This window comes from Pseudomonas sp. A-RE-19 (genome assembly GCF_019956555.1).
Taxonomy (GTDB): domain Bacteria; phylum Pseudomonadota; class Gammaproteobacteria; order Pseudomonadales; family Pseudomonadaceae; genus Aquipseudomonas.
In genome coordinates, this window is record NZ_JAHBDQ010000034.1 from 1 (window position 1) to 40,777 (window position 40,777).

The 40,777-nt window shown below is 56.2% G+C and carries 35 protein-coding genes and 1 pseudogene; 20 read left to right on the top strand and 16 right to left on the bottom strand.

The window, feature by feature from the left end; genetic code table 11:
* From KGB14_RS20645 to KGB14_RS20660, 4 genes are all read right to left on the bottom strand, one after another.
* The coding region (locus KGB14_RS20645; RefSeq protein WP_223488548.1) for an amino acid ABC transporter permease at positions 1–841 on the bottom strand (841 nt) is incomplete at its 3' end.
* 10 nt (positions 842–851) lie between these two features.
* Positions 852–2,030, bottom strand: a complete 1,179-nt coding sequence (locus KGB14_RS20650) for an amino acid ABC transporter permease (protein WP_223488549.1) — start codon at positions 2,028–2,030, stop codon at positions 852–854.
* Between the two features lie 57 nt (positions 2,031–2,087).
* A complete protein-coding gene (locus KGB14_RS20655; RefSeq protein WP_223488578.1) occupies positions 2,088–3,071 on the bottom strand; it encodes an amino acid ABC transporter substrate-binding protein in 984 nt (327 codons plus the stop codon).
* Between the two features lie 443 nt (positions 3,072–3,514).
* On the bottom strand, positions 3,515–4,429 hold the full coding sequence (locus tag KGB14_RS20660) for a LysR family transcriptional regulator (protein ID WP_103393372.1): 915 nt from the start codon (positions 4,427–4,429) through the stop codon (positions 3,515–3,517).
* 128 nt (positions 4,430–4,557) lie between these two features.
* Here KGB14_RS20660 and glyA point away from each other — a divergent pair, with 128 nt between their 5' ends.
* From glyA to folK, 6 genes are all read left to right on the top strand, one after another.
* Complete coding sequence (glyA, locus tag KGB14_RS20665) at positions 4,558–5,829, top strand: serine hydroxymethyltransferase (protein WP_223488550.1); 1,272 nt, start codon at positions 4,558–4,560, stop codon at positions 5,827–5,829.
* 66 nt (positions 5,830–5,895) lie between these two features.
* Complete coding sequence (locus tag KGB14_RS20670; protein WP_223488551.1) at positions 5,896–7,227, top strand: D-serine ammonia-lyase; 1,332 nt, start codon at positions 5,896–5,898, stop codon at positions 7,225–7,227.
* A gap of 96 nt (positions 7,228–7,323) precedes the next feature.
* Positions 7,324–8,226 (top strand): bifunctional methylenetetrahydrofolate dehydrogenase/methenyltetrahydrofolate cyclohydrolase FolD, encoded by a 903-nt coding sequence (gene folD / locus KGB14_RS20675; RefSeq protein WP_223488552.1) that lies wholly within the window; start codon positions 7,324–7,326, stop codon positions 8,224–8,226.
* An 11-nt stretch (positions 8,227–8,237) separates the two neighbouring features.
* A complete protein-coding gene (gene purU, locus KGB14_RS20680) occupies positions 8,238–9,131 on the top strand; it encodes a formyltetrahydrofolate deformylase (RefSeq protein ID WP_095054757.1) in 894 nt (297 codons plus the stop codon).
* A gap of 219 nt (positions 9,132–9,350) precedes the next feature.
* Positions 9,351–10,697 carry a gluconate:H+ symporter gene (locus tag KGB14_RS20685; RefSeq protein WP_223488579.1) on the top strand — a complete coding sequence of 449 codons (1,347 nt, stop codon included), beginning with the start codon at positions 9,351–9,353 and terminating at the stop codon, positions 10,695–10,697.
* 105 nt (positions 10,698–10,802) lie between these two features.
* Positions 10,803–11,372, top strand: coding sequence for a 2-amino-4-hydroxy-6-hydroxymethyldihydropteridine diphosphokinase (gene folK, locus KGB14_RS20690; RefSeq protein WP_223488553.1), 570 nt, complete (start codon positions 10,803–10,805; stop codon positions 11,370–11,372).
* Positions 11,373–11,786: 414 nt separating this feature from the next.
* Here folK and KGB14_RS20695 read toward each other — a convergent pair whose 3' ends face one another.
* Together KGB14_RS20695 and ppk2 are read right to left on the bottom strand one after the other, a co-directional pair.
* Positions 11,787–13,547, bottom strand: a complete 1,761-nt coding sequence (locus KGB14_RS20695) for a SulP family inorganic anion transporter (protein WP_223488554.1) — start codon at positions 13,545–13,547, stop codon at positions 11,787–11,789.
* 49 nt (positions 13,548–13,596) lie between these two features.
* Positions 13,597–14,418 carry a polyphosphate kinase 2 gene (ppk2, locus tag KGB14_RS20700; protein WP_223488555.1) on the bottom strand — a complete coding sequence of 274 codons (822 nt, stop codon included), beginning with the start codon at positions 14,416–14,418 and terminating at the stop codon, positions 13,597–13,599.
* 543 nt (positions 14,419–14,961) lie between these two features.
* On the opposite strand from ppk2, the gene KGB14_RS20705 reads away from it, so the two are divergent.
* From KGB14_RS20705 to KGB14_RS20755, 11 genes are all read left to right on the top strand, one after another.
* A complete protein-coding gene (locus KGB14_RS20705) occupies positions 14,962–15,636 on the top strand; it encodes a MarC family NAAT transporter (protein WP_223488556.1) in 675 nt (224 codons plus the stop codon).
* Between the two features lie 689 nt (positions 15,637–16,325).
* Entirely contained in the window at positions 16,326–18,509 is a 2,184-nt protein-coding gene (gene speF, locus KGB14_RS20710; protein ID WP_223488557.1) for an ornithine decarboxylase SpeF, read from the top strand.
* A 33-nt stretch (positions 18,510–18,542) separates the two neighbouring features.
* A complete protein-coding gene (locus KGB14_RS20715; RefSeq protein ID WP_223488558.1) occupies positions 18,543–20,843 on the top strand; it encodes an Orn/Lys/Arg decarboxylase N-terminal domain-containing protein in 2,301 nt (766 codons plus the stop codon).
* A gap of 76 nt (positions 20,844–20,919) precedes the next feature.
* Complete coding sequence (gene potE, locus KGB14_RS20720; RefSeq protein ID WP_223488559.1) at positions 20,920–22,260, top strand: putrescine-ornithine antiporter; 1,341 nt, start codon at positions 20,920–20,922, stop codon at positions 22,258–22,260.
* A gap of 48 nt (positions 22,261–22,308) precedes the next feature.
* Positions 22,309–23,214 carry an amino acid ABC transporter substrate-binding protein gene (locus tag KGB14_RS20725; protein ID WP_223488560.1) on the top strand — a complete coding sequence of 302 codons (906 nt, stop codon included), beginning with the start codon at positions 22,309–22,311 and terminating at the stop codon, positions 23,212–23,214.
* 198 nt (positions 23,215–23,412) lie between these two features.
* Positions 23,413–24,669, top strand: coding sequence for an arginine deiminase (gene arcA, locus KGB14_RS20730; protein ID WP_223488561.1), 1,257 nt, complete (start codon positions 23,413–23,415; stop codon positions 24,667–24,669).
* Between the two features lie 66 nt (positions 24,670–24,735).
* The gene (locus KGB14_RS20735) at positions 24,736–25,746 is read left to right on the top strand and encodes an ornithine carbamoyltransferase (RefSeq protein WP_223488562.1); all 1,011 of its coding nucleotides are present in this window, start codon (positions 24,736–24,738) and stop codon (positions 25,744–25,746) included.
* A gap of 174 nt (positions 25,747–25,920) precedes the next feature.
* Positions 25,921–26,850 (top strand): carbamate kinase, encoded by a 930-nt coding sequence (gene arcC, locus KGB14_RS20740; RefSeq protein WP_223488563.1) that lies wholly within the window; start codon positions 25,921–25,923, stop codon positions 26,848–26,850.
* Between the two features lie 65 nt (positions 26,851–26,915).
* Positions 26,916–27,278, top strand: coding sequence for a DUF5064 family protein (locus tag KGB14_RS20745; protein WP_223488564.1), 363 nt, complete (start codon positions 26,916–26,918; stop codon positions 27,276–27,278).
* A gap of 46 nt (positions 27,279–27,324) precedes the next feature.
* On the top strand, positions 27,325–28,797 hold the full coding sequence (locus KGB14_RS20750) for a DUF3300 domain-containing protein (protein WP_223488565.1): 1,473 nt from the start codon (positions 27,325–27,327) through the stop codon (positions 28,795–28,797).
* Between the two features lie 26 nt (positions 28,798–28,823).
* The gene (locus tag KGB14_RS20755) at positions 28,824–29,711 is read left to right on the top strand and encodes a DUF2950 domain-containing protein (protein WP_223488580.1); all 888 of its coding nucleotides are present in this window, start codon (positions 28,824–28,826) and stop codon (positions 29,709–29,711) included.
* Between the two features lie 179 nt (positions 29,712–29,890).
* Here KGB14_RS20755 and KGB14_RS20760 read toward each other — a convergent pair whose 3' ends face one another.
* The 9 genes and pseudogenes from KGB14_RS20760 to KGB14_RS20800 form a co-directional block, all read right to left on the bottom strand.
* Positions 29,891–30,565, bottom strand: coding sequence for a DUF3313 domain-containing protein (locus KGB14_RS20760; RefSeq protein ID WP_223488566.1), 675 nt, complete (start codon positions 30,563–30,565; stop codon positions 29,891–29,893).
* Positions 30,566–30,612: 47 nt separating this feature from the next.
* A pseudogene (locus KGB14_RS20765) lies at positions 30,613–30,801 on the bottom strand (transporter); the annotation flags it as partial.
* Between the two features lie 61 nt (positions 30,802–30,862).
* Positions 30,863–32,230 (bottom strand): sensor histidine kinase, encoded by a 1,368-nt coding sequence (locus KGB14_RS20770; protein ID WP_223488567.1) that lies wholly within the window; start codon positions 32,228–32,230, stop codon positions 30,863–30,865.
* The gene (locus KGB14_RS20775; RefSeq protein WP_223488568.1) at positions 32,227–32,889 is read right to left on the bottom strand and encodes a response regulator; all 663 of its coding nucleotides are present in this window, start codon (positions 32,887–32,889) and stop codon (positions 32,227–32,229) included. Before KGB14_RS20775 ends, KGB14_RS20770 begins: the two co-directional genes overlap by 4 nt.
* Before the next feature lie 11 nt (positions 32,890–32,900).
* Positions 32,901–33,545: a hypothetical protein gene (locus KGB14_RS20780; protein WP_223488569.1), complete on the bottom strand. Its 645-nt coding sequence runs from the start codon at positions 33,543–33,545 to the stop codon at positions 32,901–32,903.
* Entirely contained in the window at positions 33,542–34,351 is an 810-nt protein-coding gene (locus KGB14_RS20785; protein ID WP_223488570.1) for an SDR family oxidoreductase, read from the bottom strand. The genes KGB14_RS20780 and KGB14_RS20785 overlap by 4 nt, the downstream gene beginning before the upstream one ends.
* Complete coding sequence (locus tag KGB14_RS20790; RefSeq protein WP_223488571.1) at positions 34,338–35,012, bottom strand: TenA family transcriptional regulator; 675 nt, start codon at positions 35,010–35,012, stop codon at positions 34,338–34,340. The genes KGB14_RS20785 and KGB14_RS20790 overlap by 14 nt, the downstream gene beginning before the upstream one ends.
* A complete protein-coding gene (locus KGB14_RS20795; protein WP_223488572.1) occupies positions 35,009–36,490 on the bottom strand; it encodes an AMP-binding protein in 1,482 nt (493 codons plus the stop codon). Before KGB14_RS20795 ends, KGB14_RS20790 begins: the two co-directional genes overlap by 4 nt.
* The gene (locus tag KGB14_RS20800; RefSeq protein WP_223488573.1) at positions 36,480–37,157 is read right to left on the bottom strand and encodes a thermostable hemolysin; all 678 of its coding nucleotides are present in this window, start codon (positions 37,155–37,157) and stop codon (positions 36,480–36,482) included. Before KGB14_RS20800 ends, KGB14_RS20795 begins: the two co-directional genes overlap by 11 nt.
* Before the next feature lie 206 nt (positions 37,158–37,363).
* Here KGB14_RS20800 and KGB14_RS20805 point away from each other — a divergent pair, with 206 nt between their 5' ends.
* Complete coding sequence (locus tag KGB14_RS20805; protein ID WP_223488574.1) at positions 37,364–37,909, top strand: cytochrome b; 546 nt, start codon at positions 37,364–37,366, stop codon at positions 37,907–37,909.
* Between the two features lie 83 nt (positions 37,910–37,992).
* On the opposite strand, the gene KGB14_RS20810 is transcribed toward KGB14_RS20805, so the two are convergent.
* Positions 37,993–39,381 (bottom strand): MBL fold metallo-hydrolase RNA specificity domain-containing protein, encoded by a 1,389-nt coding sequence (locus KGB14_RS20810; protein WP_223488575.1) that lies wholly within the window; start codon positions 39,379–39,381, stop codon positions 37,993–37,995.
* A gap of 291 nt (positions 39,382–39,672) precedes the next feature.
* Here KGB14_RS20810 and KGB14_RS20815 point away from each other — a divergent pair, with 291 nt between their 5' ends.
* A complete protein-coding gene (locus tag KGB14_RS20815) occupies positions 39,673–40,320 on the top strand; it encodes a BON domain-containing protein (RefSeq protein WP_223488576.1) in 648 nt (215 codons plus the stop codon).
* Positions 40,321–40,389: 69 nt separating this feature from the next.
* Positions 40,390–40,777, top strand: a 388-nt coding sequence (locus KGB14_RS20820) for an ATP-dependent metallopeptidase FtsH/Yme1/Tma family protein (RefSeq protein ID WP_223488577.1), incomplete at its 3' end; no start/stop codon positions are given.

Consider the following 40,777-nt stretch of genomic DNA (forward strand, 5'->3'; position numbering starts at 1 on the left):
GCAGAATCACCAGGCCCATGCTGCGCCAGTAACCGAGGCCCATCGCCGCTGCCGCTTCGTACTGACCTTTAGGGATCGCTTGCAGACCGCCACGTACCACTTCGGCCACATAGGCCGACTGGAACAGAATCACGCCGATCAACGCCCGCAACAGTTTGTCGAAGTTCATGCCTTCAGGCAGGAACAACGGCAACATCACCGAGGACATGAACAGCACCGTGATCAACGGCACGCCGCGCCAGAATTCGATGAAGGTCACGCAAACCACCCGAATCGCCGGCATGTTCGAACGACGACCCAGGGCCAGGATGATCCCCAGAGGCAAAGCACCGGCGATACCGACGGTGGCAATCACCAGGGTCAGCATCAGGCCGCCCCATTGGCTGGTCGCCACGGTGCTCAGACCGAAGAGGCCGCCATGCAACAGGAAGTAGGCAATGAACGGGTACAGCACCAGGAAGCTCAGGCCATACACCGCTTTACGCGGGAAGCGCGAGATGAACAACGGTGCCACGCCGATGACCGCCAGACACACCGTCAGGTCGACGCGCCAGCGCAGTTCAGGTGGGTAGTAACCGTACATGAACTGACCGAAACGCTGCTGGATGAACACCCAGCAGGCGCCCGCCTTGGTGCAGTCGGCACGGGTAGTGCCCATCCAGTTGGCATCCAAGATTGCCCAATGCAGAATCGGGGGCACGATCAGGTAGATCAAATAGAATGCGAGCAAGGTCAGCAGGGTATTCAGCCAGCTGGAAAACATGTTGGCGCGCATCCACGCCACCGGCCCGAAGACTTTGCTCGGTGGCGGCATATCAGGTTTGAAAGTATGAGAACTCATGCTGGTTTCCTCACCGCTCGATCAGCGCAATGCGCTTGTTGTACCAGTTCATCAGCAGGGAAATGCTGATGCTGATCGCCAGGTACACGCTCATGGTGATGGCAATAACCTCGATGGCCTGGCCGGTCTGATTGAGTACCGTGCCGGCAAACAACGAGACCATTTCCGGGTAACCTATGCCGGCCGCCAGCGATGAGTTCTTCGCCAGATTCAGGTATTGGCTGGTCAGCGGCGGAATGATCACGCGCAGTGCTTGCGGGATGATCACCTTGCGCAGGGTCGGACCGTTACGCAATCCCAACGAGCGGGCTGCTTCGGTCTGGCCGTGGCTGACGGACTTGATGCCCGAACGCACGATCTCCGCGATGAACGCTGCCGTGTATACGGTAAGCGCCAAGGTCAGCGCCAGCAGTTCCGGAATCAGCACCCAGCCGCCAACAAAGTTAAAGCCTTGCAGCGTCGGAATTTCCCAAGAAAGCGGCGCACCAAAGATCAATGCAGACAGCGCAGGGATCATCAGAAAAAGCGCCAAGCCCACCCAGAATTTATGGAACGGCACACCGGTCGCTTCAAAGCGTTTGTTGGCCCAGCGACACATCAGCACGATGAAGACGACAGCCGTGACGACGCTAACCACGAATGCCCAAAATCCATCCGCCATTTGCGCCGCTGGCATGTTCAGACCACGGCTGCTGACGAAGAAAGTGTCGCCGAAGTTATGGCTATTGCGTGGCCCCGGCATGGTCAGGAATACAGCGAAGTACCAGAACAGGATTTGCAGCAGCGGTGGAATGTTACGGAAAACTTCTACATACACCGTCGCAAGCTTGGAAATGATCCAGTTCTTCGACAGCCGTGAAACGCCGATGATAAACCCCAGGATCGTCGCCAGGATCACACCGATGAAGGTTACTAGCAGCGTGTTCAACAGACCTATGACGAAAACACGCGCGTATGAATCGACTTCCTTATAAGAAATCAGGTGCTGTGCAACCCCAAATCCAGCGCTGTTCTCAAGAAATGCAAAGCCAGAAGTGATTCCGCGATGCACAAGGTTTGTGTACGTGTTTTGGTAGAGAGTCCATCCCATCGTAACCACTGCGGCAACGATCAGGATCTGGAAAATTAGTGCGCGCACAACGGGATCATTCAATGACACCTGGCGCGTTGAGCCATTGTTCATTTGCATATGTACACCGGCAGGACAGACAAGAAAACGCCCGGCCTAAGACCGGGCGAAATAGACTTAGCGAACAGGTGCCGCGTACTGAATGCCGCCTTTGCTCCACAGCGCGTTAAGCCCACGCTTGATCTTCAGGTCACTGCCATCACCGAGGTTTCGCTCGAACGACTCACCATAGTTGCCTACCTGCTTGACGATCTGGAAAGCCCAGTCGTTCGGCAAATTCAAATCTTTACCCAACGTTCCTTCGCCTCCTAGCAGCCGCGCAACATCAGGATTGTTAGTGCCCTGCTTTTGCTCGGCCACATTTTTGGAAGTGACGCCCAACTCTTCAGCGTTGAGCATTGCATTTAACGTCCAGCGCACCACCGTAAACCACTCCTCATCACCTCGTCTTACGGCAGGAGTAAGCGGTTCTTTTGAGATGACTTCTGGTAGTACGACATAGTCATCAGGAGTCGCGAGTTTCAGTCTCTGACCATACAGCTGCGATTGATCAGACGTCAGCACGTCGCAGCGCCCAGCTTCGAGCGCCTTAAAGCTCTCGTCAGAAGTATCAAATGAGATGGGTGTAAATTTCAGTTTGTTCGCACGGAAGTAATCTGCAAGGTTCAGCTCGGTGACCGTCCCCGCCTGGATGCAGAACGTTGCGCCATTCAGCTCTTTAGCGCTCTTTACACCCAGTTTTTTATTGACCAAAAATCCTTGGCCATCGTAGTAGCTGACGCCTGTAAACAGGATGCCCATGGAGCCGTCACGTGAGGACGTCCAAGTGGTACTGCGGGATAGCAGATCCACTTCGCCGGACTGTAGCGCCGTGAAGCGTTCTTTGGCAGTGAGCTGTGAGTATTTGACCTTGCTCGCATCACCGAAGACCGCCGCTGCGACCGCACGGCAAACGTCTACGTCGAAACCGGCAAAGCTGCCCTTAGCATCCACAAAGGAGAACCCTGGAAGTCCGTCACTGACCCCGCACTGTACAAAGCCTTTTTTCTTCACGTTATCCAGCGTCACGCCAGCACTGGCATCAACGGACAGTAAAGTCATCAGGGTGAGGCCGACCAGGCCACCGCAGACTTTGATCAGCTTGTTTTCTTTTTTCATTTTAATGCTCCAAAAATGGCACGAGTAAATCCAGGCCGCACGATGCCGACGCACCGAAACCGGACGGAATTTTGAACAGCGATGTGGAGGGCAGAAAACAAGATGGACGCCGTCAGGGCACCCGGTATGCGCAGTAAGCGCTTATCGAAAGTGGCATCGTAGGCCCTCTTTTTATTGTTTTAAAAAGGCCCCGGTGTGACGGGGCAAAAACGCTTTCAAATACCGTAGCCCCTGTGCAAAGTCAGAAAAAGCGAATATTTTTTCAATATCACGTAAGCAAAACTAATGATTTTGTATGAAGCACAAGGCGCACGAAATGACGTCCGTGCGTCGAGACACTGGCGGTTGGCGGGGATAGAGCAATAGATACTGACCCTCTGAGAGGATCAGGCAGCAGGAGGATCAGCAAAATCAGTTGTATGAGCACAAATACTTTGGATGAATGCTTGGAGCGCTGGGCTTTTCTTCTCACCCTTGCGGAACGCTACGAAAATCCTGCGCCGAATTTCGGGAACCAGCCGACAGACCCGTGCATCTTGCAGGTCGAAGCTGGCTCGTAATTCGGGGAAAATAGCAATTGCGCAGCCTTCGCGGATCAAGGAGAGAGTGACTTCGAACCCCTTACAGCGCGCAACGATGTTGGGTGTGAAACCAGCGTTCTGACACGCATCAGTCAATACGCGAGTGTAGGTACTGGAAGCCGTATCTATCACCCAGAGCTCGCCACTGAGATCACCCAGCGTGACCTCCTCCATGTGTGCCAGCCGATGATTGGGAGACATCATCACGTTAAAAACATCCTCAATCAGCGGGATGGTTTCGATGCCCGGATCAAGCAGGCCAGGTGGAATATTGAGATCATCGATCAGAGCAACGTCCGTTTGCCAGCTTCTCAACGCATTCAACCCCTCCTCCGGCTCCATCTCGTCAAACTGCACCAGCAACTGAGGATGCGTGGCGCTAAGCGCGCGAATGGTCTTAGGGATAAAGGCTGCTGCCACTGAGGGAAAGGCTGCTACGCGAAGTTCACCTGCAACGACTTCCTTGAGCTCCGCCATGTCTGCACGGGCCGACTCAAGCTCCGTAAAAATGCGGTTTGCCCGTTCAACCAGCATACGACCAGCAATAGTCAGGTTAACCCCGCGTCCACGCCGTTCGACCAGGTCGATTCCTACTTCCTGCTCCAAAAGAGAAATTTGCTGGGACACGGCGGATGGAGACACATGAAGGGCCTCCGCTACAGCCGCCATGGTTTTGCGAATAGATAACTCCCGCAACGCGCGCAATCTACCGATATCCATGAGCTTTTTTCCTCCGCCTAACAAGATCAATCAGTAAGAATTGCTAATGTAATATTGAAATATTATTCGCTTTTTCTCATCTTGGCCAAGGATTAGGGTATGAAAAAACCAAGACGGGAACCGCAGCAATGACCAAGTCCTATTTTCACGATCACCTTGCAGCACGCGATCCGCTGATCTTCAACGCGCTTGAAAATGAAAAGAAACGCCAGCAAGGGCAGATTGAACTCATCGCTTCAGAAAACTCGGTAAGTCTCGCATCGCTGGACGCCCTTGGGTCAGTCATCACCAACAAAACCGTCGAAGGCTACCCAGGTAAACGTTTCCACGGCGGTGCTGATTTTGCAGATATCGTCGAGCAAGCAGCCATTGATCGCGCGAAAGAACTGTTCGGCTGCGATTTTGCCAACGTCCAGCCGCACTCCGGGACGCAGGCCAACCAGGCGGTATTTTTTGCATTGCTGACACCTGGCGACGTGGTGCTGAGCCTTGACTTGGCATCCGGTGGCCACCTCAGCCACGGTGCAAAGCCCAACCAATCCGGTCGCTGGTTTACGATTGTTTCTTACGGAGTCGACCGTGAAACCGGTCGTATCGATTATGACAACGTCGAAAAGCTCGCCCTGGAACACAAGCCAAAACTGCTGATCGCCGGCGGCTCGTCCTATCCACGTGAAATCGACTTCGTCCGCATGCGTGAAATCGCCGACAAGGTGGGCGCTACTTACTTGGTCGACATGGCCCACTTCGCTGGCCTGGTTGCAGCAGGTGTTCACCCTTCGCCGATCCCCTACGCGGATATCGTCACCTGCACTACGACCAAAACTCTACGCGGTGCACGCGGCGGCTTGATCCTGACCAACAGAGAGGATCTTTTCAAAAAACTGCAGCCTGCCGTATTTCCAGGCGTACAAGGTAGTGCCCACCTGGCCACCATCGCTGGGAAGGCTGTATGCCTGGGCGAAGCACTGACTGATGAATTCAAGACTTACGGTGCCAGCGTTAAAGCCAACGCGCGATTACTGGCAGAAGTTCTACAGAAACGCGGTGTGCGTATTGTCAGCGGCGGCACTGACACCCACGTAGTCCTGGTTGATGTTTCGTCTAAAGACCTCACTGGGCAGCAATCCCAGGATGCGCTTTCTACGATCAACGTCACCTCAAACAAAAATCCGATCCCTTTCGACAGTGCAAAACCTTCGGAATGGAAAGGTCTTCGTCTGGGCTCCTCGGCGGGTACGACTCGTGGTTTTGGTGCGGTCGAGTTCGAGATCATTGGCAACCTGATCGCGGATATTTTCGAGGCTCAATTAGCTGACGAGGCTACACGCGCCGCCGTTATTGCACGCAGCCAAGCAACTGTCGCCAAGCTGTGCGCTGCGTTTCCGATTTATGCCTGAGGTGACATTGGCGGTGGAGGACATTCTCCGCCGCCGGCCTCCTCTACTCCGCAGGAAAATAAAAAAATGAGCGTTACTCTCCCTAATGATCCAGCGCGGGAAGATGTCTTGGCGGGGCGCCCAGCACTATGGCTGAACCCCAACTTGAAACCTGATGGCATCTCCGACCCGTCGCTGCCAATTCGTTCAGCCCAGGTTAGCGAAGCCGAAGCTAATTGGCGGATCCTTGCACCTGTACTGAAGGCTTGCTTTCCAGAGCTAGAAGCTTCAAACGGGAAGATTCTCTCCCAGTTGATCGAGGCGAAAGATCTGCGTATTGCTCTGGGTTACGCGGGCCCCGAATACGGTCGAGTATTCGTGAAGGCAGACAACGATCTTCCTGTCGCTGGCTCGATCAAGGCGCGTGGCGGTGTCTATGAAGTATTCATGTACGCCAAGCAAATGGCAGAGAAGCGCGGAATACTCACACCAGGTGGCGACATCACCGTACTTGCCAGTACGCAGGCTCGAGCACTTTTCGCACAGCACACCATCGCTGTGGGCAGTACCGGCAACCTAGGCCTGAGCGTGGGCATTGCAGCACGCGCACTTGGGTTCCGTGCCGTGGTTCACATGTCGTCCGATGCCAAACAGTGGAAAGTCGAACGCTTGACTCGTCTTGGCGTTGAAGTGGTTCAGCATAAGGCTGATTACACTACTGCGGTCGAATGTGCCCGTATCGACGCCGAAGGCGATCCAACCATCTACTTCGTGGATGACGAACGCTCCGAAATGCTGTTCTTCGGCTACAGCGCAGCGGCAAGCGAGCTCGCGGCCCAATTGGAAGCAGCAGGTGTAACCGTAGATGAAGATCATCCACTTTTCATCTATCTACCGTGCGGTATCGGTGGAGCTCCAGGTGGCGCAGCCTATGGCTTGAAGGCAATCTTCGGTGATGCTGCGCACACATTCTTTGTTGAGCCTGTCCAGTCGCCTTGCGCACTGGTGCACATGATGAGTGGTTCGAAAGAACTGATATCGGTCTACGACGTTGGCCTGACCAACCGTACCGAAGCTGACGGCATGGCGGTTGCCCGCATGTCGGCATTTGTCGCAGACGTGATGAAACCCATGTTGTCCGGTGTATTCACCGTGGCCGATGACGACTTATTCCGCTGGCTCTGGATGGCAGAGACGACTCAATCCATTCGCCTCGAGCCTTCGGCAACCGCCGGATTCGCGGGGCCTGAATTTATTGTCAAAAGTACGCAAGGTCGTGCCTATCAGGAAGCTCAAAGCTTAGCAGGCAAACTAGCCCAGGCTACTCACGTCATCTGGACGACCGGTGGCGCCTTTGTTCCAGAAGACCAGTTCAAAAAATTTATGGATCGTGGCGCGTCCTTAGTCAACGTTGACTAAAGAAGTTTTGCCAAGGGTATGAACTTCATACCCCATCCCCCTACTTGCGTAAAAAAACAACAACCACGCCAGTTTTTGATGTTGAGGTAAAGTTCCATGAATAAACCATTCCTGGCCGACCGTATCGACGGGAAAGGCTATGCAGCTGATCTTGTCGAGAAACTCACGGATGAAGTCGCAGAAATCAAATCGAAAACCGGTCTAACGCCCGGCCTGGCAGTTATCCTTGTGGGAGAGGATCCGGCCAGCGGTGTATATGTAGGCGCAAAACACCGGCAAACGCTTGCAATTGGCATGGAGTCTTTTGTACACCGACTTCCGGTCGATACAACTCAGACCGAGTTGATGACATTACTTGAGGAGCTAAATGCCGCTCCGGAAGTAAATGGCATTTTGGTGCAGCTTCCCCTGCCTGCACACTTGGATACTAATGCGGTTATTAACGCCATTGATCCAAATAAAGACGTTGACGGCTTCCACATCTTGAACGCTGGCCGTCTTGCGACCGGTCAAGATGCCCTGGTTCCATGCACTCCCCTAGGCTGCCTGATGATGCTCAAAGACCGACTAGGCAGCCTCGCAGGTCTGCACGCCGTGGTCGTGGGCAAATCCAACATCGTCGGCAAGCCCATGGCACAGCTCCTGATGGCCGAGAACTGCACTGTCACCGTAGCGCATTCAAAAACCAAAGACGTCCCCGCACTCTGCCGTACCGCAGACATCCTCGTTGTCGCTGTAGGTCGCCCCGAGCTTGTAAAGGGTGACTGGATCAAACCTGGTGCAGTCGTTATCGATGTTGGTATCAACCGAATTGATCGCGACGGGAGTTCCAGGATTGTAGGTGATGTTGCATTTGACGAAGCAGGGCATGCCTCTGCAATTACCCCAGTTCCAGGTGGCGTCGGCCCAATGACTATCGCATGCCTGCTGGCCAATACCGTTACAGCATTCAAGCGTCAGCACCACATTGTTACCAACCAGGCAGCAGTTGCCGTTTAAGGTGATCTCAGATGAACAAAGCTAAAAATAACGTACTTCGTGTTACCTGTCCTTCGATCCGGGGCGTAACCGCTGATATTACTGCTTTCTTGTCTGGGCATGGTTGCAATATTCGTGACAGCGCCCAATTTGACGATGAGAGCACCAATCACTACTTCATGCGCATTACCTTCCGCTCTGAGGAAGGTTGCTCACTGCAGGATCTCGAAAGAGAATTTCAACCACTTGTAGAGAAATACAAGATGGATTACGAATTCTTTGATGAGCGTACTAAACGCAAAGTCATTTTGATGGTGTCTCGTTTCGGCCATTGCTTAAACGACCTGCTCTATCGCTGGAGCATCGGTGCCCTGCCAATCGACATCGTTGGCGTCATCTCGAACCACTTGGACTTCCAAAAAGTAGTAGAAGGCCATGGAATTCCTTATCACCTCATCAAGGTAACCAAGGAAAACAAGGCAGAGGCTGAAGCAGAGCAAATGCGCATCGTTCGCCAAACCGGCGCAGAGCTCATCGTTCTAGCTCGCTACATGCAGATCCTCTCTGATGAAATGTGCCAACAGATGTCGGGCCGGATCATCAATATCCACCACTCGTTCCTGCCATCTTTCAAAGGTGGTAGCCCATACAAGCAGGCTTTTGATCGTGGTGTGAAACTGATTGGTGCAACCTCACACTTCGTTACAGCTGACTTGGATGAAGGCCCGATCATCGAGCAGGATATCGTTCGCATTACTCACGCTCAGAGCCCAGAAGATTACGTATCGTTGGGACGTGATGTTGAAAGCCAGGTGCTGGCACGCGCGATTCATGCCTATGTGCATGGCCGGGTTTTTCTAAACGACACTAAGACGATTGTGTTTCCGCCTTCGCCAGATTCGTATTCGTCTGAGACTATCGGCTGATGCGCGTGCTTTGGCCAACATCCAGACCATAAAGTTTCGGACGCTTGGCCAAATCTTTAATACGAAAGCCCCCTTGGGAGTTCTTCTGAGGGGGCGCATTCATGTAAAAATTTGATCAACCTTAAATCAAAAAGCCATGAAAACAACTTAAAGCTTCGGCACTTTAATTATCATTCCGCTCAACGCTACGCTAATAAAAACAAGGTGCGAGGCATACCAATGCAAGAATCTACATGGTTGTTAGGGGTACTATTTGCGTCTATTGCTTTAATTATTATTTTGATTATGAAGGTCAGGCTTCACGCCTTCATAGCACTCGTGATCGCTTGCTTCGTGGTCGGACTTGGTGCGGGGATGCCTGTTCCAAAAATTATTAGCACACTTGAATCAGGTATCGGCGGAACACTGGGTTTCCTAATTGCGATAATAGGCCTCGGAGGCATACTTGGTAAAATTCTAGAGGAGTCCGGTGGAGCTGAACGACTCGCTAAAACGTTACTCGATAACTTAGGTTCCAAACGAGCCCATTGGGTTATGGCTATTGTTGGGGCCATCGCAGGAATCCCAGTATTTTTCGAAGTCGGCTTTGTTCTCCTGATACCACTTGTCTATGTCGTAGCGCGGGAAACAAAGATAAACACCTTATTTTTGGGAATTCCTCTCGCCATTTCCTTGATGACCATCCACTGCATTCTTCCTCCGCACCCAGCCGCGATGGCTATTACTGTTATGATGGGGGCTGATGTTGGGACTGTGATTATCTACGGACTTTTGGTGGGCATTCCGACAATCATTATTGCAGGGCCTATTTGGGTAAACCTTTACTGTGGGCGAGAAGCCTCAGCAAGTCAGCAAGTATTCCTGAAAGTTCAAGGAGAAAGCGTTGGTGCGGCGCGAACACTGCCAGGGTTCGGGATTACACTACTGACCATTGGCTTACCCCTCATCCTCATGGTTTTTAAAACAGCTACCGCAAGCCTCCCTGATGGTATGTGGGTAAAGTTGGCCGCACAGTTCGTTGGAAACCCTTTAATCGCGCTGATGATTTCTGTGGGGTTTGCCTACTGGTCGCTTGGCTTACGTCAACGTCGCACCATGATCGAGCTATTGGAACTGACTCAGCGTAGCTTTCCAGCCTTAGCCAATATTATCTTTGTGATCGGTGCGGGCGGTGCATTCAATGCTGTTCTGATCGAAAGTGGGGTGGGTAAAGCTATCTCAGGGCTTCTCGCAGGATCAGATATTAATTTGATTGTCCTTGCCTGGTTTGTTGCGTGGCTGATGCACTTTGCAGTCGGCTCGGCGACCGTAGCAATGGTGAGCGCCGCTGGCATGATTCACCCAATGCTAGCTGCCGACCCTCACTTGAAGCCCGAGATTCTTGTTATTGCCATCGGTGCCGGCTCCATCGGCTGGGCACATGTCACCGACTCTGCTTTCTGGGTCGTGAAGGAATACTTAAATGTATCCCTCTCAGATGCATTGAAGAAGTTCACAGGCGGGACGGTAGTAGCCTCCATCGTCGCTCTCCTGGCGACTCTACTACTAAATTACACCATCAGTTGAAGTCATTCTGAAGGTCATGCCATTGAAGGCGCCATTACTATCGCCTATTTGATGCCACAAGGAATTACGTCATCAAATAGGTTTCAGATCAGCGAGTCAGGCCTCATGAAAAATCACAAAATCTATCTCGGCCTGGGCAGCAATGTTGAGCGTGAAAGACACATTGAGATCGCTCTTACAATGCTGGAAGAGCATCTGGAAAATATCCGTTGCTCACCCGTTTATGAAAGCATCTCCCTAGACGGAGACCACCCGCCCTTTTACAACCTGGTAATAACTGCGACCACTGATCTCAACATTCGCGAGCTCGTAGCATGGATCAAAGGAATCGAGCACCTCCATGGTCGAAGGAGCGGGATGCAGCGGTTGATCACTCTCGATATTGATCTGCTCCTTTTTGACGGCCTGACTGGCGATATTGAAGGTGTCCAGCTGCCTAGAGCCGAAATTCTGACCCGCTCATTCGTGCTCTATCCTCTGCAGCTACTTGCACCTAAGCTGCATCCACCTGGGTGCAAAATCTCCTTGGCAGAGCTATGGCTAAAGCTCAAACCGGGCCCAGAACTAATGCCTGTTCGCTACCCATTCGGCATTCCTCCCTTCCAGCTCGTCGGATCGACTATAGGAAAATGGCTTAACACTGCACCTACTGCCAAACCGTGCCTCATGAGATGAAAGGTTTGGTGCACCGTCATAAATTGTCTCAGCTTAAGCCCGTCCCGTTCTTGAAATTGCCTCTTTTTACCGGTACTTGTAGGGCACCAATCTCATGGACGGAAAGCAACCATGCACCCAAAATTCAGAGTGATCGAGACCACCACACTGGACGATGGCAGCAAGCGATACAGGATCGTTGATCTTGTAGAAGGCGGCTCTGCTAGCAAGCATGGAGTGTTCAACTTAAGGACAGAAGCTGAGGCCGTATGCTCAACCCTGAATCATGGGTGCTATCGCTCTCAGCCACTTGGGACGCTGCAACGGCAATCATCGCACTTAACTACTTGTGTCTTTGATAAATCCCAAAATTCAGATGCACAGTTGTGCCATCTGACGGGGATCAAAGCCAACTGGTGGACCTACTGAATGTGGCTAGTCCGCCGGATGAATCACGAGATAGTTGTCGACGGCATCGTCTATCGTTGCAAAAAACGCCGATTCGCCAAACCGTGCGAAAAGCCCGAATCGTTTTAGCTTGTCCTTGACCGGGTCCTTCATTTCGGCCACGCACAACTTGATACCCGCCTCATTCAAAGTTTCGTCCAGCTCAGCCAGCATGTCGGCGGAGGTCACATCCACGCTGGTGACCGGTTCCGCCGCAACAACCAGCCAACGCACGGGCGTGGGCGATGTAGCCACGGCGTCGAGTACTTTGTCATGGAACAACTCGGCGTTCGCGAAAAACAAGGGTGCATCCCAGCGAAACAGGACCAGGCCAGGTATAAGGCGTGCATCGGGATAGCGCTTGATGTCGTGGTAACCCTTGACGCCCTCTGCGCTTCCCAGAATCGCAGAGTATGGGCGCCAGCCATCCCACAGGAACTCGATGACGGCTATCACTATGGCCAGGCCGATGCCTTCAATCGCTCCCAGCACGGCCACGCCGACAGTGCAGACGATCGACAGCCAGAATTCCCAGCGCTGAATACGATAAATTCGTCGCAGGTCGGCAACCTCGATCAAGCCGATAGCGGACGCGATGACGACCGCAGCCAGTGCGCTAAAAGGTAAATTTTGCAACAGGTCTGGCGCCACCATCAGCAGTAAGGCAACAGCAAGCGCGCCGACGACTCCGGTCAGCTGGGTTTTAGCGCCTGCGGCCTCGGCCACGGGCGTACGTGACGAACTGCTACTGATCGCAAAGCCCTGAAAAAATCCGGCGGCCAGGTTGGCGACGCCCAGTCCGATCATCTCCTGGTTCGGGTCCACGTAGGTGCGGGTGCGCGCTGCATAGACACGCGAGAGCACGCTGGTGTCAGCAAACGAAACAAGGGCAACAGCGCACCCGCCGATCAGGACGGGAACAATATCGGCGGTGGTGATCCAGGGAATGGCGAATGCCGGCAGACCTTGTGGGAGAGAACCGAGAACCGACACCCCAGCACTCGCGCCAAGGTCCAGTACACCAACGGAGACGGTCGCTCCTGCCACTGCGATCAGAATGCTCGGTATGCGCTTGTTGCCCTTGAGCAGCAGAATCACCGCCAGAGTGGCTGCGCCAACCATGAAAGTGGCCCAATTGGTTTTTCCATGCATCACCGCTGTGGCGATCGCCCATAAGTTTCTCAGCGGTCCGTCTGTTTCGATCGAAAAACCGAAAAACTTGGGCAGTTGACTGATCAACACCGTCAGCGCAATTCCGTTCATGTACCCGTAACGGATCGGTTTGGAAAGCAGCTCAGTGACGAAACCCAGACGCGCGATACCTGCCAGGATGCACACCGTCCCCGACACGATCGCCATCATCCCCGCCAAGGCGACTGCACGATGCGGATCGCCGCCGGACAGTGGCAGGATGACGGCGAGGATGACAGCCACCAGCGAAGAGTCCGGCCCCAGTACCAGAATCCGGCTGGGCCCGAACAGTGCATAAGCGAGCAGCGGAACGATGGTCGCATAGAGACCATAGATGCCAGGTACGCCCGATGCCACTGCGTAGGCGATGCCAACGGGCACCAGCATCGTGGTCAGCACCAGCCCGGCCACGATGTCGCGCCGCAACCACGTCATCTGGTATCCACGCAACGTACGCAGTCCCGGCAACCAGCGGTGCCATCCGGTTTGATCATTGCTCGACTGGCGTGCAATCCGGCCCGGTTCCGGGACGGGAGGTGAAGTATCCGAATGGCTCATGGGACTTTTGCCCTTTGGTGTACAGCGCGGCTTCGATTAAACGTACCGGTCAGAATTTTTCGGGAATTCGTCGCAGCGAGTAATCCGGTTCGCGATAGCCGCCAGGCTTCTGGCGTTTAGGCAACGTCACCTTCTCACGCATTACATCCTTGTACGGAATGCGGCTTAGCAAATCAGAGATGATGTTAAGGCGGGCCCGCCGCTTGTCATTCGAGTTAGCCACAAGCCACGGACTATGTTCGGTATCAGTCATCATGAACATGTCGTCACGTGCGCGGGAGTAGTCATACCAGCGGCTGTATGACTTAAGATCCATTGGAGTCAGTTTCCAGACTTTACGTCCATCCTTGATGCGCGCCTCGAGCCGGCGCGTTTGCTCCTCTTCGCTCACTTCCAGCCAATACTTGAGCAGGATAACCCCCGACTCGACGATCGCTCGCTCCACCAGGGGGACTGACTTCAGGAAAGTGACAACCTGCTCTCTGGTGCAGAAGCCCATCACCCGCTCGACACCCGCCCGGTTGTACCAACTGCGATCGAAGATCACCACTTCGCCCGCTGCGGGCAGGTGCGGCAGGTAGCGCTGCAGATACATCTGGCTCTTCTCTCGGTCAGTCGGAGCCGGTAACGCCACGACTCGAAAAACGCGCGGGCTCACCCGTTCGGTGAGCGCCTTGATCGTTCCGCCCTTCCCTGCACCGTCGCGCCCCTCAAAGACGATACAGACCTTGATGCCTTTTGCTTTCACCCACTCCTGCAACTTGACCACTTCGACATGCAATGTGCGCAACTGATCAAGGTAATCCTTGTTACTCAGTCTCGAGCTTTCAGCGGGAATATCCTTAGGGGCTTTCTTCTTGTTCTTTGCCATTGAAAAGACCTCACAAGTGCCAGTAGATGACTACCAATAGACTGACCTTGCAGGTGCAGCTATCAGCTTGCAGATCGCTCATTGCTTCTAGCAAAACCGGTGTCGTGGACGGTTGTTCTGCTCTTGACGTTTGGCTCCAATACTAACCGCCTGAGTCTAGTCCATGATCCAACCTTCTACTGAAAAACATGGCCCCTTGCGGGACCGCGTAACGAGTGCCGCGACACCGATTTTTGTCGAAGGGGTCGACAGCGACTGGGGACGTTCTCCCCCTGGCTCGAGAGCTCCAGGGACATGTTGCCTGCCTGCCGTTGGCGGAACGGCAGGCCGTCCATAAACGGGCTGCCTAAACAAACTTAGTATGGATTTTTTCCAGAGGTGCCCTTAAGTGGTCAAAATCAAAATCGCGTGTAAAATTCTCTAGTGTTCTGGTGCTACCTCGAAGGCTGATTATCAGTATAGGAAAAAGTAATACTGGCTCGAACTCAACTCCGCAACTACGTCTTTACGCGGATTTTTCAGCTATTTGCAGGGTATCCAGGCATGGACAGTTTATTTGACGCTATCGTTCTTGGGCTGCTGGCGTTGCTGCCATTGATCAACCCCCCTACCACCGTGGCGCTTTTTCTAGCCCTTTCCCAAGGGCTTAGTCGAGAACAAAAAAACAAACAGGCACTCCTGACTGCAGTGTATGTCTTTATTATCATGACACTCACCTACTACATCGGTGAATTTATCATGGGTGTTTTTAGTATCTCCATACCAGGCTTGCGGATTGCCGGCGGGGGAATTCTAATAATAATCGGCTCCGGGATGTTATTCCCTCAGCCCCGCCAGCCTTCCTCCGCTTGCGATAGCGAAGCAGAGCGAGCCAATTTTGCGTTCATTCCACTCGCCATGCCCAGTACTGCTGGCCCAGGTACTATTGCGATGATCATTAGTGCTTCTGCCACCATTAAACACAGCACGACTTTTCCATCCTGGGTATTGCTAACAGCACCTCCATTGATATTTCTTTCAACCTCTATAATTCTTTGGTGTTGTTTGCGCGCTTCCGACTTAATTATGAAAGCAACAGGAGAGTCAGGGATTGATGCCATATCACGCTTAATGGGTTTTTTACTCGTTTGTATGGGGGTTCAATTCGCCATCAATGGTTCGGTAGAAATCATACAAACCATCATCAACAATAACACTCAACTCCTGCGCTCTCCGTAAGCTAGAGCAATTCTAAAGTGTGGTCTCGATCGACCCATCGCTGCGTATACAGAGCACGTATCGAGCTGGACAGTTGCTGTCCGACATACGGTATTAGGCAGCGGGCAAACAGGCCAGGATGGTTGATATAGATCAATAATTTGCCGGTTCAACGAGTACACGCTGGCAAACACGCAACGATGCACGCCATGGATTGCTCACTCGCCAGCGGACACAGAAAGCAAAGGGATGAGCCTGCACACGTCAGGACGACTGATCTCTGCATTTTTGGAACGCCGTCAATGAAGATTTATATTGAACAAAACCCTGCACAGAATCGCTGGTGGGTTCACATGGATCTGTGGGTGGCGAGCTTTCGCAGCCTTGATGGAGCTGAGTCGTTTGTCGAGAGATTGAATTCGCGAATTAATGCTCCGCACTCTCTGGAAATGATTACACATCATCCTCTGTGGTCGGAGACGATTTCCTACAGTCCGCCTCTCGATCAGCACGATATACCTCACTCGGTAAAGCGGCTTTCTCAGGATTGATACACAAGGCTTCTCGGGCAGTGAATAAAAAAAATCCCGACTGGCCAAGATGAGTCTATACCCAATATTGCCAATTATTTAAATCAGGGCTTTTTGCAGTAGCCCACATATTGACAGCCCTCAAATGCAGGTGCCCACGCACCGGCTGGGAGGAATGTTGTGAGTTACTTAAAAATTGCCGCCAGCGTCTCGGTTCGTGATTGCTTTCGTACGGGCCGAGAAATTGTCCCCTTCGACCAGACCGACTTTACCGACGTCGCGGTAGCTGTGGTTTCCCGAGACGATGTGCTGGCCGGCGCGCTGGAAACCATTAAACGTACCGGTTTCGATATCCCGATTTTTCTGGTCGTCTCCCAGGACGGCGGCAATCGTGCCCTGGACATCTACAAGCAACTGCAAGACGTGCTGCTGCAGGTAAATGGTGTTTTCGATCTATCGCAAAACAACCTCGATCACTATGGACACCAACTCGAAACCGCTGCGAAGTCTTATGAGGACACCCTCCTCCCGCCATTTTTCAATGCGCTTAAGCAGTACTACGAGGTAGCCAACGCGACGTTTGCCTGCCCAGGCCATCAGGGCGGCCAGTTCTTTCGCAAGCATCCAGCCGGCCGGCAATTCTTCGACTTCTTTGGCGAAACACTGTTCCGCGCCGACTTGTGCAATGCCGACGTCAAGCTCGGCGATCTACTGATCCACGAAGGTCCTGCGCTGCTGGCACAAAAACATGCCGCCAAGGTGTTCAACGCCGACAAGACCTACTTTGTGCTCAATGGTACCTCGGCCTCCAACAAGGTCGTCAGCAATGCCTTGCTCACACCGGGCGATCTGGTCCTGTTCGATCGTAATAACCACAAGTCCGTTCACCAAGGCGCCCTGATCCAGGCGGGGGCCACGCCGGTTTATCTGGAAACCGCGCGCAATCCCTACGGTTTCATCGGTGGAATAGACTCCCACTGCTTCGAGGAAGACTACCTGCGTGAGCTGATCAACGAGGTCGCTCCAGACAAGGCCACGCTGGCGCGTCCGTTTCGTCTGGCGGTTATCCAGCTCGGTACCTATGACGGCACTATTTACAATGCCCGCCAGGTGGTCGATCGAATCGGTCAGCTGTGCGACTACATTCTCTTCGATTCGGCTTGGGTCGGTTACGAACAGTTCATACCGATGATGAAGGATTGCTCGCCACTACTGCTCGATCTCGACGAGAACGACCCCGGTATCTTCGTCACTCAATCGGTGCATAAGCAGCAAGCCGGCTTTTCCCAGGCCTCGCAGATCCACAAAAAGGACCGGCACATAAAGGGTCAGGCGCGCTACTGCAACCATGCCCGAGTGAACAATGCCTTCATGGCTCAGGCCTCCACCAGCCCGTTCTATCCGCTGTTTGCGTCACTGGATATCAATGCGCGCATACATGCTGGCCGCAGCGGTCTGCGCCTGTGGGAAGACTGCGTCAAGTTCGGCATCAATGCGCGCAAATTGATCATGGAAGCCTGCACCATGATCCGCCCATTCGTACCGGGCACCATCGATGGTCGCCCGTGGCAGGACTACCCGACCGACGAGATCGCCAACGACGTTCGGTTTTTCGAGTTTCATCCGAAGGATCGCTGGCACGCCTTCCCCGGATATGCCGACAAACAATATTTCATCGACCCCTGCAAGTTGCTGTTTACAACACCCGGCATTGACCCCGTCGACGGCAGTTACACCGACTTTGGTATCCATGCCGGCATCCTGGCGAGCTTCCTGCGGCAGAACGGCATCGTTCCGGAAAAATGCGATCTCAACTCGATTCTGTTTCTGCTTACACCCGCCGAAGACTGGGCAAAAATGAGTCATCTCGCCGCGCAGTTAACGCGCTTCGAACGTTTCATCAATGATGATGCGCCCATGAGCAGAGTGCTTCCGGCTATCTACGAGCAGTACCAGGAACGTTATCGCGACTACAGGATCCGTCAGCTCTGCCAGGAGATGCACGACCTCTACCGCAGCCACAACGTTCAGCAACTGCAGAAAGACATGTTCCGAAAGGAGCACTTTCCCAAAAAGGCGATGAACCCTCAGGCGGCGCAGATCGAATACATCCGCGGCAATGTCGAGTTGGTGCCGTTGGCTCAAGCCGATGGACGCATTGCTGCCGAAGGCGCATTGCCCTACCCGCCTGGTGTCCTTTGCGTGGTACCCGGCGAAATATGGGGTGGCGCGGTGTTGAAGTATTTCCTGGCGCTTGAGGAAGGCATCAACCGTTTGCCCGGCTTCACACCGGAACTGCAAGGCGTTTATCTGAAGCAGGAAGGCGGACGCACCTGCGCCTTTGGCTACGTTCTCAAAACCTGATGCATCGCCAGCCACTTTCTAAAGGAGACGCCCATGAGTCGCTCGCATACACGGTTACCCGCCGACCTGGCGCAGCGCTACCCCGTGTTGATCGTGGCGAATGCCTTGGAAACCGACGACAACATTCTGGTGCGCAGTGTCCAATCCATCGCCACAGCGCTGCACGAGAATGAAGTGGCCGTTGAATGGGTGAGATCTCTTGATGAGGCCGAAATCGCCATCAAGGCAAATTCGACCTACTGCAGCGCGATCATTGGATGGGGCTTGTGTGAGAATGCGCCTGATCAGGCCCTGCAACTTATCCAGCTGATGCGCCGGCGAACGGCTCAGCTACCGATCATGCTGGGCATGAGCCAGGCCCATCAGAGCCGGGTTCCGTTGGCATTTATCGAGTGCATTGACGGGTTTATCTGGCAGCCTGAAGACAGCGCCGAATTCATCGCCGGGCGCATAGAAGCGGCAGCCCGCCGCTACCTGGATACCATCCTGCCGCCGTTCTTCGGCGCGCTGGTCAACTTTGCCGATACGCACGAGTATTCCTGGCACACCCCTGGCCATACCGGCGGCACGGCATTCATGAAGACGGCTGTCGGGCGTACGTTCCTCGACTTCTATGGTGAGCAGATGCTTCGCTCCGACCTCAGTGTTTCGGTCGGCCAATTGGGCTCGTTGAATGACCACTCAGGCCCCATAGATGAAGCGGAAAAGTTCGCGGCCCGGGTGTTCGGTGCCGACTTCACCTTTTTCTCGGTTGGAGGCAGTTCGGCGAGTAACGAGATCGTCCTGCATTCAGCAGTGACCGACGGCGATGCCGTGCTGGTCGATCGCAACTGCCACAAGTCGTTGAACTATGCGTTGAATATGTCCGGGGCGGTGCCGCTGTATTTGCGTCCAAGGCGCAATGCTCGGGGCCTGATCGGGCCGGTCCCCTTTATAGAACTGACGCCGGCTGTAGTTGCCAGGAAAATCGCAGACAGCCCGCTGGTGACCGATAAACAAGCGCCCCCGGTGCTCGCGGTGCTGACCAACTCGACCTACGATGGCCTTTGCTACAACGTGCAAACCACCACCCGCGAGCTGAGCCAGAGCGTCGATCGCATCCACTACGACGAAGCCTGGTATGCCTATGCGCGCTTCAACCCGCTTTACGAAGGCCGCTATGGCATGCACCGTGGCGAACGCCATCCCGACGATGCCACCGTCACAGTCACCCACTCCACCCACAAATTACTGGCAGCGCTTTCACAGGCTTCGATGATCCATGTCCGCTCGGGCAAGGTTGAGGTCAAGCCGGCTCTGTTCAACGAAGCCTTCATGATGCACACCTCGACGTCACCGCAGTACAGCATCATCGCCTCGATCGATGTCTCGTCGAAAATGATGGATGACGCGGGGGGGTACCTGACTGATGAGTCCATCGACGAGGCGATCGCCTTTCGCCAGGCCATGGCTCGCCTGAGCAATGAGATACGCGAGCGCGATGGCAACGATTGGTGGTTTGGTGTCTGGCAACCGGATGAAGTCAACGGTGTTCCTTTCGCCGAACTCAACCCTGAAGTTCTGCATCACGGCGACGCCTGGGTGCTCAAACCGACAGCCAGTTGGCATGGCTTCGGTGACTTGGGTGCTGATTACTGCATGCTCGACCCGATCAAGGTCACGGTGCTGACACCTGGCCAGACACTCGAGGGCCAGATGGAGGACAGCGGTATCCCCGCGCCGCTAGTGTCGTCCTTCCTCTCCAGTCGCGGCATCGTGGTTGAAAAAACCGAGCCGTATTCAATTCTCGTGCTGTTCAGCCTTGGCGTGACCAAAGGTAAATGGGGCTCGCTGATCGCCGGCTTGATGGAGTTCAAGAAACATTACGAGAGCAACACGCCGCTGGAGCAGGTCCTGCCCGACCTGGTCCACAGCCACGCCGAGCGCTATAGCGGCATGGGGCTCAAGGACCTGGCCGAAGCCATGCACCAGGACATGATCAGCTCGCAGATGCTGCACAACATGGATGCGGCCTACACCTTGCTGCCGGACCCGGTCGCTTCGCCTCGGGCCACCTACGCCAGACTGGTAAAAGGCGATATTGAGCAGATCGCCGTGCGCGACATGCTCGATCGTACCGTGGCCGTGCAGATCGTGCCTTATCCGCCCGGCATTCCATTGATGATGCCCGGAGAAAAAGCGGGTGCCGATAAAAAGGCCATCGTCGATTACTTGTTGGCGATGGAACTGTTCGATGGCCACTTCCCGGGCTTCGAACATGACAATCATGGTGTGGAGATCGAGCGCGACAGCTCAGGTCGGCCAACCTACAAGGTCTATGTGGTCAAAAACTAAGGTTCAACCCCTTACCCGACGAGTAGTCAAACGCCGGACTCAGGGTCAATGCATTGCGCAGATCAAGGAGTTTCCGATGGCCGACTCAAGCAAGAAAATGAGCCTCATGGGGCTCACCACATTGGTGACGGTGAACATGATGGGCTCGGGCATCATCATGTTGCCGACGAGCATGGCCCAACTCGGTGCCGTTTCATTGCTGTCATGGATCGTCACCGCCATAGGCTCCATGGCCATCGCCTACTGCTTTTCCCAGTGCGGCATCTACTGTCCGCGCTCAGGCGGGTTGTCCGCCTATACCGAAGAGGCGCACGCCAAATCAGGGTTCTTCCTCTGCTCGTACCTGTACTTCCTTTCGCTGGCCATCGCCAACGTGGCGGTCGCCATCTCCGCAGTGGGGTACATGACATCGTTCGTGCCCTGGCTGGGGAGTGGCGCCATTCCGCTGTTCATCGGAACGGTCGGCTTGCTCTGGTTGACCACCGTGGCCAACTTTGGTGGCCCCAGCATCACGGGCAAGATCGGCGCGATTACCGTCTGGGGTGTGATCATCCCGGTGGCCGGCTTGAGCATCATCGGTTGGTTCTGGTTCAAGCCTGATGTGCTGGCTGCCGCCTGGAACCCGAACAACCTGCCAATCTCCGAAGCCATCAGCAAGGCGATTCCCCTGACCCTGTGGGCCTTCCTCGGCATGGAGTCGGCCGCGCAAGCCTCCGATGCAGTGGAAGATCCCAAACGCACCGTGCCGCTGGCCTGCCTGCTCGGCACGCTGGGTGCGGCCGTGGTCTATGTGCTGTCGACTACGGTTATCCAGGGCATCATACCCAATGCCGAACTGGCCAATTCATCGGCCCCTTTCGCCCTCGTCTATGCACATATGTTCAACCCCATGGTCGGCAACATCATCATGGCGCTGGCGGTGATGGCCTGTGTTGGTTCGCTGCTGGGCTGGCAGTTCACCCTGGCGCAAACGGCCAAGATGACGGCTGACCAGGGAATGTTCCCAAAACTGTTCAGCAAGGTCAGCGCGCTGAATGCGCCTATTGTCGGCATGCTCGTCTGCGGTGTATTGCAGACCTTGATGGCGCTGTCGACCATTTCGCCCAATGCCAGCGCCCAGTTCGGAAAGCTCGTCAGCCTGGCGGCAGTGACCAACCTGATCCCCTACGTGACGGCGGCCACCGGCTTGCTGGTCATGATGTACAAAGCCAACGTCAGTGCAAGCATATACACCCGCAACACGTCATTGTTACTGATTGCCGTGGCCTATTCCTTATACGCCCTGTATGCCTGCGGCAAAGACGCCGTGTTCGGCGGCACCCTCGTCCTTGCATTCGGCTACCTGCTCTATGGCTTCCTCGCCAAGCGTTTTGTCGGTGAGACTCAAACCGTTCAGACCAGGGCCGGCAATCCTTAGCCGTTGTCTTCAGGACTGCACAGACATCTGAATTCGGGGAACCAGGATATGAACGTAAAACTGACCAAAGCCAACAACCTGCTGCTCGTCTGCCTGCTCACGCTGGTCCCGGTATTGGCGGATGCCAATACCCTTGAACGCGTGCGGGCAAGTAACACCTTCACCCTCGGCTATCTGCCGGGCTATGCACCTTTTAGCTCCCAGACGGGCGATAAAGCCAGCGGTTACGCCATTGATCTTTGTCTGAAAATCGCCGACAAGGTCAAGACCGAACTGGGTTTGCCCGGGTTGCAAATACGGTACCAGCCCGTCACCACCACCGACCAGGTGAACGCCGTCAGCTCGGGTAAGGTCGACATACTCTGTACGCCGACACTGCCCACACTGGAGCGGCGCAAGACTGTGAGCTATTCGGTGCCGATCTACACGGCCGGCCTGTCGGCAGTGGTGCGTAAGGATGCACCAGAAGCGTTGCTCAATGTACTTAACGGAAAAGTTGCCTATACCGGTCCGACCTGGCGAGCGACCATCAACCATGGGCTGTCCAACCAAACCTATGCCGCTACCGCTGGCGAAATCACCGAGGACTGGATCCGTCAGAAGATGCAATTACTCGGTGTGGTGGCGACCCTGGTCACGGTCGAGAACGCTGACGCAGGCCTTAAACTGCTTGATGAAGGCAAAGCCGATGTCTTCTTCGCTGAACGCATAATGCTCCAGAATCGCCTCAGCACACAGTACTCCGCAGGAAATCTGGTTCTACTGGAGCGTATTTTTGAGTACGCACCGACTGCAATGACGGTGGATCGAGACGACGAAAATTTCCGTTTGCTGGTCGACACCACGCTGAGTGAAATGTACCGATCGGGCGAGATTGAGCAGGCATACGACAACCACCTGGGAGGCGTCGGCGACACGGCCAAGAAGCTGTTCAAGGTCTATGCGATACCTTAGATATCGGGCTCGATAAATACACACGTCGGACTAGCAGAAGATAAGTTGGCTTCACAGGAGTGGAGAATTCCTGGCGACATAGCCATCACTTCGGTCGCATGGGTGGTCGGTTCGATGATCGGTGGCGGCCTACAGACGGTAGGACGGCTTCCAGACCCTTTAACCACTGAATAATTTTTCTTCTGGAGGAACACGGCAATGACCAAGGAGAAAGTCAAGTTCGGCGTCCATTCCGAAGCCGGCAAACTGCGCAAAGTCATGGTTTGCTCCCCCGGCCTGGCTCATCAGCGGCTGACCCCGAACAACTGCGACGAACTGCTGTTCGACGATGTGCTGTGGGTCGCCCAGGCCAAGCGCGACCATTTCGATTTCGTCACCAAAATGCGTGAGCGCAATGTCGACGTGCTGGAGATGCACAATCTGTTGACCGACATCGTCGCCATTCCAGACGCGCTGAACTGGATTCTGGAGCGCAAGATCACCGCCAACTCGGTCGGCCTTGGGCTGGTCAACGAAACCGGTTCCTGGCTGCGCAGCCTGGAGCCACGCAAGATTGCCGAATTCCTGATTGGCGGCGTCTCCGCCGATGACCTGCCGGACAGCTTCGGCGGCAAAACCATTCAGATGTTCCGCGAATTTCTCGGTCATTCCAGTTTCATTCTGCCGCCGCTGCCCAACACCCAGTTCACCCGCGACACCACCTGCTGGATTTACGGTGGCGTGACGCTCAACCCGATGTACTGGCCGGCACGCCGTCAGGAAACCCTGCTGACCACCGCCATCTACAAATTCCACCCGCAGTTCACCAGCGCCGACTTCGAGGTCTGGTACGGCGATCCGGACCAGGATCACGGCAGTTCCACCCTTGAGGGCGGCGACGTGATGCCGATCGGTAACGGTGTGGTGTTGATCGGCATGGGCGAACGCACGTCCCGCCAGGCCATCGGTCAATTAGCGGTCAACCTGTTCAAGAACAAAGCGGTGGAACGTGTGATCGTCGCCGGCATGCCGAAGTCCCGCGCGGCGATGCACCTGGACACCGTGTTCAGCTTCTGCGACCGCGACCTGGTCACGATCTTCCCCGAAGTGGTGAAACAGATCGTCGCCTTCAGCCTGCGCCCTGACGACAGCAAACCGGGCGGCATCGACGTCCGTCGCGAAGAAACCAACTTCCTCGACACCGTGGCCCAGGCCCTTAACCTGCCCGCCCTGCGTATCGTCGAAACCGGCGGCAACAGCTTCGCCGCCGAACGCGAGCAATGGGACGACGGCAACAATGTGGTGGCCGTGGAGCCCGGCGTGGTCATCGGCTACGACCGCAATACCTACACCAACACCCTGCTGCGCAAGGCCGGCATAGAAGTCATCACCATCACCGCCGGCGAACTCGGTCGCGGGCGTGGCGGTGGCCACTGCATGACCTGCCCGATCATTCGCGACCCTATCGACTATTAATTTGCCCACCTCGGCCCGCTTAGCGAGCGCGTCCGAGGGGACAACCGAAATCAAAGGAGATCGAAAATGGCTTTCAACATTCACAACCGCAATCTGCTGAGCCTGGAACACCATACCCCTCGCGAATTGCGTTACCTGTTGGACCTCTCCCGCGACCTCAAACGCGCCAAATACACCGGCACCGAGCAGCAGCACCTCAAAGGCAACAACATCGCGCTGATCTTCGAAAAAACCTCGACCCGTACCCGTTGCGCCTTCGAAGTCGCCGCCCATGACCAGGGTGCCCACGTCACCTACATCGACCCGAGCTCTTCGCAGATCGGCCACAAGGAAAGCATGAAGGACACCGCTCGCGTGCTGGGGCGGATGTTCGATGCCATCGAGTACCGGGGTTTCAAGCAGGAAATTGTCGAAGAGCTGGCCAAGTTCGCCGGCGTGCCAGTGTTCAACGGTCTGACCGATGAATACCACCCGACGCAAATGATCGCCGACGTGCTGACCATGCGTGAACACAGCGACAAACCGATCCATGAAATCAGCTACGCCTACCTGGGCGATGCGCGTAACAACATGGGCAACTCGCTGTTGCTGATCGGCGCCAAACTGGGCATGGACGTGCGCATCGCTGCGCCAAAAGCCCTCTGGCCGGCGGATGACCTGGTGGCCCGTTGTAAAAAATATGCAGAGGAAAGCGGCGCGCGCCTCACCCTCACTGAAGACCCGAAAGCGGCGGTCAAAGGCGTGGATTTCATCCACACCGACGTCTGGGTGTCGATGGGGGAACCCGTGGGCGCCTGGGGCGAGCGTATCAAGCAATTGCTGCCGTACCAGGTCAACGCCGACCTGATGAAAGCCACCGGCAACCCGCGCACCAAGTTCATGCACTGCCTGCCGGCCTTTCACAACAGCGACACCAAGGTCGGCAAAGAGATTGCCGAGCAATACCCGACCCTGAGCAACGGCATCGAAGTGACCGATGACGTGTTCGAGTCGCCGGCCTGCATCGCCTTTGAACAAGCGGAAAACCGCATGCACACCATCAAGGCGATTCTGGTGTCGACCCTGGCGGATCTCTGAGGCTGAACATTTGTTCATGACCTGACCCCGTAGGAGCTGCCGAAGGCTGCGATCTTTTGATCTTGATGTTGATCTTCAATGGCCAGGCAAGATCAAGATCAAAGGACCAAGATCAAAAGATCGCAGCCTTCGGCAGCTCCTACGGGGATCAACGAACTTTGAAAGGACTGCATTATGCGTATCGTCGTCGCTTTGGGCGGTAACGCCCTGCTCCGCCGGGGTGAACCCATGACCGCGGACAACCAGCGCACCAACATCCGGACCGCCACCGAACAGATCGCCAAGGTCCATCCCGGCAACCAACTGGTGATCGCTCACGGCAATGGTCCGCAGGTCGGCCTGCTGTCGCTGCAAGCGGCGGCCTACACCTCAGTCAGCCCTTATCCGCTGGACGTGCTGGGCGCTGAAACCGAAGGCATGATCGGCTACATCATTGAACAGGAACTGGGCAACCTGCTGGACTTCGAAGTCCCGTTCGCCACCCTGCTGACCCAAGTCGAAGTCGACCCCAACGACCCGGCGTTCCAGAAGCCCAGCAAACCCATCGGCCCGGTCTATACCAAGGCTGAAGCGGAGAAACTCGCAGCCGAAAAAGGCTGGGCCATCGCCCCGGACGGCGACAAGTTTCGTCGTGTGGTCGCCAGCCCGAAACCCAAACGCATCTTCGAAATCCGCCCGATCAAGTGGTTGCTGGAACAAGGCAGCATCGTGATTTGCGCCGGCGGTGGCGGCATCCCGACGATGTACGACGCCAGCGGCAAATTGCAAGGCGTGGAAGCCGTGATCGACAAAGACCTGTGCTCGGCGCTGCTGGCCGAACAGCTTGAAAGCGATCTATTGGTGATTGCCACCGACGTCAATGCCGCCTTCATCGATTTTGGCAAACCGACCCAGAAAGCCATCGCCCAGGCGCACCCGGATGAAATGGAAAAACTCGGCTTCGCGGCCGGCTCCATGGGACCAAAGGTCCAGGCGGCCTGCGAGTTCGCCCGCCATACTGGAAAAACCGCGGTAATCGGCTCACTCCAGGACATCGAAGCGATCGTCCAGGGCAAGGCCGGCACTCGTATCAGTACGGAGAAACCCGGCATCCTCTACGTATAAGAACGACACGGCGGGCGGATATAACGTCTGCCCCCTTTCCACTGCCTTCGAAGGAGAAAACGCCAATGGCCACGTTCGAACCCGGTCACCTGCACATCGAGCGTCATGCGCTGAACAAGGATGATGTCAGCTACGATGTGTATATCGACTATGAAGTCAGCCAGGACCCCAAGGAAGGCAAAGGGATACTGTTCACCATGCATGGCAGCATCCAGGGCAAGGCGCTGAACGAGCCGTTCTTCCTGCCCAAGGATCAGGCCTACAACTTCGCCAGCAATGTGACGAAAATTGCCGAGAAGTACGGCATTCCCAAGGCGTACAGCAACATCGGCTCGATTCACAAGCACTACGATGCCATGTTCGAAGATGTGCGAGTAAAGATGAACAGGAAATCGGGGGACTCGGTCAATCCCGAACACTTCGAATAAACCGGATGCTCTGTTTGACCAACCTGCCTGATTACATGGGGGTGCAATGCACATTCCATTGTTTTACGCGGTGTCAGCTGCACTGCTTTTGAGCGGATCTTCCTGCCTCGCGCAGCCATTGGATGCGACTCCAACCGCGACAGCAAATGCTGCCAATACAGCGCCCGTCACGACGCCTGCCAAAGATGCCGTGTTTACCCAGGAGCAGCTGGATCAAGTGCTGGCTCCCATTGCGCTTTACCCGGACCCGCTGCTGGCACAGGTACTGATGGCCACCACGTACCCCGGGGAAGTCGCCGAGGCGGTAACCTGGTCTAAAGCACACCCGGACGCCAAGGGCGATGATGCGGTCAAACAAGTGGCTAGCCAGCCCTGGGATCCGAGCGTGCAGTCGCTGGTCGCCTTCCCACAAGTTCTGGCAATGCTGGGACAGGATCCCGTCTGGGTGCAACGCCTGGGTGATGCCTTCCTGGCGCAGCCCGACGATGTCATGGTGGGCGTGCAACGTTTGCGTCATCAGGCGCAAGCAGCTGGCAACCTGCAGAGCAATCAATATCAGAACGTGACGGTTCAGCCCGTCGCGGCACCAGCACCAGCACCAGCACCAGCACCAGCCTCTGCCGGCAGCACTTCCACTATCATCATTCAGCCCTCTGATCCGCAGGTGGTTTACGTACCCAGTTATAACCCGACAACAACCTACGGCACCTGGCCCTATCCGGCGTCGCCTCCCGTGTACTATCCACCGCCGCCAGCCTATTACCCCGGTTCGGCGTTGATGGCCGGGCTGGCGTTTGGTACCGGTGTGGCGATCATCGGCTCGTTGTGGGGTGAAAGTGACTGGGGCAATAACGACGTCGACATCAACGTCGAACGCTACAACAACATCAATCGCAATAATCAGATCACCAATAATCAGAACAAGTGGCAGCACAACGCCGCTCATCGCGATGGCGTTCCCTATCGAGACAGCAGGAGCCGCGAACAGTACGGCCGACAACTGGACGGCGCCAATCAGCGTGAGGCCTATCGAGGGGACAATGCTCAGCGAGCCCAGGCTCGTGAAAAAGCCCGTGGTTCAATGGACAAGCACGGTATCGAACGACCTGCCACCAGCAACCGCGAAGCCCGTGATTCAGCGCGCAATGCCCAGGCCGGTATCTCGGCTGGCAATCGAGCAGGTACAGACAGACCAAAGTCGTCTGACAGGAGCCAGAACACTGCCAGAAACACTCGGGAGAGTCAGCAGCCCAGAAAACAGACCACTCAGGCGAATCAGCGCGAACAGGGCAACACGCAGGCACGCCAAACAACGAAAAAACAGCCATCCGCCAGTCCAGGCAGTGCTCGCAACAATGCATTCGCCGGCGCGCGTTCACCGTCCCAGGTCAACGCACAAGCCAGTCGTGGCCGGGTCAGCCAGGCATCCGCCCAGCGCCCCGCCGCCTCGCGACCAGCCAGCCATCAGGTCAGTCGGCCGTCCAATCCACCTGCGCGTCAAAGGGGGGGCCGTCGTTGAAAAACAATCCTCGAGTGAAGGCACTTATGGGCTTGCTCCCCCATGTCTTGGCGATAGCTTCCGGCCTGGCGTGGTCGTGCATTGTTATGGCACAGCAGGCATTTACAACGCCCGAAAAGGCCGCTCAAGCGTTCGTCGAAGCTCTGGGTACGGAACACGTCGATCAGGCACGCCTGACAGAACTGCTGGGTCATGAATGGCGCAGTTTCATTCCGCGTGATGGCGTGCAGCGCAGCGATGTGGATGCGTTTTTGAAGCAATACCGCGAGCAACACGCCATTGAAAAAACCGGCGACCACACGGCGATCCTTTCGGTCGGCAGTGATCACTGGACACTGCCCATCCCCATGATAAAAAGCGCGAGCGGTTGGCGTTTCGACATCAAGGCCGGTAGCGCTGAAGTCCGTGCGCGTCGGATTGGCCGCAACGAACTCGCCGCATTGCAATCGGTGCTGACCTATCACGATGCCCAGATGGACTATGCGTCAGTGGATCGTGATGGCGATGGCGCACTCGAGTACGCGCAGAAACTCTTCAGCACCACCGGCAAGCACGATGGACTCTATTGGGCAGACGACGATAGCGGTCAGATCAGCCCGTTGGGTCCCTTGTTCGGCAATACCATTACCGGCGAAGACTGGCATGGTTACCACTTCCGCATCCTCGATGGCCAAGGTCCTTCGGCACCTGGTGGCGCCTACAGCTACTACATCGGTGACAAGATGAGCCGAGGCTTTGCACTGATCGCCTGGCCGGCAAAATACGATGACACCGGGGTGATGAGTTTTATGATCAGCCATGAAGGACAGGTGTTCGAAAAAGACTTGGGCCCCGATAGTGAAAAATTGGCTCAGTCGATGAAGCGCTTTGATCCAGATGACAGTTGGAAGGTGGTCACTGCAGATCAGGAGTAGCGAGGCTTGCCCACGCCGGGATGGAGTCGTTGCACCCCTCATGCAGAAGCGATCCTTCTGCATGAGGGGTGATAGGTACGACAAAGAATCCCGGTGTCATTTTCGTAAGCGATGGCAGCGGGTTTCTGATCTTTTTTCTCCGCACACTCTCAAAAACCCTGCTGACACATTGCTTTCAGTTACTTGATGAAAGCTTGCAAATCACTGGTCAGCTTGTCGATCGCCACTTTGAAATCCTTGGTGGTGACTTTCTGGCTGGTGTTTTCCAGTGTGCTGCCGAAAACCTTGCGCACGACTTTGGCCACGGTCTGGTTGCTGCTGGCGTCGATAAACTCCGCCTCAATGAACAGAGTGGTCTCCTGATCGCGATGACCACTGGCAGCGGAAACACCTCCCACGACGGCGGCGATCGGAACCACTTCATACCACTTCATGCCTTCGTTTTCGGCATTCACCCCGGTGATCGCCGCGCGCATGATCAAGGTCTTAGAGCCGGCAGGTGCTGATTTTGCGCTCGATACAACCCGATATTTCTGCCCCAGAACGCCTTTGGCCTTGCTGGTCATGTAGTTCTGCAACTCGTCCAGGGTTTGCCGGTTAACCCGCTCGTTCGGCTGGGGCGCCGGGTAGAGCTCCAGCTTGTTGAAGGCCACGGTGTTATAGGCATTTGAATTCCAGGACGGGCTCACCCAGCGCATGGCTTTTTCGCCGCTGGTGGTGGTGACCTCTTGCAAGTTGTTGTAGTTGGACAGGAAGCCGGAATACTGCTCACGCTCGGTGACTTTCGAGGTGCAACCGCCCAGTAGCAGGCTGGCCAGTGCAGCGCCAACAAACAGTTTTCGGGACAAGTTCATAGTGGTGTGTGCTCCATGGTTTAAGTCATTTTTTCGGTTGCAGGGCGTCAGAAGCGCCAGGTCATGTTTCCGGTCAAATGACTTGAATCCAGGCATTATCGAACTGACCGGAAGTTCATGTGCCTGATGTGGATTTGCTCTGTCCCAACGGCATATCGCCGAGCCAGACCATGCTCCAGCTGACATTGATCGGTGACCTTGTTCAGAGCATAGGTGGCTCTGGCCGCAATGCGCCAAAATTTGCATCATGCGCTTGTAGTTTGGCCAAAAGCTTCGCTTTAAATGTGAACACTCAGGCTAAAATCGCCAGATTTCCAAGGTGGCCCGCAGACCTCCAGAGCTGCGATTCTCTAATCGGATCTGTCCCCCCAAGCGGGCCGCGATGGCCTGCACGATGGTCAGTCCCAGCCCTACCCCCTGATCATTTTTACGGCTATAGAAGCGCTCGAAAAGACGATCGTGCTCAGCTTCGTCGATTCCGGGCCCCTCGTCTTCGACCGACAACTCGTAGTGATCTTCTTTTTTGACCAGTCGAACGGTAATCAGCCCGTGGGGAGGAGAAAAGTTTGCCGCATTGGTCACTAAATTATTCAAGGCAATATTGATGGCCGGAACGTCAACTCTGACCAGATTCACTTCATCGCTAACATCGAAAATCAGTTCCAGCCCCTTGCTCAATAACCAGGGTGTCAGCTGAACCAGGCTTTCACGAACCGTGGCCGCCAGATCAATGTATTGAGGTGTACGCATACCTGATTGCGGCTCCATACGAGCCATCGTGAGCAATTGATTGACCAGGCGACTGGTACGGTCGACCCCGGCAATCAAAAACTCGAGCGATTCGCGACGCTCCTGCTCGGTTCCGGCCTCCAGCAGGTTTTGCGCATGCACCCGCAGCACCGCCAGGGGCGTGCGCATTTCATGGGCGGCATCAGCGATGAAGCGTCTTTCGCGACCGAGTACTTCCTGAATCTGCGCGAGCATGCGATTGAGCGCTGCCTGCATCGGTTCCAGTTCGCTGGGAAGCGGGGTCAGTTGCAGCGGTTCCAGAGAGCCACTGTGCCGTGCCCGCAGCGTCGCCGCCATATCGGCCAGGGGTTTGAGCCCCCAGCCAATGGCCAGCCAGACCATCGCCGCCAGAATCAGACTGCCCACTATATTGGGCCACAGGGTATGGAGCATGATCCGGTCCACCAGGTCCGAACGCACATCCTCCCGCTCGCCGACCCAAATCCGTAAGTCATTGTGTTTGTCTTCCAGTATGAACGCACGCCAGTGGCGGTTGTTCAGGTCCACCACATCGCTGAAGCCGGTATTGGAGGGCGGCGCGGTGAAGGACGGAGCGCTGGCGGTGTGAACCAGTATTTCACCCCGACGATTCCAGACCTGAAAGGCAATCTTGCTTTCATACGGATGACCATCGACTCTCGGCACCGCTTCGCTCAAGGTCATGTTGAACGCCTGATACAGTTCAGCGTGTTCCTTGCTGGCCATGGGCATGCGCATTACGCCCTGCAACAGTCGAGCGTTCTGGGCCAGTTGGGCGTCGTACACTTCAGCGATTTCGTGGTTGCTGTCGTGCAGATTGAACGCGCTGATCACCCCCAGGCCGGCGAGCATCAGGCCGATGATCAGCGTCAGCGTGCGACGCCGGATCGAGGTCATCGATGTTCCTCTACCAGATAACCGACACCGCGCACGGTGCGGATCAGGTCGGTGGAAAACTTCTTGCGCAGGTGATGGATGTGCACTTCCAGGGTGTTGCTTTCGGCTTCCTCGTTCCAGCCGTACAGCAACTGCATCAACTGATCGCGGGTCATGACCCGACCCGGTGGCGAGAGCAATTCATGCAGCAGTTGATACTCCTTGGGCGTCAGCGACACCGGCTCACCGTGATAGCTGACCTGCTGCGTGCCAGGGTTCAGGCTAATGCCCGCATGCTCGATCAGCACTTGGCCGCGACCGGCACTGCGCCGCAATAACGCCCGCAGGCGCGCCTTGAGTTCAGCCAGATCGAAGGGTTTGATCAGGTAATCGTCGGCCCCTGAATCCAGCCCGGCGATGCGGTCTTCGGTCGCATCCCGGGCGGTGAGGATCAGCACCGGCAGGTTGGAGCCACTCTCGCGCAAGCGACGTAGCACTTGCAGCCCGTCCATGCGCGGCAGACCCAGGTCGAGCACCGCCAGATCGAAGGTTTCACTGAGCAGTGAATGTAAGGCGCTACTACCGTCCTGCAACCAGTCGACGGTATAACCTTCGCGGCCCAGGGCTTGATGGATACCCTCGCCGAGGGCCATGTCATCCTCAATCAATAATAAGCGCACACGGACTCCTGTCAGTTGAGTTTCTTGTTCACGTCCACCAGTAACGCTTCGATCTCTTTGCGGCGTCCGGCGTCGGCGCTTTCCCGGCCTGGACGGGGCGGCGCTTGCAGGGCTTTTTGCAGTGCATCTTTAGCTTCACCATAGCGCTTTTGACGGTAAAGGTGATCGCCCCAGAAGTACAGACTATCGATGCCTGTCGGATTCAGTAGCAAGGCCTCTTTGAGCAACTGTTCGGCCTTGTCCGAGTCGCCGAAGCCGATGGGCCAGCCCGGTACCCGATCATACAGTGCCCCGAGGCTGGTATAGGCCGAACCTTGAAGCGCTTTGGGGTCCAGGGCCAGGGCTTTCTCCAGATCGACCTTTGCCGCCTTGGCTTTGCTCAGCGCCCCGAGCCCGCCTTGGGCACCGGCCCAACTGCTGGTAACAATGCCGGACCAGATCCAGGCCTCGGCCACTGATTGGCGTTCATGGGTGAAGGCTGAGGTTTGGGCGGCGAGTTTTTCGAAGGCTGCAGTGCGTTGCTCGACGGGCAGTTCGTATTGAATGTGCGCCCAACTTTGCTGGATGCCACTGAGGCGTTGCTGGTCAGCGTTATCCAAGGCCCAAACGCTCTGACTCAAGACGCCCAGCAGCAGGCAAGCGGCGATTTTTTTCATGGTTCGAGATTCTCGTTGTCGGGTTTCTGACTCAGGCGACGGATCAGCGGCAATTGCTTGCGCAAGCCTCGGTCCACCAGATTGGGCAGCAGGCTGTTGAGGCGCACGAAAAAGCGCTCTGGCCAGCCCAGGTACAAATCACGGCGGTCGCCGGCGATGGCGTGCATCACGGCGGAAGCGACTTTTTGCGGGTCGTCGACATTGGATTTGAGCGCGTCATTCAAGGCCTGCGCCGCCGGGCTGTTCATGCTTGTGCGGGTGGCGCGGGGAGCCACGTACAACACGCCGACCCGAGTATCGGCCAGTTCCCGGCGCAAGGCTTCGGAAAAGCCGCGCAGGGCGAACTTGGTGGCGCAATAACTGGCATAACCGGGATAGCCGATCGAGCCATAGGTCGACCCGACGTTCACCACCATCGCGCTCTCGGCTTGCTTGAGCAGTGGCAACAAGGTTTTGGTCAGGCAGATCGGCGCGCTGATGTTCACCGCCAGCATCGCGTTGATATCACTGTCATCCAGCTGTTCGAGCATGGCGAAGTGATTGATCCCGGCGGCATTGATCAGCAAATTGATACCGCCGATGGCTTCAGCGGCGGCCAATACTTTGTGCCGCTCGGTGAGCAAGGTCAGGTCGGCGCTGAGCCAGCACAGTTGTTGGGGGTAGCGTTCGAGCAAGGGTTGCAACGGTTCCCGATGCCGAGCCACCGCCAATACCTTGGCCCCGCTGGCGCACAGCGCAGTAGCGATCGCCAGGCCGATGCCGCCGCTGGCACCGGTCAATACCACTCGAGCGTCAGACAGGCGCATGCACGTTCTCCCCGTCACGCGGCAAACCGCGGAACATGTCGGTGTAAAGCGTGTACACCACCTTGGAGGCGTGAATCACAGCGCTCTGGTCGGCGGGATCATCAAGGGTGTCCATCAGGCGGCGGTAGGTCTTCATGTGCTCGATATCCAGCGAACCATGGGAGCTGAGGTAGCTGAAAGCGGTTTCCGGCAGGTCAAGGCGTGCGCGAATGCTGCCCGCGGCATGGGTGGCCAGGGCGATGCTGGTGCCTTCAAGTACGTTGACCATGCCGAACAGACCGACCGGGTTGTCCCGGGCTATCAGGTCGTAGAGGAAACTGACCATTAGCTCGATTGGCAAGGATGGACGGCCATCTCGCACCGCATCCTTGTCACCACCGCAGGCGGCGATGTCGTCGAGTACCCATTTCTCGTGACCGTATTCGTCCTCGATGTACTCGCAAACCGCCTTGCGTAACCATTCCAGACGCAATGGCAGGCGCGCACCACAGGCCATCATCAATGGCACGGTATGGCGCACATGGTAATAGGCTTGTGTCAGGAAGGCCCGGTAGCTTTCCAGGCTGACATTGCCCTCGAGGGCGTCGCGGATGATCGGCAGATTGAACAGTTCGTGACGTTCTTGTTGCGTAGCTTCTTGCAGCGTGTCGAAAAAACTCATGATGCAGAGTCCTCGGAAAGTTCGGATTCAGTCAGTTGGGCCCGGTAACGCTGGACGATGGCATCGCGGCGCAGTCGACCATTGGCAGTGAGCAAGCCATTGGCGGGTGTGAAAGGTTGATCCAGACGGGTCCAGTGATGCACCTGGGCGTAATCGGGCAAGACCCCGTTGACTTCGGCGACGGCGGCGGCCAGTGCTTCGTCGGTGCAATCCGGGCGATGGGGCCAGAGCAACGCATGGTTGTGCGGCATGGCTTCGCCGTAGACGAATGCCTGGGCGATATCACGACGTTGGGTCAATTCGGCCTCGACCCACTCCGGGTTGACGTTGCGGCCGAAACTGGTGACGAATTGATGCTTCTTGCGCCCCTTGAGGTAGAGAAAGCCCTCGTTGTCGAACTCACCGAGATCACCGCTGGGCCACCATTCATCCGTTTGCGGCGTCTCGCCCAGATAGCCAAGCAAGGTCGACCCCTTGATCAGCACTTCGCCGTCATCGGCCAGGCGAATCTGTACATGGGGCAGCGGCCGACCGACACTGCCGGGGCGGCGTGCTTCTGGTCGATTGAGGCACACCACCGACGCGCATTCCGACAGTCCGTAGCCTTCGTAAACCGGTAGGCCGATGCGTTGCGCACGACGCAGCAGCTCTTCGGAAACCCGCGCACCGCCTACCGCGGCAAAACGTAACGATTGGGGATTAAAGGCTTTTTGTTCGGCAGCGCTGACCAGCATCAGCAGCAACTGCGGCACCAGGATCAGACTCTCGGGCGCACGGCTGGCCAGGCAGCCGAGCAGGCGTGGCACATCAACGCCGCTGGCGCCTTGAATACCCAGGGTTTTCTGGCTGGGCAGGCTCAAGGTTGCGCCGGCATACAACGCGGCATAGCAGCCCAGATTTTCCAGCAGGATTGCCAAGGGCAGCAGGGCCAAATGATGCTGTGGATTAGTGGGTTTGCTTGCCTGATCCAGCTCCCGGGCGACCCTCACAATGCTCTCGGCGCTCAGGCACACGCCTTTGGGTGTGCCAGTGGTGCCCGAGGTGAAAGTCAGTTTGGCGGTCCCTTCGGGCATCCGATTCGGGCCGTTGAAGGTGCGGCGCCAGAACTCCCCCGCTCTTTCGTAGCCAGCCGATTGCAGCTCGGCTTCCAGTTCCGGTTCGGCAATCACCCGTTCGGCCTGGCTCTGTTCCAGGCAATGGTTGCGTTGAGCCGGGCTGAAGAATGGCGGCAACGTCAGGCAGGTCAGGCCTTCGAACAACACGGCCAGGTCCCAGAGCATGGCTTCGGGGCCATTATCCAAAGCCAGAGCCACCACGCTGACCCCTTCATCACGCAGTCGTTGTTGGCGATCCACGATCTCGGCATACAGCGTGGCATAGTCCAGTTTCAGTTGATCGCCCCACAAGGCAATGGCGTTAGCCTTGCGTTCGGCATGACTGCGCAAGGTCTGTCGGAAACGCTCCAGTTCAGGCGACATGGCTGGATTCCTCAAGTGAGGACGGCAACCCCAAGCGATTGAACATCCCGATGTTGCGCAAGTGAATGAAGCCGGCGCGGATGTTGCCGACATGGACCCAAGGCTTGCTCTCGTAGTAACTGCCCCAACTGTGACGGTCATCGCCCAACCGCGCAGGGTCAGCCGCGCACAGGGTCACCGGCTTCAAGCCAAGGCGATGAAAGCTGTTGACCAAACCAATGTTGCCGGTGAAGGCCACCCATTCCAGACCGCCCATGGCCAGCAGATAAGTGATGGTGATGATGCTCATTCGCGCACTGCCGGTGTCGCTGGCGGCCAGGTTGCCCACCTCGACAATGCCGGCCCGGTCGACCGGTTGATTGGCTGCAGCACTGATCAGTGGATCAATCGGCTCGTCCAGATAACGCTCCAGAAACAATTGTTCGTGACTCGCCAGACGAACACCGACGACCGCACACAGTTCATCCGACGCATTGCTCATGCCGAACAATTCCGGCATGAAATGGCGGATATCGGCACCATGAGCGTTACGGAAACTTTGCTGAATAAAGGCTTCGAAGACAGGACGCTGAGGGTCGTCCGGCACGGCTCTGGCCAGACTCATCGGTTGTGTTTCGGCTTGGCCGAAATGCAGAGGCAAAGGGATGTTCCAGTCGAAATCGGGCATTCACAGCACCCCTCCCAAGGTAAGTCTGGAGGAGTATCGGAGGCGTTTCTTAACGGAATCTGAAGGTAATGAATAGACTCCGGCCGGGCATCTTCAGATTGTCTTAAGACTGACCCGGCAGTTTGTCGCCGTTCGGTTCGGTGACAAGCCGGATCCAGACGGCCCGAATGAGTCGGCGCCGGCAATGACCTTCACGAGGCCCGTATATGACCCGCGATCCATTAGCACAACGGTATGGAAAACTCTCGATTACTATGCACTGGCTGATGCTGGCGCTGTTTGTTGGCGTCTATGCCTGCATCGAGCTCAAAGGAATGCTGCCCCGAGGGCATGCATTGAAAGGACCATTGCTGGGCACCCATGCCTTGTTCGGAATAGCTATTTTTGCCTTGGTGTGGATCCGGCTGCTGGGTCGTTTGAAACAACGCCCGCCGATCTTGCCCAATCCACCCGCCTGGAATACGGCATTGGCCCACCTGACCCACTTGGCACTCTATGCGCTGATGATCGCCACCCCCCTGTTTGCCTGGCTGATGCTCAGTGCTGCCGGCAAGCCAATTCCGTATTTCGATTTCTTCCTCCCCTCCCCCATGGCGCTGGATCCCGAGATGGCCAAGCAATTCAAACACTGGCATGAGTGGGCGGGCAATGCCGGGTACTGGCTGATCGGCCTGCACGCCTGCGCAGCACTTTTCCATCATTACTGGGTGCGCGACAACACGCTGACGCGGATGTTGCCAAAACGTTTTTGACCTGACCGTGAGGTGTTGGCTCAGGACAATGTTTGGCCGATCCCCTGCCCTGGCAGGGGAAACCGGCCAGGGGGATTTATTGCTCAGGGTGATGGGCTTGAGGGCTGTTCGATGCGGGTGAGTTCGACACTGTCTCGGTACTCCGGCACCGAGACCGACCAGCCCAGTTCCAGGCTGATGCGCCGGCGTAGTACATCCGAGGCATTCGGTTCCCCGTGCACCACATATGTGTGTTTGGGGGGCTGTTTGAACCCGCGCAACCACTGCATGATTTCATCCGCATCGGCATGCGCGGACAGGGTTTCCATCGGCACCACCTCGGCCCGGATCGGCACGTCTTTGCCATGGATGCGCACCGATGGCGCACCCGCGACAATTTGCGCACCGCGCGTGCCGCCCGCCTGGAAACCCGGTACCAGCAGCGTATTCAACGGGTTGGGTGCCAGTGCCTTGAGGTGATGAAGTACGCGCCCACCGGTGGCCATGCCGCTGGCGGCGATGATCACCGCCGGGGTGCGCTGCTGGTCCAGTTCGATCGAGTCCCGGGTCGAGCGTACAAAATGCGCGACATGGCACATGCCTTCGCATTCCTGCGGTGACAGCCGGTGTTCGCTGCGAAAACGCTGGTACAGGCGCGTGACGTCGGTGGCCATGGGGCTGTTGAGGTAGATCGGCAGGTTGGGGATCGCCCGTTTCTGGATGAGCCTGTACAGGTAATACATCAGCAATTGCGCACGTCCGACCGCAAACGATGGCACCAGCGTGATGCCGTGGCGCAAAGCGGTGCGAGTGATGACCTGCGCCAGTTGCTCCTCCGGGGACTCAACGGGGTGCAGGCGGTCGCCGTAGGTCGACTCGACCAAAAGGTAATCGGCCTGCTCGATGGTTTCCGGGGCGAACATCAATGGGTCGTTCGGCCGCCCCAGGTCTCCGGAACACACCAGCGTAATGCCATCGGCCACCACTTCCACCGTGGCGGCGCCCAGTATATGTCCGGCGCAGCGCAACAGGATGCTCATGCCCGGGATAATCTGGACTCGGTGGTGCAACTCCACCGGCCGCAATAATTTCAGCGCTTGTTCGGCGTCTTGCTCGGTATAAAGCGGCAGCGCCGGCGTGTGTTTGGAGAAGCCATGGCGATTGGCGAACTCGGCCTCTTCTTCCTGTAAGCGGCCACTGTCGCGCAACAGGATTTTCACCAGTTCACAGGTCGCGGGGGTGGCATACACCGGCCCGCGATAACCGTTACGCACCAGCACCGGTAAGTAGCCACTGTGGTCCAGATGGGCATGGGTCAGCACGATGGCGTCGAGGTCGCGAACCGGTACCTGGAAAGGGTCCCAGTTGTGCAGACGCAGTTGCTTATAGCCTTGGAATAAACCGCAATCGATCAGCACATGGTGGTCGTGATGTTCCAGCAGGTACTTGCTGCCGGTCACCGTGCCCGCCGCCCCGAGAAATGTCATTCGCATCGTCGTTTCCTCATGCCGGATAGCGCTTTACCCGACGGATAAACGCTTATCCATGGCTTTCCCCTCGGTTCATCGCGGCAGGAAAGCGTCAGGCTGTAATGAACAGTATTGGCCTTATCGCCGTGGGGCTCTGATTTTTGTCAACTAATGACCGGCTAGTGATCGCCGGACCCACTCACAGAAGCCTTGTTGATTTAGCTCAATGTCCTGGCGTCGTTCCAGTGTAGAAAAAACTGACCGGGCCAGACTTGCGGTCCCGTGTAACCCACGCATCAGACAGAGGGCATCACCATGAGCGACTTGGGTCTGCGTCAACATATTTTGGAAGAGCTTGAATTCCAGCCTGACATCGATGCTGCCAACATCGGTGTGACCGTGGACAACGGCGTCGTCACGCTCTCCGGGCACGTCAAGAGCTACGCGCAGAAAATCAACGCAGAACGCGCGGTAAAAAGCATCCAAGGGGTACGCGCGCTGGCCGAAGAAATCCAGGTCAGGCCGGAGAAAAACGCTGGCACGGAGGATGACACCATCGCAGCCCGCGCCTTGAACATCATCGCCTGGAGCTCCGACGTACCCGAGGAAGACATCGAAATCACGGTGCAGAACGGGTGGATCACCCTTGAGGGCGAAGTGGACTGGCAATGCCAGAAAGAAACCGTGGAGCGGGCGGTGCACAAATTGTCGGGAGTGGTCGGCATAGACAACCGGCTGACCCTTCGTGCGCGGGTGAACGTGGCCGATGTCCAACAGCGTATCGAAGAGGCCCTCAAGCGCAATGCCGAAATCGATGCCAAGGGTATTCAGGTCAAGGTCGAAGGCGACGTTGTGAAGCTTGAAGGCAGGGTTCATTTGTGGCGCGAGCGCCAGATAGCGGAGCGTGCTGCCTGGTCAGTGCCCGGTGTGAGGCAGGTTGATGATCATTTGCTGATTGCCTGAGCCAATGACCCGGGGAAATCTGCGCCCTCCCCGGGTGATACCCATGTCTCCCCTCTTTGAGCCAAGGTCATGAAAAAAACTCACCAGTGGAACCTGTCTTACTTCGCGATCGCATTTGTCGTACTCACCCTCGTCCAATTCCTGTTTATCGACCGTCGTGCTGTGCAGAGCATCCCTTACAGTCAGTTTCTGCAACTGCTGAACGAGCAAAAGGTCAGTGATTTGCGGGTCGAAAAGGACCAGATCAGCGGCAAGTTGCAAGCGCCCATCGACGGACGCGACCGGTTTTCCACGGTGAGGGTCGATCCGGCGCTGGCGGTGGATCTCGCTCAATCGGGCGTCGGGTTTACCGGAATCAACGAAAACACTTTTATGAACAGCCTGCTGGGCTGGCTGCTGCCGTTTATCCTGATCATGGTGTTCTGGCATTTCCTGTTTCGCGGGATGACGGACAAAC

What these genes read in the sequence shown, in the direction of transcription:
- KGB14_RS20735 (WP_223488562.1), top strand. Translation starts at nt 24,736, where the DNA reads ATGGCTTTCAACATTCACAACCGCAATCTGCTGAGCCTGGAACACCAT.
- KGB14_RS20790 (WP_223488571.1), bottom strand. Translation starts at nt 35,012, where the DNA reads ATGAGTTTTTTCGACACGCTGCAAGAAGCTACGCAACAAGAACGTCAC.
- KGB14_RS20650 (WP_223488549.1), bottom strand. Translation starts at nt 2,030, where the DNA reads ATGCAAATGAACAATGGCTCAACGCGCCAGGTGTCATTGAATGATCCC.
- KGB14_RS20705 (WP_223488556.1), top strand. Translation starts at nt 14,962, where the DNA reads ATGGACAGTTTATTTGACGCTATCGTTCTTGGGCTGCTGGCGTTGCTG.
- arcC (WP_223488563.1), top strand. Translation starts at nt 25,921, where the DNA reads ATGCGTATCGTCGTCGCTTTGGGCGGTAACGCCCTGCTCCGCCGGGGT.
- KGB14_RS20715 (WP_223488558.1), top strand. Translation starts at nt 18,543, where the DNA reads ATGAGTCGCTCGCATACACGGTTACCCGCCGACCTGGCGCAGCGCTAC.
- KGB14_RS20800 (WP_223488573.1), bottom strand. Translation starts at nt 37,157, where the DNA reads ATGCCCGATTTCGACTGGAACATCCCTTTGCCTCTGCATTTCGGCCAA.
- KGB14_RS20795 (WP_223488572.1), bottom strand. Translation starts at nt 36,490, where the DNA reads ATGTCGCCTGAACTGGAGCGTTTCCGACAGACCTTGCGCAGTCATGCC.
- arcA (WP_223488561.1), top strand. Translation starts at nt 23,413, where the DNA reads ATGACCAAGGAGAAAGTCAAGTTCGGCGTCCATTCCGAAGCCGGCAAA.
- KGB14_RS20745 (WP_223488564.1), top strand. Translation starts at nt 26,916, where the DNA reads ATGGCCACGTTCGAACCCGGTCACCTGCACATCGAGCGTCATGCGCTG.
- KGB14_RS20660 (WP_103393372.1), bottom strand. Translation starts at nt 4,429, where the DNA reads ATGGATATCGGTAGATTGCGCGCGTTGCGGGAGTTATCTATTCGCAAA.
- KGB14_RS20760 (WP_223488566.1), bottom strand. Translation starts at nt 30,565, where the DNA reads ATGAACTTGTCCCGAAAACTGTTTGTTGGCGCTGCACTGGCCAGCCTG.
- KGB14_RS20670 (WP_223488551.1), top strand. Translation starts at nt 5,896, where the DNA reads ATGAGCGTTACTCTCCCTAATGATCCAGCGCGGGAAGATGTCTTGGCG.
- KGB14_RS20810 (WP_223488575.1), bottom strand. Translation starts at nt 39,381, where the DNA reads ATGCGAATGACATTTCTCGGGGCGGCGGGCACGGTGACCGGCAGCAAG.
- folK (WP_223488553.1), top strand. Translation starts at nt 10,803, where the DNA reads ATGAAAAATCACAAAATCTATCTCGGCCTGGGCAGCAATGTTGAGCGT.
- KGB14_RS20780 (WP_223488569.1), bottom strand. Translation starts at nt 33,545, where the DNA reads ATGAAAAAAATCGCCGCTTGCCTGCTGCTGGGCGTCTTGAGTCAGAGC.
- potE (WP_223488559.1), top strand. Translation starts at nt 20,920, where the DNA reads ATGGCCGACTCAAGCAAGAAAATGAGCCTCATGGGGCTCACCACATTG.
- KGB14_RS20755 (WP_223488580.1), top strand. Translation starts at nt 28,824, where the DNA reads ATGGGCTTGCTCCCCCATGTCTTGGCGATAGCTTCCGGCCTGGCGTGG.
- ppk2 (WP_223488555.1), bottom strand. Translation starts at nt 14,418, where the DNA reads ATGGCAAAGAACAAGAAGAAAGCCCCTAAGGATATTCCCGCTGAAAGC.
- folD (WP_223488552.1), top strand. Translation starts at nt 7,324, where the DNA reads ATGAATAAACCATTCCTGGCCGACCGTATCGACGGGAAAGGCTATGCA.
- KGB14_RS20805 (WP_223488574.1), top strand. Translation starts at nt 37,364, where the DNA reads ATGACCCGCGATCCATTAGCACAACGGTATGGAAAACTCTCGATTACT.
- KGB14_RS20750 (WP_223488565.1), top strand. Translation starts at nt 27,325, where the DNA reads ATGCACATTCCATTGTTTTACGCGGTGTCAGCTGCACTGCTTTTGAGC.
- glyA (WP_223488550.1), top strand. Translation starts at nt 4,558, where the DNA reads ATGACCAAGTCCTATTTTCACGATCACCTTGCAGCACGCGATCCGCTG.
- KGB14_RS20815 (WP_223488576.1), top strand. Translation starts at nt 39,673, where the DNA reads ATGAGCGACTTGGGTCTGCGTCAACATATTTTGGAAGAGCTTGAATTC.
- purU (WP_095054757.1), top strand. Translation starts at nt 8,238, where the DNA reads ATGAACAAAGCTAAAAATAACGTACTTCGTGTTACCTGTCCTTCGATC.
- KGB14_RS20685 (WP_223488579.1), top strand. Translation starts at nt 9,351, where the DNA reads ATGCAAGAATCTACATGGTTGTTAGGGGTACTATTTGCGTCTATTGCT.
- KGB14_RS20770 (WP_223488567.1), bottom strand. Translation starts at nt 32,230, where the DNA reads ATGACCTCGATCCGGCGTCGCACGCTGACGCTGATCATCGGCCTGATG.
- KGB14_RS20695 (WP_223488554.1), bottom strand. Translation starts at nt 13,547, where the DNA reads ATGAGCCATTCGGATACTTCACCTCCCGTCCCGGAACCGGGCCGGATT.
- KGB14_RS20785 (WP_223488570.1), bottom strand. Translation starts at nt 34,351, where the DNA reads ATGCGCCTGTCTGACGCTCGAGTGGTATTGACCGGTGCCAGCGGCGGC.
- KGB14_RS20655 (WP_223488578.1), bottom strand. Translation starts at nt 3,071, where the DNA reads ATGACTTTACTGTCCGTTGATGCCAGTGCTGGCGTGACGCTGGATAAC.
- KGB14_RS20725 (WP_223488560.1), top strand. Translation starts at nt 22,309, where the DNA reads ATGAACGTAAAACTGACCAAAGCCAACAACCTGCTGCTCGTCTGCCTG.